The sequence below is a fragment of the Megasphaera lornae genome (assembly GCF_000214495.1).
Lineage (GTDB): Bacteria > Bacillota > Negativicutes > Veillonellales > Megasphaeraceae > Megasphaera > Megasphaera lornae.
Genome location: NZ_AFIJ01000029.1, coordinates 1 through 57,671, shown reverse-complemented (window position 1 = coordinate 57,671; position 57,671 = coordinate 1). Strand labels below are relative to the sequence as shown.

The following is a 57,671-nucleotide window of genomic DNA, read 5'->3' as shown; positions in this document are numbered from 1 at the left end:
GATTTCTCCTGAAATTCCTTTGTTACAGGAAGCGGTGCGCCGGCGGATTCCCGTTTGGAGTGAAGTGGAAGTCGCCTGCCGGGTGACGGATGCCGCCATTTTGGCCGTGACCGGTACGAACGGCAAAACGACGACGACTACGTTGCTGGGAGAAATGGTCAAAGCTTCGGGACGGCAAACGGCGGTGGGCGGCAATATCGGCGTCGGTCTGGCACAAGCGGTGACGGACTTACCGCCGCAAGCCGTGGCGGTAGCGGAATTGTCCAGTTTTCAGTTGGAATTGACGTCGTCTTTGCATGCCGCCGGCGCAGTAATTTTGAATATTACGCCGGATCATTTGGATCGCCATCATACGATGGAAGCCTACAGTGCGGCTAAAGAACGAATTTTTTCCAACCAGGAAGCGACGGATACGGCCGTTTTGAATTATGATGATGACCGGGTGCGGAATATGCAGGCCCGCAGGAAAGGGAAGGTCGTATTTTTTTCTACGCAGGGGGAAGTGCCGGAAGGCGCTTTTTATAAGGACCATCAATTAATGTTACGACACGACGGGACGGATACGCTTATTTGCCGGGATTCGGATTTGCAACTGTTCGGCGCACATAATATTCAAAATTGTTTGGCCGCCGTACTGTTGGCGACGGCCGTCGCCATACCCCTGCCGGTTATACGCTCCGTATTGAAACGGTTTCGCGGGGTGGAACATCGGTTGGAAAAGGTGCGCGTGTTGCAGGGCGTTCCCTATTATAACGATTCCAAAGGAACGAATGTGGACGCTTCCATCAAAGCGTTGGAAGCGTTTTCGGGACACCTCATATTGATTGCCGGCGGTCATGATAAAATGACGCCGCTGGATGCGTTTATGAAGTTGGCGGCCCGAAAAGTGGATACGCTGATTCTGGTGGGAGAAAGTGCCGATCGCTTTGCGGCGGCGGCGAAAAAAGCCGGCGTGCGCGATATTCGCAACGTAGGGTATAATATGGAAAAAGCGGTGATGACGGCACGCAAACTGGCCCGTCCGCCGCAACAGGTAGTGTTATCGCCGGCCTGCTCCAGCTTTGATATGTATGATAATTATGAACAACGGGGACGTGTATTTAAAGGCATTGTAAATGCCATATAATGAGTAGGACGGGGAATGAGGAGGAACCGATATGCGACGAGTCATTATTTCCGGAGGCGGTACGGGCGGTCATATTTATCCGGCTCTTACGATTGCACGGGCCATTGCGGCAATGGAAGAGACGGAGTTTTTATATGTAGGTTCACGACGCGGTTTGGAAAATACGTTGATTCCGAAAGAAAATATACCGTTTGTCACGCTGGATGTGCGGGGGTTGGAACGAAAGATTTCTTTGCGGAATTTGCTGACCTTGGGAAAAACGGTCGCCGGGTTGGTGGCGGCCAAAAAAATTATTCGTAAATTTAATCCTCACGTGGTTATCGGCACGGGCGGTTTTGTTTGCGGTCCCGTCTTGCTGGCGGCTTGCTTAAGCGGGATTCCGACACTGATTCAGGAACAGAATGTGATTCCCGGGGTAACCAATACGATTTTAAGTCATTTTGTCAGCCGTATTGCCTTGGGCTATGAAGCGGCGGCGACCCGGTTTCATACGAAATCGAAGTTGGTGTATACGGGCAATCCTGTACGCCGGGAGGTCTTGACGGTGACGAAAGAAGAAGGACGGCGCATTTTGGGATTGGATGCGCGGCGATTTACGCTGGTGGCGGCCGGAGGCAGTCGCGGGGCCCGTTCCATCAATACGGCGATGATTATGGTGCATGAATATTTTAAAAATATGGATGATATTCAAATTATACATGTTACCGGGGAAGACGAATATGCACGGGTCGCGGCGGCTTTGCCGGGGATCGACGCGGACGGTCGCTACGGCCGGGGGAGTAGGATTGTTCCCTACTTATATACGATGCCGGCGGCTTTGGCGGCGGCCGATTTGGCCGTCTATCGTGCCGGTGCGGTCGGCTTGGCGGAATTGACCGTACGGGGGGTTCCGGCAATTTTGATTCCTTATCCGTACGCGGCGGAAGATCATCAGCGTTATAATGCGCAAAATTTGGTGATGCACGGGGCGGCGAAAATGATTCTGGATAAAATGCTGAACGGCAAAGAGTTGTTGGAAGAAATCGTTCGTTTAAAAGAAGACAAAGCTGCATTAGCCGCCATGGCGGCGGCCGGTAGGGCGTTGGGAAAACCGCAGGCCGCTCATGATATTGCTCAATTGGCATTAACTCTTGCGTATGGCGGAAAACAGTATGGGGAGTGTAATTGACGGTGGTAGACTTAAATACAGTAAAGAAAATTCATTTTATAGGGATTGGCGGCGCCGGGATGAGAGCTATTGCCAATATTTTTATTGAAAAAGGCTATATCGTCTCCGGCTCGGATAGTAAACAAACGGAGATTACCGAGCGTTTTGCACGGCAGGGAGCCCGGATTTGTATCGGCCAGCGCCCGGAAAATTTGGCCGATGCGGAAGCGGTCATTGTTTCTACGGCCATTCATCCGGACAATGCGGAATGGCAAGCGGCAAGAGAACGGCATTTGCCTATTTTACATCGCTCCGATGCGTTGGTGCATATTATGAGTTGGGGCAAGGCGATTGCCGTTGCCGGTGCACACGGCAAAACCACTACGTCTTCCATGTTGGGGCAGGTATTTATAGAAGGGCGGTTGCATCCTACGATCGTGATTGGCGGCGAAGTGGATTATTTGCACAGCAATTCGACGTTGGGAACGGGGCCGTACGTTATTGCGGAAGCGGATGAAAGTGACGGGACGTTTTTGAAAGAACATCCCGCCATTGCCGTCGTGACCAATATCGATGCGGATCATATGGATCATTACGGGTCGATGGCACATGTGATTGCGGCGTTCAAGCAATTTATACAACGCCTGGATCCGCAGGACGGAATGGCCGTCTTGTGCTTTGACAATGAGCATATTCGTCGTTTGGCTTCTCAAGTCGGACGCACGTATATTTCTTACGGGTTTGCGGAAGATGCCGAATATACGGCGAAAAATTTGCATTATAAAGAAGGAAAGCATTATTTTGATGTATATCGGCGGCAGGTATTGCTGGGGACGGTATGTTTACAAGTACCGGGGCGGCATAATGTGCTGAATGCCTTGGCGACGATTGCCGTTTCTCTGCATTGCGGTCTTCCTTTTGCGGAGATTGCCGCGGCGTTATGTCGTTTTCACGGGGCTAAACGCAGATTTCAGACAAAAGGGTATGTAGGTACGATTCGGGTCGTAGATGATTATGCCCATCATCCGACGGAAATTAAAGCGACGTTGGCCGCCGCCGGAGATATGGGCACGCACCGCGTGGTTTGCCTGTTTCAGCCGCATCGCTATTCGCGTACGCAATTGTTGCTGGAGCAGTTCGGCACGGCGTTTTCCAACGCCGATATACTGGTAGTGACGGATATTTACGGGGCGGATGAAGATCCCGTGCCCGGCGTGACGGGGCGGCTGATTGTCGACAAGATTAAAGAAAAGACGGGGAAATTGGCGGTGTATATTCCTCGTAAAGAAGATATACTGCCGTTTTTACAAAAAGAAGCCCGCCCGCACGATTTAATTTTAACGATGGGCGCCGGCGATATTTATCGTATCGGCGAAGCGTATATAACGATGGCGAAGGGAGAACGGATGTAATGAGCAAGAATGCGGAACAGATGCGCATTGCCGTGATGGTGGGCGGCCCTTCCACGGAAGCGGCGATTTCCCGGAAAACAGGAGCCGCCGTGGCCGCGGCTCTGCAAGAGAAGGGGTATAAGCCGGAAATTATGGAATTGGTACCGACGATGCTGGCCCGGACGTTGCAGGAAAAAAAGATAGACGTAGTGTTCAATGCCCTGCACGGACGGTACGGGGAAGACGGCGTTTTGCAGGGATTTTGCGAAATGGCGGGGATTCCCTATACCGGACCGGGGGTTATGGCCAGTGCGGTCGGCATGAATAAGGTTATGAGCAAGTGCGCGTTTGCCGGTGCCGGGATTCCCACTGCGCCGTTTGCGTATTATTTTGCCGCACAGTCGCCGGCGGCAATTGTTGCCGCTATAGAACGGGAATTTTCCTTGCCGGTCGTGATTAAGTCGGCCGGACAAGGTTCCAGTATCGGTACGGTTATTGTGCGGGAAGCGGACGCCTTGCCGGAAGCGGTGAAGGAAGCGTTTTCTTACAGCAATTCGATTATTGCGGAACAGTTCATTGACGGGGACGAATTTACGGTGGCGGTTATGGACGATATGGCGTTTCCGGTCATTCAAATTGTTTCCGATACCGGAAAATATGATTATTATTCGAAATATACGCCGGGAGTTGCGAAACATCTTTGTCCGGCGCCGCTTACGGAAACGGCGACTCGGCAGATGCAGGACTTGGCTTTGCAAGTATTTCATCTCTGCCATGCCAGCGGCGTAGCGAGGGTGGATATGATGACGGATGCGGCGGGACGCCCGTTTGTATTGGAAATAAATACCGTTCCGGGAATGACGGAAACCAGTTTGGTTCCCGATGCGGCCCGGGCAATGGGCATGTCTTTTGCCGATTTATGCGAAAAAATTTTACAAGAAGCCTGTACCGGTAAATTTTAAGCAGCGGGGCAGTAAGCGGGAAAGTATATGACACGGAAATTAAGAGACGGACAAGAGCGTTATCAAAACAACCATATGTACGGTACGTCGGGACAACGGCCGGAGGTATTTATTCCTCCGACAGTGCCGACAGTACCGGAAAACACGGCGACACCCGGACCGCGACGTCCCGGTGTGCGGCGTCGCCCGCCGCGCAGAGGGAGCGGCGGGCGACGGCGACGATTCGGTTCGCGGCGTGTGTGGGCGATCGTATTGCTGATTTTTATTATTTGGGGAATTTTGCGAATTGCCCCGGTTCCGTTCGGCAAGGTGACCATACAAGGCAATTCACAGTTGACGACGGCGGATGTTTATCGGGCGGCCGGCGTAGGGGCGCCGATTAATGTGATTCAATTGTCACCGTCGCAAATGGAAAAACGATTGCATGAAGATTTGCGGATCGGCACAGTGTCCGTAAGCCGACGGTTTCCGGCAACGATTGTCGTGCAACTTTCGGAACGACGTCCGATTGCCGTGGTAATGACCATGTTCGGATTCGCTTATGTGGATCCGACGGGAATGATCATGGCTTCGGGAGCACAAATAAAGGGGGCGTCCGTACCGATTATTACGGGCAAAAAAGTGGATACCGTGTTGCTGGGAGATACGTTGACGGATGCGGCGGTACAGGGAGCCTTGCAATATTTGCACGCGTTGCCGGCGTCCGTTCAGGGGCGGATTACGGAAGTCAATGTAGCGAATCCGCAAGATATTATCGCCTATACGGGGGACGGCACGGCCATTCATTTGGGTAAAGGCGATGCGCCGCAAGAGCGGGCGAAAATTACGGGAGAATTGTTGCGGCAGGCGGGCGAACAACGAATTGCCGTGCAATACGTGGATACGGATCCGTCGGCGCCGATTATTAAAAATTAAAAACAGCGGTATTCGCAGGGCGTATTTTTATATTTCATATAGATAAATTTTTCTAGATAGTGTAAAATAATAGAGAATAGTATCTGCACAAAATAGATGCGGTCTTTAAGGAGGAATTTTCAAATGGCGGAGTTTGCAAATATAAAAGTAATCGGAGTTGGCGGCGGCGGCAATAATGCCGTGAATCGCATGATTGAAAGCGGTTTGCAAGGTGTGCAGTTCATCTCGGTAAATACGGAAGACCAAGTACTGGAAGTGTCGGGGGCGGACGTAAAAATTCAGATCGGTGAAAAATTGACCCGCGGTTTGGGTGCCGGCGCCAATCCGCAAGTAGGGGAACAGGCTGCGTTGGAAAGCAAGGAAGAAATTATTAAAGCCCTGCAAGGTGCGGATATGGTGTTTGTTACGGCCGGTATGGGCGGCGGTACGGGTACGGGCGCCGCTCCGGTAGTGGCGGAATGTGCCAAGGAATTGGGCGCCTTGACGGTGGCGGTGGTTACCAAGCCGTTTGCTTTTGAAGGCAAGCGCCGGAAAGAACAGGCGGAAAAAGGCGCGGCGTATTTAAAAGAAAAAGTGGATACGATTATTACGATTCCCAATGATAAGTTGTTGCAAATTATTGATAAAAAAACCCCTCTCAAGGATGCGTTTTTAGTGGCCGATGATGTATTGCGGCAGGGGGTACAGGGAATTTCGGATTTAATTACTACTACCGGTTTAATTAATTTGGATTTTGCGGATGTGAAAACGATTATGTCCGATCAGGGAGAAGCGATCATGGGAATCGGCATCGCTTCCGGAGAAAATCGGGCGGTCGAAGCGGTAGACAGCGCGATTCACAGCGCGTTGCTGGAAACGAGTATTGACGGTGCCCAAAGCATTCTGATTAATGTTACGGGCGGACCGGACATCAGTTTGTATGAAGTCAACGAAGCGGCGGAAAAAGTAGCGGAAGCCGTGGATCCTGACGCCAACATTATCTTCGGGTCCGTAATCGATCCGGACATGGAAGATTCCATACGAATTACCGTAGTGGCAACCGGTTTCGGTAAGGAACCTTCCTCCATTCCTTCTTTCGGTCAAAAAGGCGGCAAGACAGGGACGGCGCAAGGATCCACGAATGTGGAAATTCCGACGTGGATGAGATAGGTACAGGAAAAAAGCGGATCCCGGCGGGTCCGCTTTTTTTGAAGGCCGTACGAGAGGGAGATATACATATGATATGTCCATTTTGTAAAAGTAATGAGAATAAGGTGACGGATTCGCGCACTACGGATGACGGCAGAGCTATTCGGCGCCGTCGGGAATGTCAGCACTGTCGGCGTCGTTTTACTACGTATGAAATGCTGGAAGAAGCGCCGATTGTAGTGATTAAAAGAACCGGAGACCGAGAATTGTTCGATCGCAATAAAATTATTACGGGGCTTTTGCGAGCCTGCAATAAGCGTAAAGTTACGCGGCGACAATTGGAAGAGGTGGTCACTACGGTGGAACGGAGAATTCGCAATTTATTACTGACGGAAGTGACGAGTGAAAAAATCGGGGAAATTGTCTTGAATGAATTGCGGTCCCTGGATGAAGTGGCGTATATCCGCTTTGCCTCCGTTTATCGACAATTTGCCGATTTGGACAGTTTTATGGCGGAATTGAAACATTTAATGGAAAATAAATCGTTTACGGATAAGAAATGAATTAAGCGGAGTAAAAAATGACAGGAAGCTATATTGACAATTTTTTAAATCATCAATTACGTCGATTGCGCATCGCTGTTATGGGGGATGTTATGTTGGATCGGTATGTGTTCGGCACGGTGGAACGCATTTCTCCGGAAGCGCCGGTACCGGTCAACAAGGTGACGCGAACGCGGGCGGTACCGGGAGGCGCCGCGAATGTGGCGGCGAATTTGGCCGGGTTGGAATGTCGGGTATATTTGGCAGGGCTGATCGGTGATGATGAAAACGGTCGCGTTTTTCGGACGCTGGTGCAAAAGGCGCATATTGACGATCGCGGATTATGGCAACGACCGCATCACGCCATGACGACGAAGATGCGTATCTTGGGAGATCGGCAGCAAATGATTCGTTTGGATTTTGAACGGACCGTGACGATTACGGCGGCGGAAGAAGCGTTTTTTCTGCAGTGGTTACAACAACGCATTGCCGACGGATTGGACGGTTTAATACTTTCGGATTACGCCAAAGGCGTATTGTCGCCGCGGCTGACACAATCGTTAATCAAGATGGCTAAGGCGGCGCATATTGTGGTGTTGGCGGATCCGAAGGGCACGAACTGGGAAAAATATAACGGTGCCGATTTTGTTACGCCGAATGTCAAAGAAACGGGAATTTGTTTGGGCACGGCGGTGGCCAATACGCAGGAAGCGGTATACAGAGCGGCCAAGGCTATTCATGAACGATATGAGTTTGCGCATCTTTTGATTACCCGGTCGGAAAAGGGGCTTACTGTAGTCCGGCGGGACGGTAAGTGTTGGTACAGTCCGGCTACGGCACAAGAAGTATTTGATGTATCCGGCGCCGGAGACACGGCGGCAGCTTCGTTTATGGCGGCAATCGGGGCGAAATTATCTATTCGTGCAGGGTTGCAATTGGCCAATACGGCGGCAGGCATTGTGGTTTCAAAAGTCGGCACGCATCCCGTCGGACGGGAAGATTTGCTGCAACTGTGGCGACAACGGCAGGGCCGGCGTTGGCATACCTATCATACGCGTTCCTGGCAAGCGGTAGCGAAAAAAATCAGGCAGTGGCAGGCGGTCGGTGAAACTGTAGTGTTTACGAACGGCTGTTTCGATTTGTTGCATCGCGGACATATTCGGTATTTGCAGCAGGCCGCCGGGCAGGGCGATCATTTGGTTGTCGGCTTGAATGCGGACAGTTCCGTACGGCGATTGAAAGGGGACCGACGCCCGTTGGTGTCCGAAGAAGATCGGGCTATACTACTGCATGCCTTGTCTTGTGTGGAAGAAGTGGTTATATTTTCGGAAGATACGCCGGAACAATTATTGGCGGTGTTACGACCGGATATTTTAGTAAAAGGGGGCGACTATACGCCGGAAGAAGTAGCCGGCAGGTCGTATGTGAAGGAAGTCAAAATTATGCCCTTTTGTGAAGGGTATTCCACTAGTGCGCTGGTTGCGAAGATTTGTACCGTGTATGGGGTGAAAACCGGGGAATAGCGGCGAGAAACGGTTTTTCGAAATAACTTTTCGTAAGACTGTTTCTTTTTTTACGGAGAAAGGAAGAAGTGTGTGCAATATAGCGTAAAAGCGGCGTTTTTAGATCGCGACGGCGTGTTAAATAAAGATACGGGATATGTCGGCAGTATTGCGGACTTTCAATGGCAGGAAGGCGCGAAAGAGGCGTTGCGTATATTGACGGAATGGGAGTATACTATTATTATCGTCACGAATCAGAGCGGTGTGGCGCGAGGGTATTATACGGAAGAGGCTGTCCGGCGGTTGCATCACTGGTTGAGTGTGGAAGCTGTTCGGTGCGGCAGCCGGATTACTGCCGTATATTATTGTCCGTATTTGCCCGGCGCACCGATAAAAGCGTATGATTATGACAGTGATTGGCGAAAACCCAATCCCGGTATGGTGTTACAAGCGTGTAAAGACTATGCTGTTGAACGGAGCCGGTCGTTTCTGATCGGGGATTCGCCTCGTGATATAGAATGCGGTAAACGGGCCCGGGTGGACAGTTATTTGTTTACCGGCGGTTCTTTGGCGGATTTCGTACGAAATATATTGAAAGAAAGGAAACAAAGTGGAAGATTATAAAAATATATTGGTCATTCGCATGAGTTCCCTGGGTGATATTATTCATACGTTACCGACCTTATACGCATTGCGAAAAAATTGGCCGCAGGCGCGGATCGTATGGGCCGTTCATCCGCAATTCAAGCCGGTGTTGCCGGGAAAACCGTATATTGACGACATGGTATGTGTGGAGGAACGGCGATTGTTGTATCCGCCGTATTGGTATACTTTGCGGAAGCGGTTGCATTCGTATCATTTTGACCTTTCTCTGGACTTGCAGGGGTGGGCGAAAAGTGCGGTCGTCGCGTTGTGCAGCGGGGCAACTCGCCGTGTCGGGTATGGCGAGTTGGCGGAAGGCAGCCGGCTGGTCAGTAAAATGTTGATCGGCCCTCATTGTCACGGCAATCTTGTAGAACGGTACTTGGATACGGTACGTGCCTTGGGCGGCACGACGGATACGGTAGCGTTTCCCCTGCCCGATCTCGGGGCGGCGACGCAGGCGACGGCGGCGGTCATGCAACAAGACGGCATAGGAGAAACGTATGTCGTGGCGGTGCCCGGCGCCCGATGGGCCTTAAAAGAATGGCCCTTACCGCAGTGGCGGGAGTTGTTGCGGCGGATTACGGCACAAGGGATGCCCGTCGTGTTATTGGGCAGTAAAGCGGACGGACCGAAAGGCGAGTATTTGCGCCGGGAGGTTCCTTCTCCTTATTTGCGGGATTATATCGGCAAGACGACGATTTTGGAAATGATGGCGATCATTCGCGGCGCGTCGCTGTTTATCAGCGCCGATACGGGACCGTTGCATGCGGCCAATGCGTTGCAACGGCCGTTAATCGCGTTATTCGGGACAACCGGTGCTGCACGAAGCGCTCCGTATCACGGCGGAGACAAGCAACATATTCAAGTGCTCATCTCGCCTACGGCCAGGGCGGATGCCCGCCATCCGAAGATTAAAGATCCCGATTGTATGCGGCAGATTACAGTGGATCGGGTGTGGGAAGCGTATGAACAAAGTCGGCGGAAATTTCGTTTTTAAAGATTGTCGGGAAACTTTTATTTTGCAGCTATATTCGGTATAATATGAATAAATAGACGGATACGTTATATGGGAGGTGCAAGGTATGAAAAAAAAGTGTATTATGAGTACGATCATGGCCTGCCTGGTGCTCGGCGCGCCGGCGATGGCGGCGCCGTTACAACAGCCGCAACCCGGCGATCTGAAGGTGAATATCAACTATGGATTGCAACAAAAGGAAGGCAATCATGCCGCCAATCATCATTTTGCCGGCGGCGATGTTACGTATGTGCTTTCGCCGAAATGGGGCATACAGTATCAAAATAATTATGTACGCGGCAATACGGGTAATCGCGTGAGTGAACATGTATTGACCGGCGATTATTATATCAATGAGCAGTTGACCGCGTTTGCCGGCGGTACGTATGTACAGGCGGAGAAAGCGGGGGTCAGCAAAAATTCGTACGGCTATCAATGGGGCGTGAAGGGACAAATGCAGTTGCCGTTTCATTTGCAGGGATATGCCCGTATCGGAGTGGGCAATAAAATTAATTCGTATACTGTAGGTGTAGGGTATGAAGTATTGCCGGGAATTGATGCGCATCTTCAATATCGACGCAGTCGTATTCGGACCGCCGGATATGATGACAGTGTACACGGTGTACAAGTCGGTATGGGGTATAAATTCTAAATACGAACATTGCAAGGCGAGTTGCCGCATTGTAAGGCAACTCGCCTTTTTTTACGGTAGGAAGGGCACGGAAGCACCGGACCGGTCAGCAGGTACCGGTTTATGGTATAATAATAGATAAAGCTTGAGAAAGGAAGAATGTCGATGGAACGGGTGTATTTGGATTATGCGGCGGCAACGCCGTTAGACAGCCGCGTGCTGGCGGCGATGATGCCTTATCTTACGACCCGGTACGGAAATCCGTCGAGCCTGCATTATTGGGGCCAACAAGCGCGGGCGGCCGTGCAGCGCAGTCGGGAAAAAATAGCGACATCGTTGGCGGTGCCGAGTACGCGGATGGTCTTTACCGGCGGCGGTACGGAAGCGGATAATTTAGCAATTCTGGGATATTTGCGGGCCAATTTTCCGCACGGCGGGCATCTCGTTACGACCGCCGTGGAACATCATGCCGTATTGCGTACGTTTGATTTTTTGGCAACGCAGGGATATGAGGTAACGCAGGTGCCGGTACAGGCGGACGGGAGAGTTGCCGCCGACGCCGTGGCGGCGGCTTTGCGGCAGGATACGGTACTGGTTTCGGTGATGGCTGTCAATAATGAAACCGGCGCATGTCAGCCGGTGGAGGCCATTGCCGCCCTGACCCGGGAACGTCACATCGCCTTTCACGTGGATGCCGTACAGTCGTATGGATATAGGGCTTGGCACCCGGCAGATACGGGAATTGATTTATTGACCATATGCAGTCATAAAATTTATGGACCGAAGGGGGTCGGCGCACTATATATAGGTCCGGGCATACAGGTGGCTCCGGACACTTACGGCGGTCCGCAGGAACATCGCCTGCGGGCCGGTACGGAAAATGTGGCGGCCATTGTCGGCTTCGGTAAGGCCGCGGAATTGTTGGAACAGGAACGGCCCGCACGGATTTGCCGGGTAACGGCTTTACGCACGCTGCTATATGAGTCGCTGCTATCATCCCCGGACTTGCGGGATATACGATATAACGGCAGTCGCCATCATACGGCGCCGCATATTATAAATATCAGTTTGGCGGGAGCCGACAGTGCGGTCCTGCTTATTGCGCTTGACCGCTTGGGCATTGCCGTGTCGGCCGGTTCCGCCTGTGAGGCGGGGGCGGTCCGCCCATCGCATGTATTACAGGCGATGGGCGTGCCGGATAAATGGTTGCGGGGAAGTTTGCGGATTTCCTTGGGAAAAGAAACTACGGCCGATGATATTCGGCGTTTTGTTGCGGCGTTACAGAAGGTGGCGACCGGCATATATAAAGGAGAAAGACTATGAAACAATGTGTGGCCGTAGCCATGAGCGGCGGCGTGGACAGTTCCGTTACCGCCGGATTATTGCAACGCCGGGGATTGGATGTTATCGGTATTACGTTGCGGCTTTGGGAGGCGCCGCCGACGTGTGAAGTCACGGAAAATATTCATGCGTGCTGTTCCCTGTCCGCCGTGGAGGATGCCAAGGCGGTGGCGGATGTATTGGGAATTCCGCATTATACGCTGGATTTTCGGGACGTATTTTCGCAAGACGTTATTACCTATTTTATACAGGCGTATAAGGACGGCAAAACGCCGAATCCGTGTATTGCCTGTAATAAATGGATAAAATTCGGATTGTTATGGCAACGGGCGCAACAATTCGGCGCCGATTTTTTAGCTACCGGCCACTATGCACGGATCGTGTATGATGCCCGACGAAAGGTGTATTCCTTGTTGCGCGGGGCGGACCGGCGGAAAGATCAATCGTATGTATTGTATCAGTTACAGCAGGACCTGTTGCCGCATATTCTGTTTCCCATGGCCGAGTTGACGAAGACGGAAACCAGACGCTTGGCGAAAGAATGGCATTTGCCGGTATTTAACAAGCCCGAAAGTCAGGATATTTGTTTTATTCCCGACAATGATTATAAAAAATTTTTGCGCAGCCGGGCACCGCAACATTTTATTCCCGGAAATTTTGTGGATAAAGAGGGGCGGGTTCTCGGGACGCATGCCGGCATTCCCTGCTATACGGTCGGACAACGGCGCGGCCTGCATTTAGGAGGACCGGGCGGCCCTTACTATGTTACGGCCCTGGACGTACCGCACAATCGGGTCATTGTCGGCGGCGCGGCGGATTTATTCCGAACCGCGGTTGAAGTACAGGAGGTTACATGGGTGGAAGAAACGCCTGAAACGGATTTTTCCGCCTTGGGGAAAATTCGCTATGCCGCCAAAGAAGCACCGTGTCGGGTACATGTGTCGGACGGCGCCCGGATGCGGGTGGAATTTGTAACCCCGCAACGCGCGGTTACCGCCGGGCAGGCACTGGTGTTATATGATGCGGCTACGGGCGAGCGCGTATTGGGCGGCGGTATTATTGTTTAAGTAAAGGAGAAGGACAGTGGCGACGAAATATATTCGTAATTTTTCCATTATTGCCCATATCGATCACGGCAAATCGACATTAGCCGACCGCTTGTTGGAACGAACGGGAACTGTCTCGCAACGGGAAATGGAAGAGCAAGTATTGGATACGATGGATTTGGAGCGAGAACGGGGGATTACGATTAAAGCGCAATCGGCCCGCTTGGTATATGATGCAAAAGACGGGCATCAGTATACGCTGAATTTGATCGATACGCCCGGGCATGTCGATTTTAATTATGAAGTATCCCGCAGTTTGGCGGCCTGTGAAGGCGCCTTACTGATTGTCGATGCGACGCAGGGCGTGGAAGCGCAGACCTTGGCCAATGTGTATTTGGCCCTGGAACATGACTTGGAAATTATTCCCATCATCAATAAAATTGATTTGCCGAGTGCGGATCCGGAGCGGGTGCGACGGGAGATTGAAGACGTAATCGGTTTGGATGCGGAAAATGCTATTTTAGTCAGCGCCAAAACGGGTCAGGGAATTGATGATGTGCTGGAAGCGATTGTCCGCTATATACCGGCGCCGGAAGAGGCGCCGCAGAAACCGTTGCGCGCCTTGATTTTCGATTCGCATTTTGATGCCTATAAAGGCGCGATTGCCAACATTCGGATTATGGAAGGGACCCTCCGGGCGGGACAAAAAATACGCATGATGGCCACGGGAAAAGAATTTGAAGTGATTGAAACCGGGGTCTTTTTACCGCAAATGCATAAGGTAGCCGCCTTGGAATGCGGCAGTGTAGGATATTTGGCGGCGGGCATGAAAAATGTGCGGGACTGCCGGGTGGGAGATACGGTGACGACGGCGACGCACTCGGCGCAAACGCCGCTGCCGGGGTATCGCAAAGCGGTACCGATGGTATATTGCGGATTGTATCCCTTGGAAACTAATGAATATGATGCCTTACGGGATGCGTTGGAAAAATTGCATCTCAATGATGCGGCGCTGCTGTTTGAACCGGAAACGTCAACTGCGTTGGGTTTCGGATTTCGGTGCGGCTTTTTGGGATTGTTACATATGGACGTGATTCGCGAACGGTTGGAACGGGAATACGGACTGTCTTTAATCACTACGGCGCCGTCCGTCAACTATCATGTATACTGCACGGACGGCACTATGGTGACCGTCGATAATCCGTCCCTCATGCCCGACATGAGCAAGATTGAACGCATTGAAGAACCGCTGGTAAAAACCTCGATTATTGTGCCGAAAGATATGGTGGGCACGGTAATGGAAATTTCTCAAAATCGACGCGGGCAGTATGTGACGATGGATTATTTGGATGAAACGCGGGTTTCTTTGGTATATAATTTACCGTTGTGTGAAATTTTATATGATTATTTTGACACGTTGAAATCGGCTACGCGGGGATACGCATCGGTAGATTACGCGTTAAACGGGTATCAAGTGTCACCGATGGTAAAAATGGATATTTTGATTAACGGCGAAACCGTCGATGCCCTGAGCGTGATTGTGCATCGTGAGTTTGCGGCGCGGCGCGGTCGGGCGTTGGTAGAAAAATTACGCGGCTTAATTCCGCGGCAATTATTTCAAATCCCCATTCAGGCCGCTGTGGGCAATAAAATTATTGCCCGGGAAAATGTAGCGGCATTGCGCAAAGATGTTTTGGCGAAATGTTACGGCGGGGATATTTCGCGAAAACGAAAATTGTTGGAAAAACAAAAAGCAGGAAAAAAACGGATGAAACAATTCGGTACGGTGGAAATTCCGCAAGAGGCCTTTATGGCGGTGCTCAAGGTGGAGGAATCGTGATCGGCATTTATATCCATATTCCGTTTTGTACCGGCAAATGCCGCTATTGCGATTTTCCTTCCTATAGCGGCGTTTCTTCGTATTATGAAGCGTATGTCGAGGCGGTTTGTCGGGAACTATCGGCGTATACGGGCGATACCCGGGCGGATACGGTATATTTCGGCGGCGGCACGCCGTCCGTCTTGCCGACGGCGTTGCTGGAAAAGTTGCTGCACACGGTACAACAGGTGTTTTCTTTGGCGCCGGCGACCGAAATTACGGCGGAAGCCAATCCGGAAAGTTTGCGGCGGGAGCAGTGTGAAAAGTGGGCGGCCTTGGGCATCAACCGCGTATCGTTGGGCGTACAAACTTTTCATGACGCGCTGTTGCAGTCTTTAGGGCGGTTACATACGGCGGCGCAGGCGTATGAAGCGCTGCAAGCGGTGGCGGCGGCGGGGATTACGAATATTTCTCTGGATTTGATGTACGGGTTGCCGGGGCAAACGTTACAAGCGTTTAAGGAAGATATTCAGACTCTTTCCCGCCTACCCGTGACGCATGTGTCCATATACCGGCTGACGGTGGAAGAACATACGCCGCTGTGGCACAGTGTACAGGCCGGCAAAGAACGTGTCGCCAATGCGGCGGAGGTGGAGGCGATGCAGCAGTATCTGTATGGGACGATGCGGCAAATGGGATTTGAACATTATGAAATTTCCGCCTATGCCAAGCCGGGGTATCGTGCACGTCATAATTGCAAGTATTGGCGGTATGAGCCGTATATCGGGTTCGGTGCGGCGGCCCATTCGTTTGACGGACAAACCCGCCGGTGCAATGTACGCAGTTTGCCGCAGTATATCCGTTCCTGTACGACCTCCGGGCGCATACAAGAGGAGACCCGCATAGCGGCGGCGCGGGCCATGGAAGATTATTGTTTTTTGGCCTTGCGGATGCGGGACGGCATTGATTATGATGATTTTTTTCAGCGTTTTCAGGTGTCGTTCGGCAGTCAATTCGGGCGGACGGAGAGGCGATTATACGAGCAGGGATTGCTGCAGCGGACTGAAAAAGGCTGTGCGTTGACCCCGTTGGGATTGGCCTACGGAAATTATGTATTCAGTCGTTTTTTGCGTTGAACAGGGAACGGGAAGGTATTGACAAGCGGGCGCCGTTCTACGTATAATTAGCAACATGACATGTGTCTGTGGTTGTAAGTCGATGCCAGTCGCAGGCGAAGCGATCCACGTAAGGGACGGAAAACCGTTCTGATCATAGTGCGGCCTAGAAGTAAGTCCTGCCGCAAAAGCGAGAGGATGAGTAGTGGGGGATTCGAATATCTAAGAGCGAAAATTCCGGCAGGCGGGTGTGGGGGTAAAAACCAGGTCAGGCATGTCGAAAAAAGCCGTTTTATAGCGGCTTTTTTTATGCGTAACAGGGATAGTGAATGGTTGACGTTTTATTTTGCCTATAGTAAAATAAATAAGTGTCTATATAGGAAACGGGAGGCACGTTATGAAAGTGAATCTTGATATAATAAATGGAAAAATTAAAAAAATCCATTTGCTTCTTTTTTACACTTTCAAGCCGTGCAAGCGACCGGAGACAGTGTAACACTGGTGTTTCATAATCGGGGGACGACTTGGAATAATCCCAATCAAACCATGTACGGGGGCATTTTATATGCCATGGCGGATTCGGCTATGTCCTTAGCCTGTGAAGCCGCGGGTAAGCCGGTGGTCACCTTGGATTTGGCGATGAATTACTTGGCGCCGGCTTGGGCCGATACTTGCATTCGGGCAGTGGCCACCTTGATTCATCAGGGGCGTACGACGATGGTGGGTCTTTGTGATTTTTATGATGATCGGGATCGGTATTTAGCGCATGGACGGGGAACTTTTTTTGTCACGGACAAAAACGAGGTGTAACAGGAGAGGGGTAATGGGCAGGATTAGTGAACAAGAACGGATTTTTTTGCGATTGCGGGAAGAATTGCAATATAAATCACCGTATTATCAACAATTGCCGTTTGAAGTGGTACGGCTGACACGCGGGCAAGCTGTACTGCGATTTACGATTGCACCGCATTTTGTCAATGCCGCCGGTAAGGCTTCGGGCGGGGTGTTGGCCGCCTTTTGCGACAGTTTGATGGGAATCACCGGACGAACGTTGGGAGATCAGGTAACGACGTTGGAAATCAATATGAATTATATATGCCCCGTACCGGCGGGCAGTGTATTGGTGGGGATAGGAACGGTTATTCATGAAGGCGCCAAAACGATAGTTGTGGAGTGCGAATTTTTGAATGAACATAAAGAAATCGTAGTAAAAGGACGCTCCTCTTTTTATATATTACAAAAATTCTAGTAGCGCATGGACGTTCGGGAAGGTTGGTTAGGATGATGAATTTTTCGTATACTGAAGAACAACAAGAGCTCATTCGCGTAGTACGCGAGTTGGTTGCCAAAGAAATTGCTCCCTATGCGGCGGAAATGGACGAAACGGAAAAATTCCATGACGGGTTGATGGAAAAACTGGCGGCACAGGGCTTGTTCAGCGTGGTCATTCCTGAAGAATACGGCGGTGCCGGCTTGGATGCTTTGACGATTGCCGCGTTATATGAAGAAATCGGCAAAGGCTGTGCCGGCGTGGCGACTACGGTAGCCGCCAACGCCTTGGCTTCGTATCCGGTTATTATTGCCGGGACGGAAGCACAAAAGAAAAAATACTTTGATGTATTGGCGGAAGGAAATTTGGCCGCTTTTGCGTTGACCGAACCCGGCACGGGCTCGGACGCCGGCTCGGTTTCGACACGTGCCGTGAAGACGGAAGACGGCAAGGGATATGTGTTGAACGGTACGAAATGTTTTATTACGAACGGCGCTTTGGCGGAAATGTTCGTCGTCTTTGCCAATACCCGGAAAACGGGGGGGATTCGCGGCTTAACGGCATTCATTGTACGAAAAGGAACACCCGGCTTTACCGTGGGCAAAGCGGAAAATAAAATGGGCATCCGTTCTTCCAATACTACGGAATTGATTTTTCAGGATTGCTTCGTGCCGGCGGAAGATCGTTTGGGACGTGAAGGGCAGGGATTTCGCATTGCCATGAATACGCTCGATGCGGCCCGTCCCTTAGTCGGCGCCGTATCTGTCGGTATTGCGGAAGCGGCTTTTTGCGCTTGCAGCGAATATGCGAAAGTTCGGGTACAATTCGGCAAGCCGATTGCGTCGTTTGAAATGGTGCAGAGTATGATTGCCGATATGGCGATTGAAATTGAAGCGGCCCGCATGATGGTGCAGAAAGCGTGCTGGATGAAAGATCAGGGCTTGGATTTCAGCCGACAGGCGGCGATGTCCAAATGTTACGCCTCCGATGTGGCCATGCGGGTGACGACCAATGCCGTACAGGTTATGGGCGGCTACGGGTATATAAAAGAATATCCTGTCGAAAAATATATGCGTGATGCCAAAATTATGCAAATTTACGAAGGTACGAATCAAATTCAGCGATTGGTTATTGCGAACAAGTCTTTATACTGATACAATATATATAATAAAATATATGGCAATGATAAAGAGGGTACGGGCAAAACCGAAGTTACAGGAAACGCATTCTGCGATTGAGAGATGCGGCAACGGCGTCCGGGCGTTCACTTTGGAGCTTCTTGCTGAACGGAGTAGGCAAGACGGGAGTTCCCGTTAGCGAATGGATAAGTAATAAATTAGGGTGGTACCGCAGAACAGATTTCTGCCCCTGCAGGGGTTGAGAATCTGTTCTTTTTATTTTTTCTTAGGAGGAACGGCTATGATACAGGAGACGATAGGGGCGATGCAACAAGCCGTACAGGAACGGCTGCTTCATTGTCGCACGGCACAGGACGTGCAGGCGGTTCGCGTGCAATATTTAGGAAAAAAAGGCGAACTTACAGCTTTGTTGAAAGGAATGAAGAATGTACCGCCGGCAGAACGTCCGGCGTTCGGACAATTGGTCAATGCGGCACGCAGTGCCTTGGAAGCGAAGTTGCAGGAACGACAAGCGGAAGTGGAGGAACAAGAAATGGCCACCCGCTTGCAGTCGGAAACCTTGGATATTACCCTGCCGAGTCGGCAACCGGTGCGGGGACATATGCATCCGTTGCATTTGACACGGCGGCATATGGAAGAAGCTTTTTTGCGGATGGGATTTTCCCTGGTGGAAGGCCCGGAAATTGAAACGGATTATTTTAATTTTCAGTGCCTGAATTTTCCGCCCGATCATCCGGCGCGGGATATGCAGGATTCCATGTATCTTACGGATTCTTTGCTGTTGCGCACGCATACTTCGCCCATGCAGGCGCGTGTTCTGCAATCTCATAAACCGAATGAACCGGTGAAAGTGATTGTGCCGGGGAAAGTGTATCGGTGGGATTACGACGCCACGCATTCCCCCGTCTTTCATCAAATGGAAGGCCTCATTGTCGATCGACATATTCGTTTTTCCGATTTAAAAGGCATGTTGGAAGATTTTTTACGGGAAATTTTCGGCGCTTCTACGAAGGTACGGTTCCGAGCCAGTTATTTTCCGTTCACGGAACCGAGTGCGGAAGTGGACATTTCCTGCGTCATGTGCGGCGGGGAAGGCTGCCGCGTATGCTCCCACACCGGGTGGCTGGAAATTTTGGGCTGCGGTATGGTACATCCGAATGTATTGCGGTTAAATGGGTATGATCCGGAACAAGTGACCGGCTTCGCGTTCGGCATGGGAGTGGAACGGATTGCCATGCTGAAGTACGGCATTGATGATTTACGGCTGTTTTATGAGAATGATATGCGTTTCTTGACGCAATTTTAAGGGGGAAACCGGACGATGAAAAGTTCTTTACAATGGATGAAAGAGTATGTACGTACCGATTATATTACCGATCCCCAAGCCTTCGCCGATAGGCTCACGATTGCCGGGATTCCTGTAGAAGCAGTGGAAACTTGGGGAAACGAAGTAAAAAAAGTGATCAGCGGTAAAATTTTGCAAATTGAAAAACATCCGGATGCGGATAAATTGACGGTTTGCCAAGTAGATATGGGGGAAGAAACCTTACAGATTGTAACGGGGGCCAAAAATATTGCCGTCGGCAATATTGTCCCTGTAGCGGTGCATGGCGCGCATTTGCCGGGAGGCGTTAAAATTAAAAAATCCAAATTGCGCGGCGTGCCTTCTTTCGGGATGTTCTGCTCCGCTAAAGAATTCGGCTTTGATGATTCCGTATTGCAACCGGAAGAACGGGAAGGCATTTGGATATTGCCGGATACGACACCTATCGGCACCGATCTTGTTTCGTACTTGGGATTGGAAGATGTGGTCTATACTTATGAATTAACGCCGAATCGAGCCGACTGCTTTTCCATGGTGGGGTTGAGTCGGGAATTTGCCGTATTGGGGAAGGCCTGCGCCCGGTATCCGGAAATCAGTGTGCACGAAGGAGAGGCGGAGGCGGCCCGCATGATTCGCGCCGCTATTGAAGAACCTGCGTTGTGCAGCCGGTATGCCGTGCGGGTGTTGACCGATGTACAGGTCGGCCCGTCACCGTTGTGGATGCAAATGCGGTTGCGCAAGTCCGGCGTACGACCGGTGAACAATATAGTGGATGTTACCAATTATGTCATGTTGGAATTGGGACTGCCCTTACATGCGTATGACTATGATAAGATTCACGGTCACTCCTTATATGTACGTCGGGCACGGGCAGGGGAAACCCTGAAAACGTTGGATGAAGTGACCCGGAAGTTGACCCCTTCCATGTTGGTGATTGCCGATGCGGATGCCCCCGTTTGCCTGGCGGGCATTATGGGCGGGGCGGACGCCGAAGTGACGGCACGGACAAAGACCGTAGTACTGGAATGTGCGTCTTTTAAAGGTTCCGACATTCGGCATACCGGTCGCGCTTTGGGGCTGCGCTCGGAAGCTTCCGCCCGTTTTGAACGGGGCGTCGATGCGGCTTGCTGCCGGCAGGCGTTGGATCGGTGTGCGCAATGGCTGCAACAGATGAGCGCCTGCGAGACGGCGAAAGGGATTGTCGATGTGTATCCGCAGCCGGAACCGGTACGGAAGATTTCGTTTACGGCGGCGCAAATTAACGACTTTTTGGGCACGTCCATGCCGCCGGAAGAGATGACGGATTTGTTGCGGACGCTGCAGTTTGATCCGGTCCGACAGGGGGAAACGATCGTTGTTACGGTTCCTTCGTATCGGGGAGATTGTGCGGAAATGGCGGATATTGCGGAAGAAGTGGCGAGAATTTACGGGTATGAACGCATTCCGTCCACTCGTCCGTGGAGCCGTGTTTCGGAAGGAACGGAAAGTCGGGAACATGCCGTACGGGAAAAAATCTCTCAAATTTTAAGTGACTGCGGGTTACAAGAAACGGTTACGTTCAGCTTTATGAATGAAAAATCGCTTCACCGCTTACAGTTCCCCGCAGGGGACGACGTATATCGGGCGGTACCGATTTTAAATCCGATTACCGAAGAATATCCGCTCCTGCGAACCACGTTATTGCCGTCTTTGCTGGATGTGTTGGTACGTAATCAGGCGGTTAAAAATGATCGGGCGGCCCTCTATGAAATCGCCGCCGTGTATCAGCCGAAAGCGTTGCCGTTGACGGAGCAGCCGTCGGAAAATATACGGATTGCCGGTCTTTTATACGGGAAACGCCTGGCTCCCGCATGGAATCGGTCGGAAGCAACCTATGATTTTTATGATGTGAAAGGCGTAGTAGAAGCGGTTTTGCAGGGGTTGGGAATTGCGGCGACCTTGCAACCTTCCCGTTTTGCGCCTTTGCATCCGGGAAGAGCGGCGGCCTATGTAAAAGACGGTCAAGTACTTTGCCGTTTCGGCGAACTGCATCCCCGGGCGGCCGAACAGTATGATGTGGCCGGTCCCGTATACCTGTTTGATTTTGATTTTGCGGCAATCTTGCCGTTCGTACAAGACCTTCCGGCGTATAGCAAGCCCGCCCGTTTTCCGGCGATGAGCCGCGACTTGGCTTTTTTGGCGCCCGAAAGTGTGACGAATCGTCAAATTACAGACGTGATTCAACAATACGGCGGGTCCTATTTGGAACGGGTATCCCTGTTCGACTTGTACCAAGGCGCGCCGGTACCGCAAGGCTATAAAAGTTTGGCCTACTCGCTGGTCTTCCGCTCTCCGGAAGGAACCTTGGCGGATGCCGATATACAAGAAGCGCTGGATGCGATCATTGCTACGTTGAAAGTACAACTGAATTGTCAATTGCGCGAATCGTAATCCGTGTACGGGCGACGCGTATACCTATAGGTAATAAGGAACAACGGACTGTGGCGGCAGTCTGTTGTTTTTTTTTGGCAGCGTCCGTCGGCCGGTTGCAGATCGCTGCGCACGGCGAAAATTCGCCAAAGAACAAAAAGACAAATCAAGGCCTTAAATCCCCTAAAAAGGTGCTATTTTATTTATTGTAAAAAGAATAAATATATGGTATTATGGAAAACGTAGTATGATATTTTAGAGAACACGAAGGGCTTGGCCCCATAAGGAGGACATATTTATAATGAATGTAACAGTTAATGAAGTAGACCGGCATAAAGTCACCCTGCATATTGAAATTCCCGTAAAAGATGCCTCGAAGATGGCTGTCACGGCTTGCAAAAATTTGGCGGGAAAGGTGAATATTCCCGGCTTCCGTAAAGGAAAAGCACCGCGGATGGTGTTGGAAAGCTTCTTGGGCAAAGATGCTGTTAAACAGGAAATCGAAGAAGCCATTATGAATAAAGCCTATCCCGAAGCATTAAAGGAACAGAAGATCGATCCCGTAACGGATCCGGAGATACAAGTGGTAACCGCTGACAAGGGGAAAGATTTTGTGTTTGAAGCAACCCTGACGAAAAAACCGGAAGTGACCTTGGGTGAATACAAGGGCATTCAAGTGGGAAAAGATATTGTAAATATTACGGATGAAGACATTGACAAGGAAGTTAAAAATTTACAGAAACAACATGCGAAATTGTTGGTGGCACCGGAAGGAACGGCTATTGAAAACGAAGATTTTGCCATTATCGATTTCCAAGGCTCCATAGACGGCAAGCCGTTTGCCGGCGGCGAAGGGAAGGCCTATCCGCTGGAAATCGGTTCGCACAGTTTTATTCCGGGGTTTGAAGAACAACTGATCGGCTTAAAAGCGGGAGAAGAAAAGGATGTAAAAGTAACTTTCCCGGAAGACTATCATGAAGCCGGATTGGCAGGTAAGGAAGCCGTGTTTGCCGTGAAAATTAACGATGTCAAACGGCGGGAATTGCCGGAAATCAATGATGAATTCGCGAAAGAAGTCGGCAAATTTGAAAATGTGGAAGAATTGCGCAATGATGTAAAGAAACGCATTTTTACCAAAGTGTCCTTACAAGCGGTGGAAACCTTCAATAATGAAGTATTGAAAACCGTTATGGCCAATGCGACCGTCGATATTCCGCAAGTCATGGTGGATGACAAAGTAAATCAAATGGTGGACGAAATGGCTATGAAACTGCAAGCGCAGGGCATGAATTTGGATGCTTATTTGAAGTATACCAAAATGGATGTTGCCAAACTGAAAGAACAATATGCCGCACCGGCCAAAGAAAATGTCAAAATGGATTTGGTGTTGGAAGCCGTTGCCAAAGCGGAAGACATTCAGGTTACGGAACAAGACGTAAATGCGGAAATTTATACGATGGCGCAAAATTTCGGGGCCGATCCCAAAGAAGTGTATAAAATTATTTTGAAAGAACATCGCGTTCCGCTTCTTATTCAATCGGTAGGTCGCAAGAAAGCGGCAAGCTTTATTTTGAGTAAAGCGATTGATACGAATGAAAAAAAAGAAGAAGTGAAACCGGAAGCGTAATTACCGGAGGTGAGCGGTATGAGTATGTATGTTCCTGTCGTTGTAGAACAAACATCACAGGGGGAACGGAGCTATGATCTGTATTCACGCTTGATGAAAGATCGGATTATCTTTTTAAGCGGTCAAGTGGAAGATACGATGGCAAACAGCCTCATTGCACAGCTCTTGTTCTTAGAAGCGGAAGATCCCGATAAGGATATTTATTTGTATATTAACAGTCCCGGAGGGGTAGTGACTGCGGGCATGGCAATTTATGACACCATGCAATATATTAAACCGGATGTTTCCACTATTTGCGTCGGGTCCGCGGCCAGCATGGCGTCCGTCTTGTTGGCGGCCGGCACGAAGGGCAAGCGGTTTGCGTTGCCCCATTCACAAGTCATGATTCATCAACCGCTGGGGGGCGTGCAGGGGCAGGCTACGGATATTGAAATCCATACCCGGGAGATTTTGCGTGTACGTCGCGAGTTAAACGGGATTTTAGCAGCCCATACGGGACAACCGTTGGACGTTATTGAAAAAGATACGGAACGGGATAATTTCCTGACTGCCGAAGATGCCAAGCATTACGGTTTAATTGATGAAATTCTCGTTCGCCCGCAGCAGGAAAACAGGAAGTAAGGAGGGGGAACATGGCGGATCGGAAGGATGAACCGAAGTGCAGCTTTTGCGGCCGTACACAGGATGAAGTTAAAAAGTTGATTGCCGGACCGGGAGTATTTATTTGCGATGAATGTATTTCTGTGGCGGCACATATTATTGAAGACGAAGAAATGGAAAGCGGCGAGCAGTTTTCTTTGGAAACCTTGCCTACACCGCACGAAATTAAAGCCACGTTGGATGAATATGTTATCGGCCAGGAAGCGGCCAAAAAGACGTTGGCGGTTGCCGTGTATAACCACTATAAACGGTTACAGTCCAATACGGATGCGGATGATGTGGAGCTGCAAAAATCCAATGTGGTTATGGTAGGTCCTACCGGCAGCGGTAAAACGCTGTTGGCACAAACGTTGGCACGATTGCTGAACGTTCCCTTTGCCATTGCCGATGCTACCAGCTTGACGGAAGCCGGTTACGTCGGAGAAGATGTGGAAAATTGTCTGCTGAAATTAATTCAGGCAGCTGATTATGATATTGAAAAAGCACAGCGCGGCATTATTTACATTGATGAAATCGACAAGATATCACGTAAGTCGGAAAATCCTTCGATTACGCGCGATGTGTCCGGCGAAGGTGTGCAACAGGCGTTGCTGAAAATTTTGGAAGGAACCGTGGCCGGCGTGCCGCCGCAAGGCGGGCGTAAGCATCCGCATCAGGATATGCTGCAGATTGATACGACGAATATTTTGTTTATTTGCGGGGGTGCTTTTGACGGTATCGACAAAACGATTCAAAAACGAATTTCCGATAAAAAAATGGGATTCGGTGCGGATGTACAGTCTAAAAGTAAAAAAGCGTTAAAAACGCTGTTAAAGGATATTATTCCCGTCGATTTGCAGAAATTCGGTTTAATTCCGGAATTAATCGGACGTCTGCCCGTACTGGTAACGTTGGATCCGTTAGATGAAGAAGCTATGGTACATATTTTGACGGAACCGAAAAATGCGTTGGTTAAACAGTATCAGAAAATGTTAAAAATGGACGATGTGGAGTTGAAATTTACATCCGATGCCTTGCAGGAAATTGCTAAGGAGGCGTTGCGTCGCAATACGGGCGCACGCGGCTTACGGTCGATTATTGAACGGATTATGTTGGACGTCATGTTTGATGTACCGAGTCGTAAGGATGTCGAAAAATGTATCGTAAATAAGTCTTGTGTGACGGAAGGTAAAAAGCCCCGGTTGGAATTAAAACAAGGCGTATGATATATTGGTGAAAATAAAACTCATTTCTTGTGGGAAATGAGTTTTATTTTTCCCGTAAAGAAGGTGAAAAAGAATGGACGAAAAAGATATTTTAAAGCTTCCCTTTATTCCGTTGCGGGGAATTGTCGTATTTCCCGATTTATTGAGTCATGCTGATTTGGGCCGAAAAAAATCATTGGCGGCTCTGGATGCGGCCATGGAAGGAAATCGGTATATCATTGTGTCTTCCCAGTTGGATCCGGACTTGGAGGAAGCAGGCGTAGACGATGTATATGAAATCGGCACGCTGGTGAAGGTGGATCAGTTGTTGCGTTTGCCCGGAGGCTTGGTGCGGGTAATGCTGGACGGTGCGGCCCGCGTACGGATTCAGGGATTTTCGGAAAAAGAAAAATATGTGGAAGTAGCGGCTGTGAAGGTATATGACAGTCATACGGATGAAAAAACGGAAGAAGCCTTGCGTCGGGCCAATGTGGAAAAATTTGTTCAGTGGGCGAATAATTTGCGCAATTCCGATGAATTGGAAACACGGGCGCGGGAAATACAAGTGCCGGGAACGTTGGCGGATTTTATTGCTATGCGCCTGCCCATTTCGCATGTAGCCAGACAACAAATTTTGGAAACGGCAAATGTGACGGAACGGTTGGAAGAAGTACGTCACTTAATTGATTCGGAAATTGAAATTGCCAAGTTGGAAATGAGCTTGAACCGCGAAGTGCGGGAAAAGATGGATAAACAACAGAAGGAATATTATTTACGTGAAAAAATAAAGGTTATTCATCGGGAATTGGGCGACAAAATAGATCGCGATACAGAAGTGGAAGAATTGCGGGCTAAAGTTAAAAAAATGAAGTTGCCCAAAAAAATAGAAGAACCGGTGCTTAAAGAAATATCCCGGTTGGAAGGCATGCCGAGTATGATGGCGGAAACCGCGATTGTACGTACGTATTTGGACTGGGTGTTGGCCTTGCCGTGGAAAAAAGAAACCCGGGATCGGCTGGATTTGGCGGAAGCGCGCAAGGTGTTGGATACGGATCACTACGGATTGGATAAAGTAAAAGAACGGATTATTGAATATTTGGCGGTAAAACAATTGACCAACAGTTTGAAAGGTCCCATTTTATGCCTGGTCGGACCGCCGGGAACCGGAAAAACCAGTATTGCCCGTTCCATCGCCAAAGCTATGAACCGAAAATATATTCGTGTATCCCTGGGCGGGGTTCGCGATGAAGCCGATATTCGCGGGCATAGACGGACGTATATCGGCGCCTTGCCGGGGCGGATTATTGCCGGTATTAAGCAGGCGGGCGTAAAAAATCCTGTCTTTTTACTGGATGAAGTGGATAAATTGGCATCCGATTTACGCGGCGATCCTGCGGCCGCGCTGTTGGAAGTGTTGGACCCGGAACAGAATAATACGTTTGTCGATCATTTTTTAGACCTTCCCTTTGATTTATCGAAAGTGTTCTGGATCACTACGGCCAATGTGATTACAGATATTCCGTATGCCTTACGGGATCGCATGGAAATTATTGAATTTTCCAGCTACACGGAAGAAGAAAAAGTGGCTATTGCGCAAAAATATTTGGTACCCAAGCAAATTGCGGAAAACGGCCTAAAAAGTACACAGGCGAAATTTTCACCGGCCGTGCTGCATCATATTATCAGCGGCTACACACGGGAAGCCGGCGTACGGAGTTTGGAAAAAACGATTGGCGCCGTGTGCCGCAAAGTCGGAAAATCTATTTTATTGCAGGAAAAACCGCAACTTACTGTATCGGTAAAAAATTTGGAAACCATGTTGGGTCCGGTACGATTTTTACCGGAAGAAGCGCATAAACAGGACTGTATCGGCCGGGTTACGGGTATGGCCTGGACACAAGTGGGCGGTGTGATCTTAGAAACGGAAGCGGTGGCGGTAAAAGGAAAAGGCCGTTTATTGCTGACCGGAAAATTGGGCGATGTTATGAAAGAATCGGCGCAAGCCGGGGTTACCTATATTCGCAGTCGGGCCGAAACCCTGGGGATTGACGAAGAGTTTTACACGACGCGGGATTTGCATATTCACTTGCCGGAAGGCGCGATTCCGAAAGACGGACCGTCGGCCGGGATTACGATGGCTACGGCGTTGGCTTCGGCGCTTTCGGGAAAACCGGTGCGGCATGATGTGGCCATGACCGGAGAGATTACGTTGCGCGGCGATGTCCTGCCTGTCGGCGGTATTAAAGAAAAAGTTATTGCCGCACATAATGCGGGCATTAAAAAAATTCTCTTGCCTCACGATAATAAGCGGGATATGAAGGACGTGCCGGAAACGGTCAAGAAGGACGTGACGTTTGTCTTTGTCCGTTCTATGGATGAAGTATTGGCGGAAGCGTTGGTGAAAGTATAAAATGGCGGCACTTGATGTTATTCAGGCTAAGTATGTCGCTACGGCTGTAAAAAAATCGCAATATCCTACGGACGGCTTGGCGGAAGTGGCCTTTTTGGGCCGTTCCAATGTAGGGAAATCCAGTTTGATTAATTCGCTGTGCAATCATCGGGGATTGGCGCGGGTGAGCGGTTCCCCGGGAAAGACGCAAACCATCAATTATTACGGCGTTACGTTGCGGCAGGAAGACGGGGAGGACGTACGACGGTATCCGTTGTATTTTGTGGATTTGCCGGGATACGGGTTTGCCAAGACGGGAAAGAAGCAACGCGACATGTGGAGTGCGTTTATTCACGAATACATTCGGGAATCGACGCAATTGCGGTTGCTTTGCTTACTGATCGACTCGCGCCATCCCGGCCTGGATTTGGATCTACAGGCCTATGAATGGCTGCTGTCCGCCGGCGTGTCGGTGCAGATTGTGGCCACAAAAAGCGATAAGTTGCGAGCGCGGGAACGACAACAAAATTTGCGGACCTTGGCGGAACTTTTTCCGGACGGCGGGCGACCGCTGCTGTATTCTTCTTTAAAACGGCAAGGACAAACGCTGTTATTACAACAAATTATTCATACGATAGCCTGATCGGTACACCTCGGCTCTTTGGAGAGCCGAGGTGTTTTGCGTACACGGCATATAAAGCATGCAAGGATACGGAATCGGAACAAGAAAGCCGTAATTGAGAATTAATAGGGGCTCAGGAAAAATTACGGCACCTATTTATGTATAAAATTTGCATATATGCGAGGGCGTCAACTTAATACTGCCGTATGCGGCACGAATATAAAATTCTTCAAGTATCGGAATGCTGTATAGCCTGCATGCCTTTAATTTATAATGATACTCATTATTATACAAAAGACGTTAAAATAATATATAAAAAATTAACTAAAAATATACTGAAAAATAGAGAATAAATATTTAAAAATACAAGCATATTCTAAATGGCTATTATAATAATGCCTAAAAACCATTATTCAAGTTTCGTGTTGATTTATAAAAAATGTAGTATTATAATTAATTGCAGGAAAGAGAAATTTCAACTAAAAGGAGGTTTTACAATGAAAGACACTGATTTCAAAGAACTATCTCCCCGGGTGCAGGCCCTCAAAGAAGAAATTTTATCGGCAAAGCCGTGCATTGAAGCGGAACGGGCGGTTATTGTTACGGAATCTTTTAAAGAAACGGAAGACAAGCCCATGATTCTCCGCAAAGCATTGGCACTTAAGAAAATTTTGGAAGAAATTCCGATTGCTATTCGGGATCGGGAATTAATCATCGGCACGATGACTAAAAATCCTCGTTCGGCACAAGTATTTCCGGAATTTTCCAATCAATGGTTAGTGAATGAATTTGATGAAATCGGCAAACGGAAATCCGATTCGTATATGATTTCCGAAGAAACGAAGAAAACCTTATTGTCGTGCTTTTCATATTGGCGGGGCAAAACGGTCAATGAATTGGCTACGGGGTATTTGGAACCGGAAACGCGGGACGCTATGAACGCCAATACGTTTACTGTCGGCAATTATTGGTTTAACGGATTGGGACACTATGTTGTGGACTATGAAAAAGTGTTGACAAAAGGCATTCGCGGCTTGCGGGAAGAAGTGGAACAGCAGATGGCGACGGCTTCCAAAGCGGATCCTTCCTATATGGAACACATGAAATTTTGGGAAGCGCTTTTAATTACCTTTGACGGCGCCGTTACGTACGCTCGCCGGTATAGTGCGTTGGCAAAAGAATTGGCGGAAAAAGAGAAAAATCCCGAACGGCGGGCGGAATTGGAAAATTTGGCGGAGATTTGCGCTAAAGTTCCCGAATATCCGGCGGAAACTTTTTACGAAGCTATGCAATCGTTTTGGATTATTCAATTGGTCATTTCCTTGGAATCCAACGGACATGCCATTTCGCCGGGACGCTTTGACCAATATATGTATCCTTTCTATAAAAAAGATGCGGCAGAAGGGAAGATTTCACACGAATTTGCCCAAGAGCTGATTAATTGTTTGTGGGTTAAATTTAATGATTTGAGTAAGATTCGGGATTATGTTACGACCTTGGCTTTTTCCGGATACGGCATGTTCCAAAATTTAATTGTCGGCGGTCAAACGAGAGATGGCAGAGATGCCGCCAATGACGTGACGTTCATGTGCATTGATGCTACCGGGGAAGTAAAACTGCCGCAACCTTCTTTTTCCGCTCGTGTGTGGACCGGCGCCACGCAAAAATATTTGCGTCATACGGCACGCTTAACGCGGTTGGGGCTGGGATTTCCGGCCTTTTATAATGACGAAGTAATTATTGCCAGCTTGGTTTCGCGGGGGATCGCTTTGGAAGATGCGCGGGATTATGCTATTGTCGGTTGTGTAGAACCGCAAGCGGTGGCGAAAACGGACGGCTGGTTCGATGCGGCGTTCTTTAACTTGGCGAGAGTTTTGGAAATTACACTGCATAACGGTAAAGCGGACGGGAAACAAATCGGCCCCGTAACGGGGGATTTGGAAGACTTTAAAAATATTGAGGAAATTATTGCGGCGTATAAAAAACAAATCGCCTATTTTGTCAATCAAATGGTATTGGCGGATAATTGCGTGGATTTGGCACATCGGAAGAGAGCACCCTTGCCGTTTGTATCTTCTTTGATGGATGATTGCATTGCCGTGGGCAAATCGATTCAGGAAGGCGGCGCGCATTATCGTTCGTCCGGCCCGTTGGGAGTCGGCGTGGCCAACGTGGGGGATGCGTTTATGGCCATTAAAGAACTGGTATTTGACAAGAAGATGCTCAGTTTGCGCGACTTGAAGAAGGCCTTGGAAACGGATTTCGGCAAGCAATGTGACGATGAATTCAGTAAGAAAAAATATGAAAAAATTCGTCTTATGTTGATCAATAGAGCCCCGAAATACGGCAACGATATTGATGAAGTGGATTATTATACGCGGGAAGGCGCACAAATTTATTGCAAAGAAGTAGAAAAATACACGAATTTGCGCGGCGGCAAGTTCTTACCGGCGTTGTATCCCGTATCCAATAATGTGCATTTGGGCGATCAAGTGGGGGCCACTCCGGACGGCCGCTATAGCCATAGCCCCATTGCCGACGGTGTTTCGCCGTCCCGCGGCATGGATGTGAAAGGTCCGACTGCGGCGGCCAGCTCGGTTGCCAAATTGGATCATATGATTGCTACAAGCGGTACGCTGTACAATCAAAAATTTTCGCCGCAAGCATTAAAAGGAGATAGCGGCTTGGATCATTTAATCTCCTTAATTACGGCTTTTTTCGCGAAAAAAGGCATGCATATTCAATTTAATGTAGTAGATAAGGATACGTTGCTGAAAGCCCAGCAACATCCGGAAGAATATCGGGATTTAATTGTTCGTGTGGCGGGCTATTCGGCACAATTCATTATCCTCGATAAAGATGTGCAGAACGATATTATTGCCCGGACCGAACAGGAATTTTAAGTGTTTTGAATAGTAAGTGAGGCATATGGGGGAAACGGATACAAAAAAAATAGGCAAAGTTTTTAATATTCAACGATTCTCTTTAAACGACGGACCGGGATTGCGGGTGATTGTCTTTTTGAAAGGCTGCCCCCTGTCATGCAAGTGGTGCTCCAACCCGGAAAGTCAATCCTATCAAACGGAAATTCTATACAACAGTAAAAACTGTATAGATTGCCATGATTGTCAAACCAGTTGTTCGCATCAGGCGATTGACGTGCGGCGTCCGTACAAGTTGTTGCGGGAGCATTGTACGGCATGTACGGATTGTGTACAAACCTGCTTTGCCAATGCGTTGACGGTGATAGGGGAAGATATGACCGTGGCACAAGTGATGGAAAAGTTGGAAAAAGAAGACACTATGTTTCGGTATTCCGGCGGCGGCGTAACGCTTTCCGGGGGAGAGCCGTTAACGCAGGCGGACTTTGCGATGGAAATATTTAAAGCCTGCAAGGCGAACGGCTGGAATACGGCGATTGAAACGACGGGCTATGCCAGTGAAGAAAGTATACGCAAGTGCATCCCGTATATTGACTTGGTGTTAATGGATTTCAAACAAATTGACAGTGCTGTACATAAGAAATTTACGGGAGTGGAGAATGAACGAATTAAAAAAAATGCCCGCCTTATTTCTTCGCTGGCGAAGGAAATGATTGCCCGTGTTCCCGTTATCCCTACGTTTAATGCGGATCGTGAGTCTATTTATGAAATCGGGAAATTTGTAAAAACGTTGCCGAATATTAAAGAAATTCATCTGCTGCCGTACCATCGTTTCGGGCTGGGAAAATATAAGCTCATGGGGTGGGAATACGGATTAAGCGATGAAATTAAAACTCCCGACGAGGCGTATATGAAGGAATTAAAAGAAATGGTTACCTCGTTAGGTCTTACCTGCAATATCGGCGCTATTTAAGCGGTCGGACATACAAGCGGACCGGAGGTCGGAAAGAAGGGTAAAGCCGTCTGCGCGGCGAAGGGTTTTCGTATGGCGCGGGCGGCTTTATTTGTGTTGTCACGGAGATCGCGTTGACCGGGGACGCTTCTCATAGTACAATGGATTTTGGAAATGATTATTAAAATACGGGAGGTTTGTTCATGAAGTCATTAAATGAGGAGGCATATAAAAAATTTGCCGACACCTATGAAGCACAACCGGAACATACGTGTATAGAAAGCGCTATTTCTAATGTCGGTCTGGTGGAAGCCAGTAAAAATAAGCGCGTCATACAGGCGCATTCGTTTATTTTTTCGCAAGAAATCGACCATAAAAATATTACGGACCAAAAACAATCCGGACGGTGTTGGTTATTTGCGGCCTTAAATATGGCGCGTCCTGCCATTATGCGGGAGTTGCACTTGGAAGCGTTTGAATTATCGCAATCGTACTTGTATTTTTTTGACAATATGGAAAAAACGAATGTGTTTTTAGATAAGATTATACAGACAAAACACTTGGATATTAATAGTCGGGAAGTGGTGCGCGCCCTTACGTTCAAGACGGAAGACGGCGGTTATTTTGAGTATTTTAAGGCGCTCATAGAAAAATACGGGATTGTTCCGAAAACGGTGATGGGAGAAAGCTTTCATACAGAAAATTCGCAGGACATGTTTGCGCGGGTGGAAGAAATTATTAAGAAATATGCGATGGATATTCGTCGCAGTGAGGATGACGGGCAAATAGAGACGTTGAAAGAAGAATGTTTATGCAAGGTGTACGGCATTTTTGTAAAATGTATCGGCAAGCCTGTAGAACAGTTTGATTTTGAATATAAAGATAAAGATAACAAGTACCATATAGAAAGAAATATGACGCCGCGTACGTTTTATAAAAAATATGTGGCCCATACGTATGAAAATAAAATACGATTGATTCATGATCCGCGGGCACGGCATCCGTACGGTCGGGTCTTTGTAAATCCGGATATTAAAAACATTGTGGAAATGGACGGGTTAAAAGGCTTGAATGTTCCTACGGAGGTGATGAAAACGGCGATGATACGTTCCTTACAAGACGGACAAAGCGCTTGGTTTGCCTGTGATGTAGGAAAAATGAGCGACCGAAAAACGGGTATTATGGATACCCGGCTGTTTACGTATGAAGAAACGGTGGCGCCGGTCGGGACCTTTACTAAAGCCGACCGCTTGGATTCCCGCCAATCGGTGGCTACGCATGCCATGAATATTACGGGCGTAAATGTGAAAGACGGCAAACCGGTATACTGGAAGGTGGAAAATTCATGGGGCGATAAAAACGGTCATAAAGGTATTTTTTCCATGACCGACGCGTGGTTTGACGCCTATGTCTATGAATTGATTATTGATAAAAAGTATGTGGATTCCCGCTATTTACAAGGATTCGAGCAGGAACCCGTTCCGTATAGTCCGTATGATGCTTTTTGTACTATTTTAAACTATATAAAGTAAGTCGCGGCGGTCTTCGGCTATTGTCAGGTACGCGGCGGTGCGGGGAAACTATGCGGTTTCTCCGGTCCGCCTGCCGCAGCCGCCGGGTTCCGTGTTGCGGCGTCCTTGCAGGGGCAGAGCAAAATACGTATTCCCCGGTATTTTGCTTTTTTTTTCGCCCTGTATGTGCTAGAATAAATAAATGATTATACCAGGCGGTTACGCGGTAAGAAGGGGTTGTATATGGCAGGATATTTTTCTCCTTTGACAAAAAATATAGGGATTGATTTGGGCACCTGCAGTACCCGGGTGTTTGTGGAAGGACGCGGCATCGTTTTGGCGGAGCCGTCCGTTTTAGCGATGGATGAGCGTACGGGCGAACCGCTGGCCTTCGGACAGGCGGCGGAAAAGTTGTTGGCTACTGCCGAAGAACATGTAAAATTACACAGACCGTTACATAACGGCGTCATTGCGGATTACAATGTTACGTATAAGATGTTGGGGTATTTGTTAAGTAAATGCGTGCGCAGCGTGCAGCGATTGCGGATTATGGTGGGAGTGCCGGCAGGCGCTTCCAATGTAGAAAAACGGGCGGTTATGGAAGCCATGTATCAGGCCGGCGCCAAAGAAGCGTTCGTTATGGAAACCGGGGCGGCCGCCGCTGTCGGCGCGCAGCTTTCTGTGGCGGAGCCGGCGGGAAATATGGTTATGGATCTGGGAGGCGGCACGACCAATATTGCTATTTTGTCGTTGCGCGGTATTGTTCTTTCGCAATCCCTGCATATAGGAAGCTTATCTTTTAATCAGGCCATTCGGGAGTATTTACAAGAGCGGTATGCCATCGGCGCGGATGAAATGACGATTGAAGAAATGAAAATTTCTTGCGGTGCCGCCGTGTTGCCGTTGGAAGATAAAAATTTTTATTTTATGGGCCGCAGTTTAGCGAACGGGTTGCAGCAGGAAGCAAGTATTCGCGCCAGCGAGTTGTATGCCGTAATGGGACGGACGTTACAGAAAATATTACTTGCCGCACGTCGTATTTTACAGGAAACGCCGCCGGAATTGGCGGCGGATATTATGGACCGGGGGATTTATTTAACCGGCGGCGGGGCCCGATTGACAGGGGCGGCAACGTTGATTTCGCAAGAATTGGGAGTGCCCGTACGGGTGGCCGATAATCCGGAAAGCGCTGTAGTATGCGGGGTAGGGAAAGTGATTGCGGAACGGAACCGGTGGGAAGCGTTAACAGAAGGGGCCGACCGTATTTATAAAAGGAGATTTTGATTGTGTTTTCATTTGGTAAACGCAGCCTACTGGGCGTGCTGATTTTATTTATCCTTCTTGCCGTTATGGGATGGGCCTGGCGGCAACGGGAATCGTTGCCTGTTATTACGCGGACGTTGCAGGCGGCGGTTACACCGGCGGAAAGTGTGAGCAGCGGGATTTTGCAATCGTTTTCCAATGTTTTCCATATTGTCGATGTGAGTATGAAAAACCGGATTGAATGGGAAGCATTGGAAAAAGAAAACGCGGCGTTAAAAAACCGGAGCGTCAATTATGACGAATTGGCGGCGGAAAATGAACGATTACGTGCACTGTTGGATTTTCGGAATACGCATCCCCAATACAAATTGGTGGCGGCGGCGGTTATTTCACGGGATTACGGCACGTGGACCGAAACCATGATTATTCATGTGGGCACGCGGAACGGGATTGCGAAAAACATGCCTGTCATTACGCCGCAAGGGGTGGTCGGTTTCGTGGCGGATGTCTTTCCGGACACGGCGCGGGTGCAATTGCTGACCGATCCGCGTACGAGTATCGGCGCCATTGTGCAGCGTCCGGCTTCGCGCGTGGCGTCGGTCGTTCGCGGCAACGGCAATGTGCCGACGGAACCGCAGTTTGTCAATGTCGCTAAAGATGCGGATATTTTGGAAGGGGATACGTTGGTAACTTCCGGATTCGGTTCGATTTACCCCAAAGGATTACCTGTAGGCACGATTGTTTCCATTCACCAGGATGCGACCGATTTTGTAAAATATGCCGTTATTCGTCCGGCTGTAGATTTTTCCAAATTGGAAGAAGTTTTTGTCGTAGCGGCGGCGGTACCGACGGAACCGTACAGTACGCCGGATGTACAACCGAAGTTGGTGCCGCAAACCAATCGCGATAAGGTGGAAGGCGTTAAAGGAGCGGCTGCGTTATGAGTATTAAACGGTGTTTGCTGTTTGCCGTCGTACTTTTCTTCTTGCAGAGTACGTTGATTCCCTTTTTGTTTGACGGGATTACGCAACCGAATGTGTTTTTTTTGGCGGTTATTTTAATTGCCCTGCAATATGGACGGAAAGCCGGCATTGTTACGGCGGTTGTGGCCGGTTTTGTACAGGATGTCGTTCTCAGTAATTTTTTCGGCCTTCATTTGATTCCGTATGTCATACTGGCTGCGATAAGCAGTTATATCGGTCGTGCCGGCGATAAAGAACAACGAATTTTGACGGTAGTTACCGTATTGGGCGCTACGGAAGTAAGTTTACTGCTGTATTGTTTGATGGCCTTTGTATCCGGACAATATGTACAGCCGGCGGCGTACATGGCGGAATTCGCTATGCCGATGACGGTATATCATCTGGTACTGGTGCTGCCGGCGGAATATGTGGTGGGAAAATTGCGGCGGCAAGAGTCGTATTACGGGTATCGCCGCTATTATCGTCCGTAAATGGAGGCCTGTAAGCTATGCTGCAAGCATTGATGAAGAAAAAAAGAAATGAAGGGCGGTTTCGTCATTTATTTTGGATATTTATTGCGGTTTTTTTGCTATTGATTTCCCGCTTGGTATATTTACAATTGATTGAAGGCGACTATTATCATTCGTTGGCGGAAGGTAACCGATTACGCGCCATTCCCATTGCGGCCATGCGCGGCGTAATGTATGATCGCAACGGTCAAATTTTGGTCGGCTCCCGTCCCGGTTTTATCGTTACGTACGTACCGACCAAAAAGGGCATGCCCGCTGCGGAAGTAAACGAATTGGCGGACTTGTTGCAGACGACGCCGGATGCGTTGCGGGAAAAATTGGGGAAAGTAAAGAGTTCCTATTTACCCACTGTGCTGGCAACCGATTTAACGCAGGATATTGTCACGCGGATAGAAGAACGGCGTAATGAATTGCCGGGAATTTCAATTGATGTACAACCGATACGCTATTATCCTTATAACGATATGGCGGCACAAATTTTCGGATATGTCGGGCAAATTGATGAAGCGGATATGAAGCGCTTAGCCGGACGGGACGGGGTCAGCACGGTTACCCAAATCGGGCGTGCCGGCATGGAAGCGTATTATGATGATTTGTTGCGGGGAAAAGACGGCGGCCGGCAAGTGGAAGTGGATGCCGCCGGCAGTCCTGTCAAAGAAATGGAACGGAAAAATCCTGTTTCCGGACATAATATGCACTTGACCCTGGATTTGAATTTACAGTTGGCGGCGGAAAAAGCGATGGATGCGCAATTGGCCAACGGTATCGGGGCGCACGGGATTGCGGTAGTGGCGATGGATCCGAATACCGGTGCGATTTTAGCGATGGCCAGTCGCCCTTCGTATAATCCCAATTGGTTTACGCGCGGTATTACGGCGGCGGAATGGCGGCAAATTAATACGAATCCGTATCATCCTATGGAAAACCGCGCCATTACCGGACAATATCCGCCGGGCTCGACCTTTAAATTGATCACCGGTTCAGCGGCCCTGGAATTAAAAAAAGTACGTCCCGATGAAATGATTTATGACAGCGGTCGCCACTGGCTTATTGATAAGCGAAATGCCGGCGGCGAAGCGCTGGGCTGGATTGATTTTAAGACGGCGCTGGCCAAGTCGGATAATGTCTATTTTTATGAAATGGGACGCCGCATCGGCATTGATCAGATGGCCGCTTATGCGCGTATGTTCGGATTGGGACAAAAAACGGGCATTGCTTTATACGGCGAATCGGACGGTGTCGTAGCCAGTGCGGAATATAAGAAAAAAGTATTTCATCAGGATTGGTATTTGGGAGATACGTTCAATTCGGCTATCGGGCAGGGCTTTCAGTTGGTGACGCCGTTACAGGCGGCTATGGTGGTCAGTGAAGTGGCCAATGGCGGCATCCGTTATCGCCCGTTTTTGGTCAGTCGCATTGACAACTTGGACGGTACGCCGTATCAAATTTTCGCACCGGAACAAATCGGTTCGTTGGCGATTTCCAAGTCGACGTTGGATTTAATTCGCGAGGGGATGCGGAATGTTGCGGAAGAAAACGGGACGGCGGGATATTTATTTGCCAATTTCCCCATTCCCGTGGCCGGGAAGACCGGAACGGCGGAAAACTATGGCGGTCGTGATCACGGATGGTTTGTCGCGTATGCTCCGTATGCACATCCCCGCATTGTGATTGCCGTTTTGACGGAACAAGGCGGCTTCGGCTCCGCTTCATCGGGTCCGATTGTCAAGACCATGTTGGAAGAATATTTTCATGTAGGCGCCTACGCCCCGGGGGCACAACAAAACGCGCGTACAGACCGAAATAACTAAAGGAGGAAGGGGCTATGGCCACGATCATTGCGTTGGCATCCGGCAAGGGCGGCGTCGGTAAAACCTTACTTACCGCCGCGTTGTCGCTGGCTTTGCACCGGCAGGGAAAAAAGGTGTTGGCAGCGGATGCGGATATGGGATTGCGGAATTTGGATCTGATGTTCGGTATGCAGGATGAAGTCTTATGGGACGGCGGGGACAGCATTAAACAAAGATGTCGGTTTCGGGAAGCCGTGTTGGAAGTGTTGCCGGGGTTGGATTTTTTACCTGCCAGTCAGCGGCATACTTGGGAAAAATTAGATGCTCCCGCTTTTCAATACGGCATCGAAAAATTAGCGCGTGCCTATGACTATGTCGTCGTGGATTGTCCGCCCGGACGCGGCTATGCGTATAAGGCGGCCACGGCTATTGCGGACAGGCTGTTGTTGGTCGTTGCTCCTACCCGGACGTCCGTGCGGGATGTATCCCGCATGATACAATATTGCCGAAAACATAAACAAACACATTATGCCGTGCTGTTGAATAATTTCTTAGGGCATACCGATCCGGCATACCTTTCGGCGGCTGCGGTTTTGCAAGCGTTGGATTCGCCGCCGTTGGCCGGTATTTTACCGCATCGGGAGGAGATACACGCGGCGGCACAACAGGGCACTTTGGTACAAGTCAAAGAAAATCCTTTTTTTACCTCGCTGCAATATACAGTCACGTATATTCAAACGCAAAAGAGCGTGGATCCGCAGACGGTATGGGACAGTTGGCGGACCGCCGGCACGGAGCGGTCGTCGCTTCCGACGGCGGCCGGCGACGAAGCGACGGCGCCCGGCGAAGTGTCTATTCCGGAGAAGGCCCTGCGCAGTTTACAAGAAGCGGCCGCCGTGGCCGCGCAATGGCAATCTCCGACGGCGGCGGTCGAGATGGACGAGGCCGCCGGAAAACCGGCAGAAGCGGCGGGGAAAATTTCATGGCAACAACGACGTGACCGGTCCTATGCGTGGCGTCGCTATAGACGATAGGAGTTTCAGCATGTTTAAGCGAGAATGGAAAAATATAGATCGCGTATTGCTCGGTACGTGTATTTTAATTACAATTATCAGTTTGTGTATTATCGGCAGTGCCACTCATATTAATAAAGGTGTTATGAATTACGGCTTTGCGGCGAAGCAGGCGGGCGCCTTTGTGATTGATTTGGCAGTGCTGCTTACGTTTTGTCGCTATGATTACCGAAAATTAAAAAAATACAGTAAGCCGCTGTATATTATTAATTTACTTATGTTGGCGGCGGTTCTCTTCTTGGGAAAATCGGCCTTGGGGGCGCAACGGTGGATTCAGTTGGGACCGATTACCTTACAACCTTCTGAATTTTCCAAATTAATTATGATCATTTGTATGGCCGCCATGATTTCGGAACGTGTCCATGAGTTACGAACTATGCGACAAATACTTCCTATTGCGTTGTTTGTGGGGATTCCTTTTTTACTGGTTTTAAAACAGCCTGATTTGGGGACGAGTCTGGTGTTTTTAGGCATTGCGTTCGGCATGCTTTTTGTAGCGGAAATCAAATTGTCGCTGTTACGGAATATGTTTGCCGCCGCCGTCGTTGCCGCTCCCATAGGGTGGCATTTTCTTAAAGCGTATCAAAAAGAGCGAATTGCCGTATTTTTAAATCCCAATGCCGATCCGTTGGGCGCGGGCTATCATATTATTCAGTCGAAAATCGCCATCGGTTCGGGGTTGCTGTTCGGAAAAGGTCTTTTTAACGGGACGCAAAGTCAGTTGAATTTTTTACCGGAAAATCATACCGATTTTATTTTTTCCGTTATTGGGGAAGAATTGGGATTTTTAGGATGTGCGGGTATTCTTTTTTTGTATTTTCTTTTAATTTATCGGGGTCTGATGATTGCCAAAGATTGTAAAGATCCGTTCGGCATGCTCCTGGCGACGGGGATTGTTTCCATGTGGGTGTTTCAATTGTTGGTAAATATCGGCATGACCTGCGGCATTATGCCGGTTACAGGGATTCCGCTGCCGTTTATGAGTTACGGCGTCAGTGCGTTGACTACGAACATGATGGCGTTGGGCATTTTGCTGAGTGTTTATTTGCGACAACAAACGATGATTTTTTAATATGTACGGTTGGTGCGGGACAATGCGGACGGGCCGGGAAAGGAGGGCGGCAATGAAGACTGTTATTGCCGATGTGATGCCGGAAGAAACGCGTCTGGCTGTTTTAGAAGACGGAAAATTGCGGGATTATGCGGTAGAACGAGATGATGAAAGTCATATTGTCAATCATATTTATGCCGGGACGATTCAAAATATATTGCCGGCCTTGCAAGCCGCTTTCGTCAACATAGGAAGAAAAAAGAATGCCTTTATTTATATGGGCGATTTATTTCCGCGGGCGGCTACGAAAGAAGAAATTCAGCAAACCCGCATTTCCGTCGGGCAACATATTTTAGTGCAAGTTGTTAAAGAAGAGCAGGGCGGTAAGGGCGCCAAAGTAACGGCTAATATCAGCTTGCCCGGAAGGTATGCCGTGTTGATGCCGACCGTGGATTATGTAGGCGTTTCTAAAAAAATTAGGCAAGAAGAAGAACGGGATCGGTTGCGTCGGATTGTCGGCCATGTCAAACCGCCCGGTATGGGCGTGATTATCCGGACTGTGGCAGAAGGCGTGACGGAAGAGGCATTACAGGCCGACATTACGTATTTATTGCATACTTGGGACAGTATTCGGCAACGGTATAAATTAGCGAAAAAAAATCAGCTTCTCTATCGGGAGGCGGATTTGGTCATGCGGACGGTGCGGGACCATGTGACGGCGGATATAGAGAAAATTATTGTCAATCATCCTGATACATACGAACGGATTCGGCAAGTGTTTCCGGACCCGACATGGCAGGAAAAATTGATTTACTATACAGGGAAGGAACCGGTTTTTGAAGCCTATCATATAGAAGACGAGGTACGTCATTTGTGGTCCCGTCAGGTCGCCCTGCCGTCGGGCGGCAATTTGATTTTCGATTATACGGAAGCGTTGACGGTTATTGATGTGAACAGCAGCAAATATACCGGCAACAGTACGTTGCAGGAAACCATTTTTCATGTGAATAAAGAAGCGGCGAAAGAAATTGCGCGGCAATTACGATTACGGGATATAGGCGGGATTATTTTGGTCGATTTTATTGATATGGCGCGGGCGGAAGACAGAGAAGCCATTTTAGCTATTTTATCGCGAGAAACGGCGAGTGATACGAGAAAAACGCGGGTTATGGGCATGACGGCGCTGAATCTGGTGGAAATTACGCGCAAAAAATCTCGCCAAAGTCTGTTTCAGGTGCAATATACGCCTTGTACGGTTTGCGGCGGCACGGGATATTTGTATGCCGCTGAATCGGTAGCCTTACAAATTATGCGAAGATTGCGGCAATTAGTACGGGAACGACGGCTGCGCGGCGATGTTCTGATCGTTGCGCATGCCTCGGTGTTGGCGGTTATGCGGGAAAAGAAACAGGTCGCACGCTGGGAACGGGAATTGGCGCGGAGTTTGCATTTTGAAGAATCGGTGCATGCCAATCGGGAAGTATTTTCTATTCTTTCATATGAATAAAGCGCAATATGTCGGAAAATGTCGCCATTTTCTTGACGGTATACACGAACTACAAAAAACGGAGAACCGGGAGAACGCAGGCGTTCTCCTTTTTTTATGGAGAAGCCCCTGATTTACAATATTAAAAAAATATGCTACTATTAATAGAAACCTTTCCGTTTATCGGGAGGAACGGGTAGGAAGTAAAGGAGGAAACAGGATGAAAATTAAAAAGAGAATTGTCGGCGTTGTCGGTGTCGGCCATGTAGGGGCACATGTCGCATTTAATTTGGGCATGATGGGGATTGCCGATGAAGTCCGTATTTGTGATGTCAAGGAACAAAAGGTCATCAGTGAAGTACAGGATTTGAATGATGCGGTTTCGTACATGCCGAATCATGTCATATATGTGGCGTCGGACTATGCGGGCTTAAAAGATTGCGACGTGATCGTCAATGCGAGCGGCGATATTTCCCTTTTGACCAAGGGCAATACACGGGACTTGGAATTAGCCAACAGTGTGAAGCAGGTCGCCGATTTTGTGCCGAAAATTATGGCCGGCGGCTTTCAGGGGATTTTTGTGAATATTACCAATCCTTGCGACGTTATCAGCAATTTAATCGCCGAAACGTCGGGCTTGCCGCGGCAGCGGGTGGTCGGCACCGGGACGTTGTTGGATTCTTCCCGGTTGATTCATTCTATTTCCGCACAAACCGGTTTGGATGCCCGCGGGTTTACGGCCTTTATGTTGGGAGAACACGGTAATGCGCAATTTGTGGCCTGGTCCTGTGTTTCTTTTTACGGTAAACCGTTGGCTGATTTTTCCGGCGATGCGACCTTCCGATTTGATAAAGAAGATTTGCAGCGACGGGCGATTGACGGCGGCTGGGTAACGTTTCGCGGAAAACAATGTACCGAATACGGAATCGCTTCCGCCGGGGCCACCTTGGTGCGGACGATTTTACATGATGAAAAGCGGATTATTCCCGTATCGGCACCGCTGCGCGGGGAATACGGTCAGCAGGATATTTATTGCGGTGTTCCGGCGGTTATCGGTGCCGACGGAGTGGAACGGGTGATCGAATATAAGTTGCCGCCGGAAGAAGCGGCGGAATTTGCCCGGTGCTGTGATACGATTCGCGCCAATATTGCCAAGGGAAACGAAATTTTACATAAAAAATAAGCCGTTTGGCAGGCGACTATCAAAAAAAAGAGGCGACACATTCTTCGGAATGTGTCGCCTCTTTTCGGCGTTATGTACGACAACTACTGCTCGGAGGGGCAGTCCCAGGTCAGCCCTACGGGGCAATGATCACTGCCCATAATATCCGTATAAATAAACGCATTTTGCAGGCGATTCGTCAAATCTTGTGAGGTAATAAAATAATCAATGCGCCAACCGGCATTGTTTTTTCGCGCGTTGAACCGATAACTCCACCAGGAATAGACATCGGCCGTTTGCGGATAGAAATGACGCCATGTATCTGTAAACCCGGCGGCCAGTAAGGCGGTCATTTTTTCGCGTTCCGCATCGGAAAAGCCCGCGTTTTTTCGATTGCTTTTAGGATTTTTTAAATCAATTTCTTCGTGCGCCACGTTCAAGTCGCCGCAGAAAATAACGCTCTTTTTTCTTTTAAGGACACCAGATAGTTGCGGCAATCATCTTCCCAGGTGAGACGATAGGGAAGACGCGCCAGCTCGTTTTGGCTGTTCGGCGTATAGCAAGTAATCAGATAATACGTCGGGTACTCCAAGGTGATGAGACGCCCTTCGTGATCGTGCCGGTCGATTCCCAGTCCGTAGGTGACGGCCAGCGGGAGATGTTTGGTGAAAATGGCCGTGCCGCTGTAGCCTTTGCGATCGGCATAATTCCAATATTGATAATAGCCGGGGAGATTCATTTCGATTTGTCCTGCTTGGAGTTTCGTTTCCTGCAGACAAAAGAAATCGGCATCCAAGGCGGTAAATACATCCATAAAGCCTTTTTTCATGACGGCGCGCAAGCCGTTTACGTTCCACGAAATACAATTCATGTGCTTAATCCTTTCTTTTTTAACGGTACTATACTGCGTGCATACCCTGCGATGAGAGGGGACACTCCTATTGTATAAAAAGGGAAAAGGCTTGTCAAAATGAACGGGCGCACATATAAAAGAAGAAGTTTGCAGGGGCATATGGTATTTTTTATAAAATCTATGCTATAATGAGGGAAATGCGGTTACTTTATAAGCGGGGTGAATATCCATGGAAGCAGTGATTACGGTCGTGGGCGTGGATCGTACCGGCATTATCGCTACGGTGAGTCAAGTGATGGCGGAGCATAAAATTAATATTTTGACGATAAATCAAGTGATTTTAGACGGCTTGTTCAACATGGTCATGATTGCGGATTTGCAGGAGTCCTGTATTTCATTCGCCGAATTGCAGGATATATTGCGTCACAAAGGAGAAGGCTTGGGCGTACAAATTATGGTGCAGAACAGAGCGATATTTGACAGTATGCATCGAGTCGGATAAGGAGCGGAAGCGATGCTGAATATTCAGGAAGTACTGGAAACCAATCGCATGATTCGGAAAAATAATTTGGATGTGCGGACCATTACGATGGGCATCAGTTTGTTGGATTGTGCGGCAGTAGACGGCAAGACGCTATGTCGTAAAATATATGATAAAATTACTTCGTACGGCGAACATTTAGTGGAAACGGGAGAAGCCATTGCCGATGAATACGGCGTACCTATTATTCATAAGCGGGTAGCGGTTACGCCCGTCTCGCTGATAGCCGGCGCGTGTGCACTGGAGAATTATGTCGACATAGCCCGCACGTTGGATCGGGCGGCCCGCACGATCGGGATTAATTTTATCGGCGGTTTTTCGGCCCTCGTGGAGCGGGGCATGACTCGCGGCGAAGAGCGGTTGCTGTCGTCATTGGCGGAAAGTTTGGCCACGACCGAATTGGTTTGCGCATCGGTAGGGGTCGGCTCGACGAAGGCCGGGATTAATATGGATGCCGTCGCGCGGATGGGACATATCATTAAAGACCTCAGTTTGCTGACGAAAGATCGGGATGCGTTGGGGTGCGCCAAATTGGTGGTGTTCTCCAATGCGGTGGAAGACAATCCTTTCATGGCCGGTGCTTTTCACGGTGTGACGCAGGGCGATTGCTGTATCAGTGTGGGCGTCAGCGGTCCGGGTGTGGTTAAACAGGCGCTGGCGGCAGTGAAAGGCGCGCCTTTCGATGTAGTGGCGGAAACGATTAAAAAAACGGCATTCAAAATTACGCGTGTAGGACAGCTGGTGGCGATGGAAGCATCGCGACGGTTGCAACAACCGTTCGGGATTATTGATTTGTCGTTGGCCCCTACGCCGGCGATCGGCGACAGTGTGGCGGATATTTTGGAAGAAATGGGCTTGGAAAGTTGCGGTGCCTGCGGTACTACGGCGGCGCTGGCGTTGCTCAACGATGCGGTGAAAAAAGGCGGACTCATGGCTTCTTCGCGCGTCGGCGGTCTTTCAGGCGCGTTTATTCCCGTCAGTGAGGATAAGGGTATGCTGGAAGCCGTGGGACGCGGCAGTTTGACGTTGGAAAAATTGGAAGCTATGACTTGCGTTTGTTCCGTCGGGCTGGATATGATTGCGCTGCCCGGAGACACGGCGGCGGAAACCATTGCCGGCATTATTGCCGATGAAGCGGCGATCGGTATGATTAACAATAAAACCACGGCCGTACGGGTGATTCCCGTTCCCGGCAAAAAAGTGGGGGACCGCGTGGAATTCGGCGGCCTTTTGGGACACTGTCCGATTATCCGGGTCAATCCGTTTACCTCCGCCGCGTTTATTGCCCGCGGCGGTCGTATTCCGGCACCATTGCGCAGCTTAACGAATTAGGCGGGCTGAACTATTTATGGAAAGTAGGCGTGTGTAGTGCTTATCAGATATATCGTTCCCTTTATTATCGCCTTGGTGGCGGCGTATCTTCTGACCCCGGCCGTGAAAACATTGGCGTTGCGTGTCGGTGCCGTTGATCGACCGAATGCGCGAAAAGTACATACGCATATTGTACCGCGATTGGGCGGGTTGGCGATTTATATCGGGTTTATGGCGGCAGTATTGATCTGTCTGCCTTTACGGCATGAATTGATCGGACTGTTGTTGGGATGTACGGCGATTGTCGCCTTAGGTATTTGGGATGATATTTGCAATATTCCGGCAAAAGTAAAATTAATCGGGCAAATCATAGCGGCCTGTATACCCATTGCTTTCGGCATTCAAATCGATTGGTTGACAAATCCGTTCGGTACGTTGTGGGTGCTTCCGGAAATTATTGCCGTGCCCGTAACCGTTTTTTGGATTACCGGGTTTACCAATACGGTCAACTTAATTGACGGCTTGGACGGCTTGGCGGCAGGGGTGTCGTTTATTGCTTCGATTTCTATGTTTCTCATGGCCTGCAGCATGGGCCAGGAAGTGCCGGCGCTGTTGATTGCGGCGATGGCCGGCGCGGCGTTGGGATTTTTACAATATAATTTTAATCCGGCCAAAATATTTATGGGCGATACGGGCAGCATGTTATTGGGGTATACGTTGTCGGTAGCCGCCGTATTCGGGTTGGTCAAAACGGCGGCCACGGTGGCGCTGGTTGTCCCCGTCATTGCGTTGGGATTGCCGATTTTAGATACGGTATTTGCCATTGTACGGCGCAGAATGAGCGGTGTTCCCGTATTTCAACCGGATAAAGGACATTTGCATCATCGGTTACTGGCCTTGGGTTTATCTCAGAAGCAGGCCGTATTAATCATGTACTGTGTGAGTGTCGCCTTGGGCATTGTCGCTCTGTTTGTGGCCAGTGTGGGCTATAAGACGGGAATTTTTACGGTTATTATGGTGTTGGCCGTAAGTATTTACTCGGCAAAACGGATCGGCATTTTACGTAAAACGACAACGACAAATACTACTCATACCAAGTAAGGGAGAGTAGTATTTGTTTTTTTGAGGAGGCTTTTTTATGATAAAGGTTATGACGATTTTCGGAACGCGACCGGAAGCGATTAAAATGGCCCCTGTCATAGGGGAATTGCGCCGTCATACAAACGACATCAGGACGGTAGTGGCGGTTACGGCACAGCATCGACAAATGTTGGATCAGGTGCTGTCGTTATTTCACATTGTGCCGGACTATGACCTGGATATTATGTCGCAAGGACAAACGCTGTATGATATTACGACGAAGGCTTTGTTGGGCTTGCAACCCGTATTGGCTGAAGAAAAGCCCGATCTCGTTTTGGTACACGGCGATACGACAACGACTTTTGCCGGCGCCCTGGCCGCTTATTATCAGCGGATTCCTGTAGGACATGTAGAAGCCGGCTTGCGTACGGGCAATATCTACTCCCCTTTTCCGGAAGAAATGAACCGTAAATTGACCGGCGGCGTGGCGTCTTTACATTTTGCTCCGACAGAAACGGCGAAAGCGAATTTACTTCGGGAACAGGTACAGGAAAATCATATTTTCGTTACAGGCAACACGGTCATTGACGCTTTAATGAAGACGGTTTCTCCGAATTATCGGTTTGCCGATCCGGTGTTACAAAAAATTGATTTTCGTACTAAAAAAGTCATTTTACTTACTACACATCGGCGGGAAAACCTGGGCGAGCCTATGCGACACATTTATAAAGCATTGCGGGCTGTTACGGAAGAAATCGGGGATGCGGAAATCGTGTTTCCCGTTCATCGCAATCCCCTGGTACGACGTGCGGTGGAAGAAGAATTGGCCGGCGCGGCGCGGGTTCATCTGATTGATCCGTTGGACTATGAACCGTTTGCCAATGTGATGAGTCGCAGCTATTTGATTGTTACGGACTCGGGCGGTATTCAGGAAGAGGCGCCTTCTTTAGGAAAACCGGTGCTGGTTTTGCGGGACACGACAGAACGTCCGGAAGCGGTGCAGGCCGGGACGGTACGTCTTATCGGTACGGATAAAGAACGGGTATATACCGAAACGAAGCGATTGTTGACGGATTCGGCAGCGTATGATACCATGCGTCGCGCCGTTAACCCCTATGGGGACGGTCACGCGGCGGCCCGGATTGCTGCCGCCGTGTTATTTGCGACAGGAAAAACGGCAAGTCGCCCGGATGAGTTTCACTTGTCCTTATAAGAAAATTGAATGATATTTTCAAAAACGACGGATTTTGTCGGGAAGACCGTGTTCGGTGTGGTATGAAAAAAGTTTGAAAACCAAGCCGTTTATAGGGCTTTTAAGAATAATGGTCAAAAAGTCATAAGAGAAAGAAGTAATTTGGATACACGCAAAAATATACGTATAAAATGGCGGAAGCTCTTTATATTAAGAAAAAATAAACGGATTTAGCAGAAAAAATGTATTTTTAAATTTTTTCTGAAAACCCAGAAAAAATATTGATAACTGAAACCGTTGATTTTACAATTTTTCTATGCTAAGATAGCACTAATGGCCGTGGAAATAAGGTAATTCACACAAGTTTTACCTATCCTTGCCATTGCTTTTGTGTGGCGTCACTAAGACTCAGAGGTCCTGATGAAACAAAACAAAAAACGAACTGCTGTATCTACTGATGACCGATCAAATCGCAGCGACTGGCTGCACGTTTTGGTCTTAGTAAGTTCTTTCGGGTTTACCCTGCTCGGATCTATTGGTGTCGGTATAGCTGTCGGCTATGTTGCGGATCGCTATTTACATATAGCACCGTGGGGACTAATCGGATTCGGACTCTTCGGTGCCTTTTCCGGATTTTATTCGTTGTATAAACAAGTGTTGGCCTATTTGGGCGAACCTTTGAAGCAGACGAAAGAAAAGACATGAGGGCGAAAAATGGAAGAATTGCTCAGATACATTAAACGCACGTTATTACAGCTTATCGGTTTGACCGTTGTCGGCGCGGCCGTGTTTTATGCGGTCGGCCTGCCTCACGTTGTATTGGGCTGGTGCATCGGAAGCGGCATCAACATTGTGTATTTCGCCATGTTGGGAAGTCGTTCCGCACGGGCCGTGAAATTACCGCCTGAATGTGTGGTACAATTCATTCGCGGCGGCTTTGCCTTGCGATTTATTGTCGTCTGTCTTGCGATGATTATCATTGTTCAGTTTCCCGTAATAAATTTTTGGGGAGCTGTAGGCGGCTGTTTTTCGTATCGGCTGGTCGTGTTTGCGGATGCCGCATGGACCCATATTCACGTACGGAAAAGAAAGGAGGTATAGCGTATGGAAATGCATGCAGGACATCATTTAGTTGTACAATTACTGGGCATGAATGTGAACTGGGATACACTGCTGATGACCTGGTTGGTAGCCGCTCTTGTCATTATCGTTACGGTCGGTGCGACACGAGGACGGGCATTGGTTCCTTCGGGAATGCAAAATGTCATGGAAATGATAATAGAGGCCTTGTTAAACCAATTTAAGCAAACGCTAGGACCTAAATATGGACAAGTCGTTTCTGTTTTATTGACGATGTTCTTTTTTATCCTTTTTGCAAATGAGCTGGGCATGATACCCAGTCATCATTTCGTATTAGCGTCACCGACGACCGATTTGAATACGACTGTGGCGTTGGCGATCATTTCGTCCTTTATGGTTCATTTTATGGCCGTAAAGAACCGTGGCCCCAAAAAGCATTTAAAACATTATTTGGAGCCCTTTATTCCTTTTATAGCGATGAACATACTGGAAGAATTTACAAAGCCTTTGACCTTGGCATTCCGTCTTTTCGGCAATATTTTGGCCGGAGAAATTATGCTGGAAGTCCTGTATTATTTAGCGCCTGTGGGGGTACCCATTGTGTGGATTGCGTTCAGCTTAATTATCGGATTGATTCAGGCTTTTGTGTTCACCATTTTAACAACGGCGTATTTGGCTCCGTCTTTCCGTGATTAAGAAGGAGTACACAAAAATATACGTTATGTAATTTTAGGAGGTTATGTATCATGGAAAAAGCGATTGTTTTGGCATTGTCGGCAATGGGTGCCGCTATTGGAATGGGCTTGGCCGCCTTAGGTGCCGCTATCGGCGACGGGAATGCCGCCGCTAAGATGTTGGAAGGTACGGCTCGTCAACCGGAAATGGCCGGTAAATTATTCGTCAACATGCTTATTTCTGTCGGCTTGATCGAAGCCCTGCCGATTATTGCTGTCGTTATTGGTATCATTTTGGTATTTGCCAATCCGTTCGCTTCGATGTTCTAAGAGCGAACAACAAAATGAAATGCCATTGCGGCCGGGGAGGGAATACTGTTGGTTGATATTAATGGAACATTAATACTCCAATTCGTCAACTTTATCGTCTTAGTATTAATTTTAGCCAAGTTTGCGTATAAACCGTTACTGAAAGTAATGGAAGAACGGCGGCAACGCATTGCCGCCGATTTGGATGAAGCGGCTAAAGCCAAGACGGAAGCGGCACAATTAAAAGCCGATTATGAAGCACAGTTGCGCGATGCGCGTGCCCGGGCTCAAGAAATTGTAGATAAGGCTGTGAAAGCGGCGGACCGAGAAGCGCAGGCACAATTGGATGCGGTTCGGGAACAGATTGCGCGAGAAAAAGAAATTGCCCAAGCGGAAATTACGAATGAACGGGAAGCGGCACTCAAACAGATGCGCCAGGAAGTAGTCACACTGTCTATGGCTGTGGCAGAAAAACTGCTTCATAAAAATATGAATGACGCGCAGAATGAAAAACTGGTGGCCGACTATCTCGATCAATTGCCGCATCATGCGAAGGGGAATTAAGGATGATACCGGAAGTTGTGTACGGTAAATACAGCCAAGCCTTGTTCGGTATTGCCGAAGAACAGCATAAGGTTGAAGAATTCGGAAAAGATTTGCGCCTGATTCGAGATACGATGCAGGAAAATGAAGCGTTACGAAAATTCATTTGTCATCCGCTCATTGGCGCACAAACGAAAAAAGATACGTTAAAACAAATTTTTGCCGCCCGCGTGACGGCGATGGTTATGCAATTTCTGTATGTTATGATTGACAGACGGCGGGAAGCCGTTATTATCAGTGCTATTGAAGGATTTATTACGCTGGTGCGGCAAGCACAACATATTGAAGTGGCTAAAATTCGTGTGGTAAAACCGTTGACGGCGGAAGAAGAACAGAAGCTGATCGCCGGACTGGAAAAGATAACGGGTAAGAAAATCGAACCCATGTATTATACAGATCCGTCCATTATCGGCGGAATTACGGTCCAAATCGGTGATCGGTTAATCGACGGCAGTGTGAAACGACAGTTGCAGGATTTGCAATACAAGTTGCTTCATACTGACGAAGTAAATGAGGTGACGGGCGAATAATGAACATGAAGCCAGAAGAAATTACGGCTATAATCAAGAAACAAATCGAAGATTATAATGTGGAAATGAATGTCGACGATGTCGGCACCGTCTTGGAAGTCGGGGACGGTATTGCCCATGTTTACGGTTTGGATAAGGTCATGTCCGGGGAATTGTTGGAACTGCCTCATGGTGTTAAGGGGCTGGCACTGAACCTGGAAGAAGATAATGTCGGGGCGGTATTGCTCGGCGATGATTCGGAAATTAAAGAAGGCGATACGGTAAAGCGGACCGGTAAGGTTATGAGTGTGCCCGTAGGCGAAGCCATGATGGGACGTGTCGTCAATCCTTTGGGAGCGCCCATTGACGGCAAGGGCCCCATTCAGACAAAGGAAACCCGGTTAGTGGAAGTAACGGCCTCGGGGATTGCCGATCGGCAACCGGTAAAGGTGCCGTTACAGACCGGCTTAAAATCTATTGACTCCATGGTACCAATCGGTCGCGGACAGCGTGAACTGATTATCGGCGACCGCGGTACCGGGAAAACGGCGATTGCGATTGATACGATTTTGAATCAAAAAGACAGCGGTGTCATCTGTGTCTATGTGGCGATCGGGCAAAAAGCTTCCACCGTTGCCCGGGTGGTACGTACGTTGGAAGAAAACGGCGCCATGGCCTACACGATTGTCGTTGCCGCAACGGCTTCGGACGGTGCGCCGTTGCAATATTTGGCACCGTATTCGGGTGTTTCCATTGCGGAATACTTTATGTATCAAGGGAAAGATGTGCTTTGCGTATATGATGATTTGTCCAAACATGCACAGGCATATCGGGCTATGAGTTTGTTATTGCGTCGTCCGCCGGGACGTGAAGCGTATCCGGGCGATGTATTTTACTTACATTCCCGGTTATTGGAACGGGCGGCAAAAATGTCCGATGACTTGGGCGGCGGTTCCATTACGGCGTTGCCGATTATTGAAACCCTGGCCGGCGACTTGTCGGCGTATGTACCGACCAACGTTATTTCCATTACGGACGGGCAGATTTTCTTGGAAACGGAAGCGTTTAACGCCGGGATTCGTCCGGCTATTAACGTCGGCTTATCCGTATCTCGGGTAGGCGGTTCGGCGCAGATTAAGGCGATGAAGAAAGTTGCCGGTACGTTGCGTCTGGATTTGGCACAATATCGTGAATTGGCGGCCTTTGCTCAATTCGGTTCCGATTTGGATAAGAGTACGAAGGCGCAGATCGACAAAGGCGAACGTACGATGCAGTTGCTGATTCAACCGCAATACAAACCGATGACGGTAGAAGATCAGGTAATGCAGATCTACTTGGCGGTCAATAATTATTTAATGCCTGTGCAAGTAAAGGAAGTTACGCAATTTGCGGACGGATTCATTTCCTTTATGCATGATAACTATCCGGAAGTGGGAGAAAGCATTAAAACCACGAAAGAACTCGGCAAAGATATGGAAGAAAAACTCCGTCGTGCGATTGATGAATATACCGAACAGTACGGCGCTTCTCATGAACTCGTTAAAGAGGAGGAATAAGATATGCCGAGTGCACGCGAAATAAACAGACGTATTAAATCCGTCACGAATACCCAGCAAATAACCAAAGCGATGAAGATGGTATCCTCCGTACGACTGCGCCGTGCACAGGATCGGGCGTTGGCAACAGCCCCCTATACAGAAAAAATAGAAGGTATGCTGCAGCGTGTGTGCGCCGCTTCGTCGGGCAGCAACAACCCGCTGTTGGCGGCCAAGAGTGATAGCCAAAAGGTTTGCTACATTGTGGTCGGCGCCGACAAAGGGTTGGCGGGCGCTTTTAATGCCAATATTAATAAGGCGATGGCCGCGGCTGTGAAAGACCTGCCGCGCACTTCGTTCGTGTTGTTTACGGTCGGAAGAAAACCGGCGGAATATTTGCAGCACTTACATTTGACGGCCGATCGGAAATGGAGCGGTTTTTCCGATAAACCGCAGTTTACGGACGCCCAGGCTATCGCACAGGAAGCTGCGCACGCATTTGTTACGGGCGAAGTGTCTGCCGTCAAAATTATTTATACTAATTTTAAATCGGCATTAGCACAGGAAGTTACGCAGGTCGATTTGTTACCTATTGCCAAACCGGCGGAAGAGCATACGCGTTCGCAGGAAGCGTATTTATTCGCACCGGAACCGGAAGCGGTGTTACATGCCCTGTTACCGCAGTATTTGGACATGGTCGTGTATAACAGCTTGCTGCAGTCGGCAGCCGGTGAATTGGGTGCCCGCATGACGGCAATGACGTCGGCGACGGATAATGCCGGTGAGCTGATTGAAAAACTGACCGTACACTACAATAAAGTTCGTCAGGCCGGTATTACGAATGAATTGACGGAAATTGTCAGTGGCGCCAATGCCCTGCAATAGGAATAACAGGAAGATAAAACCAGAGAGGAGAGCCTCTTTATGAGCAATAACATAGGGAAAGTAGTACAAGTTATCGGCCCGGTTATTGACGTGCGGTTTGCTTCGGAAGCAGATTTGCCCGCCATTTACAATGCCATTCACATTACCGGGGGAAACGGCGCTCAGGCGGTTGACTTGATAACGGAAGTTATGCAGCACTTGGGCGACGATGTAGTTCGTTGTGTAGCCATGAGTTCGACGGACGGCATTGTCCGCGGCATGGATGCGGAAGATACAGGCAGCCCGATTAAGGTTCCTGTCGGTAAAGGCGTATTAGGTCGTATATTTAACGTATTGGGGCAAGCCGTGGATAAGGTGGATGCCAAGGTGGAAGCCGAAGCGTATTGGCCCATTCATCGTCCGGCTCCGAAATTTGATGAACAGGCGACAGGTACGGAAATTTTGGAAACGGGGATTAAAGTTGTCGACTTGATTGCCCCGTATTCCAAAGGCGGTAAGATCGGCCTGTTCGGCGGTGCCGGTGTAGGTAAAACCGTATTGATTATGGAATTGATTCATAACGTCGCTACAGAACACGGCGGTTATTCCGTTTTCACCGGTGTCGGTGAACGGACACGGGAAGGCAACGACTTGTGGAATGAAATGAAAGAATCCGGCGTTATCAGTAAGACCGCATTAGTATACGGGCAGATGAACGAACCGCCCGGAGCACGTATGCGTGTAGGGCTTACGGGATTGACCATGGCGGAATATTTCCGTGATAAAGAACATCAGGATGTATTACTTTTTATAGATAATATATTCCGGTTTATTCAGGCCGGCTCGGAAGTTTCCGCCTTATTGGGACGGATTCCTTCGGCCGTAGGGTATCAGCCGACCTTGGGGACGGACGTAGGCGCTTTGCAGGAACGGATCACTTCTACCAAGAGCGGTTCTATTACCTCCGTACAGGCCGTATATGTACCGGCCGACGATTTAACCGACCCCGCGCCGGCGGCCACCTTTGCCCATTTGGATGCGACGACCGTATTGTCTCGACAAATTGCCGAACTCGGCATTTACCCGGCCGTTGATCCTTTGGATTCGACGTCTCGTATCTTGGATCCTCATGTAATAGGCGAAGAACATTATCAGACGGCTCGTGCCGTACAGGCCATTTTGCAGAAATACAATGATTTGCAAGATATCATTGCCATCCTCGGGATTGATGAATTATCGGAAGAAGATAAACTTACTGTAGCGCGGGCACGGAAGATTCAGCGTTTCTTGAGTCAGCCGTTTGCGGTTGCCGAACAGTTTACCGGACAGCCGGGGCGGTATGTACCGTTAAAAGATACGATTGCCGGCTTTAAAGAAATTCTTTCCGGCGCATGCGATGACATGCCCGAACAAGCCTTCTATATGGTCGGCAATATTCAGGAAGCACATGAAAAGGCCAAGACTCTGAAAGGAGAATAGGCAATGGCGGATACGAAAAAGAAACTTCATTTAGAAGTGATAACTCCGGATGCCGCCGTTTTAAACGAAGATGTCGATTTTATCATCGCCCGGGCATTGGACGGCGACTTGGGCATTTTGCCGGGGCATGCCGCAATTATTGCTTCCTTGGATATTAATCCGTTAGTGTATGAAATAAACGGAAAAAAGAATACCTTAGCTGTAGCGGCGGGATTTCTGGAAGTCAACGGGGAAACGGCGACGGTGATTACCTCGGCGGCGGAAAAAGCCGGTGATATTGATGTAGTGCGATCGGAACACGCAAGAGAACGTGCGGAAAAACGGTTGCACGGCAAACGGGACAACATTGATGTGGAACGGGCCGAACTGGCATTAAAGCGCGCTTTATGCCGATTACAAGTAGCCCATAACTATGGCGGCAAGTAAGGAATTGTCGGTCCGAAAAGAGAACTGTCAGTATGGCGGTTCTCTTTTTTTTTCGGCAAAATTGCAAAAACCACCAAAAAGGTATATAATTAAGGCGGTTTTTACAAAAAGGGGGACACGCATATGAAATCTATTCGGGACTATGATGTATTGATTACTATTTTGCGAAATGATAAAACCATTGAACAACAGATCAAAGAAACGGCGACGTCACCGAATTTAAAAATGTTGGTGGATACGTATGTCATACATGGCGAACAACCGCACGTGCGATTTTTGGAAATACACACCAATGCGGACGGGAAGGCGGATTTTGACACGCTGCGACATGTGCGGATCCAAAAAGAAGACGTGGACGAAATGAATCGGCTGTTGCGGGAAGCCGGCAAATTTAAGGAACAAGTGCGTTCGACGTTGCATCAAATTTAAGCGGTGCAGATAAAAAATCAGGATAGTTATATATACTATATTCCGTATATATAAAACTATATTATGACCGTATATTTTGCTGAAATACACACGTATATAGACGGTTTTTGCGTCTTGCAGTTTGGAAGAAAAAAGACTATACTAATAATGAACATTAAATTCATTGTTAGGAGGAGAGACGATGAAATCGATAAATGATTATGATGTGTTTATATCCATTCAGCATAAAGATCAGCCGATTAACGAACAGATTAAGATTACGGCTACGGCGCCGCATCGCAAAATTCTTGTCGATACGTTTCGGGTTAACGGGCAGGAAGATCGTTTTTTGGAACTCTGTTCCGGTGCCGACGGTAAACCTGATTTTTCTACGTTACGCCATGTGCGCTTAGATGAAGAAAGTATTAAAGAAGCGAATAAAGCGTTAATTGTCAGTGGCACGATTTATAAAAAATAACAGCCTCCCATGGTTTGGAGGCGATAGTGGCAACGAGATATTAAAAAAAGCGCTCCCTTCTATAGAAGGGAGCGCTTTTTGGCGATTAATGTAAATGCGGCAGAATGTGGCCCATTTTTTCCTTTTTTGTTTCTAAATAAAATTTATCGTATTTTTGGGCTTCCATTTCAATGGGGACACGCTGTGTAATTTCTACACCGAATCCGTCCAAGCCGTATATTTTTTCCGGATTGTTGGTTAATAAGCGCAGCTCTTTTACGCCCAAATCTTGTAAAATTTGCGCGCCGATCCAATATTCCCGCAAGTCGGGAGCAAAGCCGAGTTTTTCGTTGGCTTCTACCGTATCATAGCCTTCTTCCTGCAAGGCATAGGCTTTTAACTTGTTGATCAGACCGATCCCGCGACCTTCCTGTCGCATGTACAGCAGTACGCCGCGCCCTTCCTGGTTAATTTTTTGGAGGGCGGCGGCTAATTGTTGTCCGCAGTCACAGCGACAAGAGCCGAAGACATCACCGGTCAGGCATTCGGAATGAACACGGCACAGGATATCTTTGCCGTTGCTGATATCGCCTTTGACGAGGGCGACATGATGCTCCCCGGTTAAATCGTTGACATACCCGTAAATTTTAAAGTCGCCGAATTTGGTCGGCATGTTCGCTACGGCTTCTCTGGTTACGTGCTTATCATGACGACGGCAATAGTTTTGCAAATCATGGAT

Annotated in this window: 53 protein-coding genes and 1 pseudogene (1 of these 54 running past the window's edge); 52 read left to right on the top strand and 2 right to left on the bottom strand. The window is 48.9% G+C overall.

The annotated features are described in order from the left end of the window. From murD to HMPREF1039_RS04015, 36 genes are all read left to right on the top strand, one after another. Positions 1-1,126: the 3' portion of a UDP-N-acetylmuramoyl-L-alanine--D-glutamate ligase gene (gene murD, locus HMPREF1039_RS04190; protein WP_083811856.1), read on the top strand. It extends 239 nt beyond the left edge of the window; only the last 1,126 of its 1,365 coding nucleotides appear in the window; the start codon falls outside the window, past its left edge; its stop codon occupies positions 1,124-1,126. A 31-nt stretch (positions 1,127-1,157) separates the two neighbouring features. Continuing rightward, positions 1,158-2,294, top strand: coding sequence for an undecaprenyldiphospho-muramoylpentapeptide beta-N-acetylglucosaminyltransferase (gene murG / locus HMPREF1039_RS04185; RefSeq protein WP_007391113.1), 1,137 nt, complete (start codon positions 1,158-1,160; stop codon positions 2,292-2,294). Continuing rightward, entirely contained in the window at positions 2,291-3,685 is a 1,395-nt protein-coding gene (gene murC, locus HMPREF1039_RS04180; RefSeq protein WP_007391157.1) for a UDP-N-acetylmuramate--L-alanine ligase, read from the top strand. The genes murG and murC overlap by 4 nt, the downstream gene beginning before the upstream one ends. Then, a complete protein-coding gene (locus tag HMPREF1039_RS04175) occupies positions 3,685-4,626 on the top strand; it encodes a D-alanine--D-alanine ligase family protein (protein WP_007391203.1) in 942 nt (313 codons plus the stop codon). The genes murC and HMPREF1039_RS04175 overlap by 1 nt, the downstream gene beginning before the upstream one ends. Positions 4,627-4,653: 27 nt before the next feature. Then, entirely contained in the window at positions 4,654-5,541 is an 888-nt protein-coding gene (locus tag HMPREF1039_RS04170; protein ID WP_007391160.1) for a cell division protein FtsQ/DivIB, read from the top strand. Between the two features lie 123 nt (positions 5,542-5,664). Continuing rightward, entirely contained in the window at positions 5,665-6,690 is a 1,026-nt protein-coding gene (ftsZ, locus tag HMPREF1039_RS04165) for a cell division protein FtsZ (protein WP_007391109.1), read from the top strand. 68 nt (positions 6,691-6,758) lie between these two features. Continuing rightward, positions 6,759-7,232, top strand: coding sequence for a transcriptional regulator NrdR (gene nrdR, locus HMPREF1039_RS04160; protein WP_007391118.1), 474 nt, complete (start codon positions 6,759-6,761; stop codon positions 7,230-7,232). 17 nt (positions 7,233-7,249) lie between these two features. Beyond that, on the top strand, positions 7,250-8,734 hold the full coding sequence (gene rfaE2 / locus HMPREF1039_RS04155) for a D-glycero-beta-D-manno-heptose 1-phosphate adenylyltransferase (RefSeq protein ID WP_007391178.1): 1,485 nt from the start codon (positions 7,250-7,252) through the stop codon (positions 8,732-8,734). 72 nt (positions 8,735-8,806) lie between these two features. Beyond that, positions 8,807-9,337, top strand: coding sequence for a D-glycero-alpha-D-manno-heptose-1,7-bisphosphate 7-phosphatase (locus HMPREF1039_RS04150; protein ID WP_007391174.1), 531 nt, complete (start codon positions 8,807-8,809; stop codon positions 9,335-9,337). Beyond that, the gene (locus HMPREF1039_RS04145) at positions 9,324-10,355 is read left to right on the top strand and encodes a glycosyltransferase family 9 protein (protein WP_007391144.1); all 1,032 of its coding nucleotides are present in this window, start codon (positions 9,324-9,326) and stop codon (positions 10,353-10,355) included. The genes HMPREF1039_RS04150 and HMPREF1039_RS04145 overlap by 14 nt, the downstream gene beginning before the upstream one ends. A gap of 85 nt (positions 10,356-10,440) precedes the next feature. Beyond that, complete coding sequence (locus HMPREF1039_RS04140; protein ID WP_007391147.1) at positions 10,441-11,025, top strand: outer membrane beta-barrel protein; 585 nt, start codon at positions 10,441-10,443, stop codon at positions 11,023-11,025. 144 nt (positions 11,026-11,169) lie between these two features. Next, positions 11,170-12,327 carry a cysteine desulfurase family protein gene (locus tag HMPREF1039_RS04135; RefSeq protein ID WP_007391201.1) on the top strand — a complete coding sequence of 386 codons (1,158 nt, stop codon included), beginning with the start codon at positions 11,170-11,172 and terminating at the stop codon, positions 12,325-12,327. Continuing rightward, positions 12,324-13,412 carry a tRNA 2-thiouridine(34) synthase MnmA gene (gene mnmA / locus HMPREF1039_RS04130; protein WP_007391202.1) on the top strand — a complete coding sequence of 363 codons (1,089 nt, stop codon included), beginning with the start codon at positions 12,324-12,326 and terminating at the stop codon, positions 13,410-13,412. The genes HMPREF1039_RS04135 and mnmA overlap by 4 nt, the downstream gene beginning before the upstream one ends. A 16-nt stretch (positions 13,413-13,428) precedes the next feature. Further along, positions 13,429-15,231, top strand: a complete 1,803-nt coding sequence (gene lepA, locus HMPREF1039_RS04125) for a translation elongation factor 4 (RefSeq protein WP_007391207.1) — start codon at positions 13,429-13,431, stop codon at positions 15,229-15,231. Then, positions 15,228-16,346 carry a radical SAM family heme chaperone HemW gene (hemW, locus tag HMPREF1039_RS04120; RefSeq protein ID WP_007391185.1) on the top strand — a complete coding sequence of 373 codons (1,119 nt, stop codon included), beginning with the start codon at positions 15,228-15,230 and terminating at the stop codon, positions 16,344-16,346. Before lepA ends, hemW begins: the two co-directional genes overlap by 4 nt. Before the next feature lie 450 nt (positions 16,347-16,796). Further along, positions 16,797-17,135, top strand: coding sequence for a PaaI family thioesterase (locus HMPREF1039_RS04115; protein ID WP_235720031.1), 339 nt, complete (start codon positions 16,797-16,799; stop codon positions 17,133-17,135). Between the two features lie 13 nt (positions 17,136-17,148). Continuing rightward, positions 17,149-17,574, top strand: coding sequence for a PaaI family thioesterase (locus HMPREF1039_RS04110; RefSeq protein WP_007391192.1), 426 nt, complete (start codon positions 17,149-17,151; stop codon positions 17,572-17,574). A 35-nt stretch (positions 17,575-17,609) separates the two neighbouring features. Next, positions 17,610-18,749, top strand: coding sequence for an acyl-CoA dehydrogenase family protein (locus HMPREF1039_RS04105; RefSeq protein ID WP_039891794.1), 1,140 nt, complete (start codon positions 17,610-17,612; stop codon positions 18,747-18,749). Positions 18,750-19,038: 289 nt separating this feature from the next. Continuing rightward, entirely contained in the window at positions 19,039-20,040 is a 1,002-nt protein-coding gene (pheS, locus tag HMPREF1039_RS04100) for a phenylalanine--tRNA ligase subunit alpha (RefSeq protein WP_176603343.1), read from the top strand. 15 nt (positions 20,041-20,055) lie between these two features. Next, entirely contained in the window at positions 20,056-22,488 is a 2,433-nt protein-coding gene (gene pheT, locus HMPREF1039_RS04095) for a phenylalanine--tRNA ligase subunit beta (RefSeq protein ID WP_007391140.1), read from the top strand. A 280-nt stretch (positions 22,489-22,768) separates the two neighbouring features. Then, positions 22,769-24,094 carry a trigger factor gene (gene tig, locus HMPREF1039_RS04090; RefSeq protein ID WP_007391117.1) on the top strand — a complete coding sequence of 442 codons (1,326 nt, stop codon included), beginning with the start codon at positions 22,769-22,771 and terminating at the stop codon, positions 24,092-24,094. Between the two features lie 18 nt (positions 24,095-24,112). Then, on the top strand, positions 24,113-24,715 hold the full coding sequence (clpP, locus tag HMPREF1039_RS04085) for an ATP-dependent Clp endopeptidase proteolytic subunit ClpP (protein ID WP_007391110.1): 603 nt from the start codon (positions 24,113-24,115) through the stop codon (positions 24,713-24,715). Positions 24,716-24,726: 11 nt separating this feature from the next. Further along, positions 24,727-25,959, top strand: a complete 1,233-nt coding sequence (gene clpX, locus HMPREF1039_RS04080; RefSeq protein WP_007391132.1) for an ATP-dependent Clp protease ATP-binding subunit ClpX — start codon at positions 24,727-24,729, stop codon at positions 25,957-25,959. A gap of 73 nt (positions 25,960-26,032) precedes the next feature. After that, positions 26,033-28,348 (top strand): endopeptidase La, encoded by a 2,316-nt coding sequence (gene lon, locus HMPREF1039_RS04075; RefSeq protein WP_007391134.1) that lies wholly within the window; start codon positions 26,033-26,035, stop codon positions 28,346-28,348. Position 28,349: 1 nt separating this feature from the next. Continuing rightward, complete coding sequence (yihA, locus tag HMPREF1039_RS04070; RefSeq protein ID WP_007391199.1) at positions 28,350-28,970, top strand: ribosome biogenesis GTP-binding protein YihA/YsxC; 621 nt, start codon at positions 28,350-28,352, stop codon at positions 28,968-28,970. Positions 28,971-29,446: 476 nt separating this feature from the next. Continuing rightward, a complete protein-coding gene (locus HMPREF1039_RS04065; protein ID WP_007391193.1) occupies positions 29,447-31,852 on the top strand; it encodes a glycyl radical protein in 2,406 nt (801 codons plus the stop codon). A 25-nt stretch (positions 31,853-31,877) separates the two neighbouring features. Continuing rightward, positions 31,878-32,804 (top strand): glycyl-radical enzyme activating protein, encoded by a 927-nt coding sequence (locus HMPREF1039_RS04060; protein WP_007391189.1) that lies wholly within the window; start codon positions 31,878-31,880, stop codon positions 32,802-32,804. Between the two features lie 182 nt (positions 32,805-32,986). Further along, positions 32,987-34,315 (top strand): C1 family peptidase, encoded by a 1,329-nt coding sequence (locus tag HMPREF1039_RS04055; RefSeq protein ID WP_007391131.1) that lies wholly within the window; start codon positions 32,987-32,989, stop codon positions 34,313-34,315. A 222-nt stretch (positions 34,316-34,537) separates the two neighbouring features. After that, positions 34,538-35,578, top strand: coding sequence for a rod shape-determining protein (gene mreB, locus HMPREF1039_RS04050; RefSeq protein ID WP_007391170.1), 1,041 nt, complete (start codon positions 34,538-34,540; stop codon positions 35,576-35,578). A gap of 2 nt (positions 35,579-35,580) precedes the next feature. Further along, a complete protein-coding gene (gene mreC / locus HMPREF1039_RS04045; RefSeq protein WP_007391112.1) occupies positions 35,581-36,501 on the top strand; it encodes a rod shape-determining protein MreC in 921 nt (306 codons plus the stop codon). Then, positions 36,498-37,010 (top strand): rod shape-determining protein MreD, encoded by a 513-nt coding sequence (gene mreD, locus HMPREF1039_RS04040; protein WP_007391127.1) that lies wholly within the window; start codon positions 36,498-36,500, stop codon positions 37,008-37,010. The genes mreC and mreD overlap by 4 nt, the downstream gene beginning before the upstream one ends. A gap of 17 nt (positions 37,011-37,027) precedes the next feature. After that, positions 37,028-38,860 carry a penicillin-binding protein 2 gene (gene mrdA, locus HMPREF1039_RS04035; protein ID WP_007391179.1) on the top strand — a complete coding sequence of 611 codons (1,833 nt, stop codon included), beginning with the start codon at positions 37,028-37,030 and terminating at the stop codon, positions 38,858-38,860. A gap of 14 nt (positions 38,861-38,874) precedes the next feature. After that, positions 38,875-39,873 (top strand): AAA family ATPase, encoded by a 999-nt coding sequence (locus HMPREF1039_RS04030; RefSeq protein WP_007391206.1) that lies wholly within the window; start codon positions 38,875-38,877, stop codon positions 39,871-39,873. Positions 39,874-39,883: 10 nt separating this feature from the next. Further along, a complete protein-coding gene (rodA, locus tag HMPREF1039_RS04025) occupies positions 39,884-40,984 on the top strand; it encodes a rod shape-determining protein RodA (protein ID WP_007391158.1) in 1,101 nt (366 codons plus the stop codon). Positions 40,985-41,036: 52 nt separating this feature from the next. Continuing rightward, on the top strand, positions 41,037-42,470 hold the full coding sequence (locus HMPREF1039_RS04020; RefSeq protein ID WP_007391154.1) for an Rne/Rng family ribonuclease: 1,434 nt from the start codon (positions 41,037-41,039) through the stop codon (positions 42,468-42,470). Positions 42,471-42,669: 199 nt separating this feature from the next. Continuing rightward, positions 42,670-43,632: a lactate/malate family dehydrogenase gene (locus HMPREF1039_RS04015; protein WP_007391152.1), complete on the top strand. Its 963-nt coding sequence runs from the start codon at positions 42,670-42,672 to the stop codon at positions 43,630-43,632. A gap of 83 nt (positions 43,633-43,715) precedes the next feature. On the opposite strand, the pseudogene HMPREF1039_RS04010 reads toward HMPREF1039_RS04015, so the two are convergent. Next, positions 43,716-44,482 (bottom strand): annotated as a pseudogene (locus HMPREF1039_RS04010) (exodeoxyribonuclease III). Positions 44,483-44,693: 211 nt separating this feature from the next. On the opposite strand from HMPREF1039_RS04010, the gene HMPREF1039_RS04005 reads away from it, so the two are divergent. From HMPREF1039_RS04005 to HMPREF1039_RS03930, 16 genes are all read left to right on the top strand, one after another. Continuing rightward, a complete protein-coding gene (locus tag HMPREF1039_RS04005; RefSeq protein WP_007391159.1) occupies positions 44,694-44,966 on the top strand; it encodes an ACT domain-containing protein in 273 nt (90 codons plus the stop codon). 12 nt (positions 44,967-44,978) lie between these two features. Then, complete coding sequence (locus tag HMPREF1039_RS04000; RefSeq protein ID WP_007391164.1) at positions 44,979-46,337, top strand: PFL family protein; 1,359 nt, start codon at positions 44,979-44,981, stop codon at positions 46,335-46,337. A gap of 36 nt (positions 46,338-46,373) precedes the next feature. Beyond that, on the top strand, positions 46,374-47,417 hold the full coding sequence (locus HMPREF1039_RS03995; protein ID WP_007391209.1) for a glycosyltransferase family 4 protein: 1,044 nt from the start codon (positions 46,374-46,376) through the stop codon (positions 47,415-47,417). Positions 47,418-47,454: 37 nt separating this feature from the next. Next, complete coding sequence (gene wecB / locus HMPREF1039_RS03990; protein WP_007391197.1) at positions 47,455-48,609, top strand: non-hydrolyzing UDP-N-acetylglucosamine 2-epimerase; 1,155 nt, start codon at positions 47,455-47,457, stop codon at positions 48,607-48,609. A 399-nt stretch (positions 48,610-49,008) separates the two neighbouring features. After that, positions 49,009-49,293: an AtpZ/AtpI family protein gene (locus tag HMPREF1039_RS03985; RefSeq protein WP_009381461.1), complete on the top strand. Its 285-nt coding sequence runs from the start codon at positions 49,009-49,011 to the stop codon at positions 49,291-49,293. 9 nt (positions 49,294-49,302) lie between these two features. Continuing rightward, positions 49,303-49,689 (top strand): ATP synthase subunit I, encoded by a 387-nt coding sequence (locus HMPREF1039_RS03980; RefSeq protein WP_007391123.1) that lies wholly within the window; start codon positions 49,303-49,305, stop codon positions 49,687-49,689. Between the two features lie 3 nt (positions 49,690-49,692). After that, entirely contained in the window at positions 49,693-50,364 is a 672-nt protein-coding gene (atpB, locus tag HMPREF1039_RS03975) for a F0F1 ATP synthase subunit A (RefSeq protein ID WP_007391143.1), read from the top strand. A gap of 50 nt (positions 50,365-50,414) precedes the next feature. After that, positions 50,415-50,672 carry a F0F1 ATP synthase subunit C gene (gene atpE, locus HMPREF1039_RS03970; RefSeq protein WP_007391181.1) on the top strand — a complete coding sequence of 86 codons (258 nt, stop codon included), beginning with the start codon at positions 50,415-50,417 and terminating at the stop codon, positions 50,670-50,672. Positions 50,673-50,720: 48 nt separating this feature from the next. Further along, positions 50,721-51,215, top strand: a complete 495-nt coding sequence (gene atpF / locus HMPREF1039_RS03965; RefSeq protein WP_007391176.1) for a F0F1 ATP synthase subunit B — start codon at positions 50,721-50,723, stop codon at positions 51,213-51,215. A gap of 2 nt (positions 51,216-51,217) precedes the next feature. After that, positions 51,218-51,784 carry a F0F1 ATP synthase subunit delta gene (locus tag HMPREF1039_RS03960; RefSeq protein WP_007391153.1) on the top strand — a complete coding sequence of 189 codons (567 nt, stop codon included), beginning with the start codon at positions 51,218-51,220 and terminating at the stop codon, positions 51,782-51,784. Beyond that, positions 51,784-53,319, top strand: coding sequence for a F0F1 ATP synthase subunit alpha (gene atpA, locus HMPREF1039_RS03955; protein WP_007391133.1), 1,536 nt, complete (start codon positions 51,784-51,786; stop codon positions 53,317-53,319). Before HMPREF1039_RS03960 ends, atpA begins: the two co-directional genes overlap by 1 nt. 3 nt (positions 53,320-53,322) lie before the next feature. Further along, positions 53,323-54,183 carry an ATP synthase F1 subunit gamma gene (gene atpG / locus HMPREF1039_RS03950; protein ID WP_007391146.1) on the top strand — a complete coding sequence of 287 codons (861 nt, stop codon included), beginning with the start codon at positions 53,323-53,325 and terminating at the stop codon, positions 54,181-54,183. A 39-nt stretch (positions 54,184-54,222) separates the two neighbouring features. Continuing rightward, positions 54,223-55,641, top strand: coding sequence for a F0F1 ATP synthase subunit beta (gene atpD / locus HMPREF1039_RS03945; RefSeq protein ID WP_007391138.1), 1,419 nt, complete (start codon positions 54,223-54,225; stop codon positions 55,639-55,641). 3 nt (positions 55,642-55,644) lie between these two features. After that, a complete protein-coding gene (locus tag HMPREF1039_RS03940; protein WP_007391184.1) occupies positions 55,645-56,067 on the top strand; it encodes a F0F1 ATP synthase subunit epsilon in 423 nt (140 codons plus the stop codon). A gap of 123 nt (positions 56,068-56,190) precedes the next feature. Beyond that, complete coding sequence (locus tag HMPREF1039_RS03935; protein ID WP_007391187.1) at positions 56,191-56,496, top strand: hypothetical protein; 306 nt, start codon at positions 56,191-56,193, stop codon at positions 56,494-56,496. Between the two features lie 181 nt (positions 56,497-56,677). Next, positions 56,678-56,953 (top strand): hypothetical protein, encoded by a 276-nt coding sequence (locus HMPREF1039_RS03930; RefSeq protein WP_007391162.1) that lies wholly within the window; start codon positions 56,678-56,680, stop codon positions 56,951-56,953. 85 nt (positions 56,954-57,038) lie between these two features. Here HMPREF1039_RS03930 and ribA read toward each other — a convergent pair. Continuing rightward, positions 57,039-57,671: GTP cyclohydrolase II (gene ribA, locus HMPREF1039_RS03925; protein ID WP_007391111.1), on the bottom strand; the 633-nt coding region annotated here is incomplete at its 5' end.

Excerpts from the sequence above, each read along its gene's own strand:
- atpD (WP_007391138.1), top strand. The coding sequence starts at position 54,223 with ATGAGCAATAACATAGGGAAAGTAGTACAAGTTATCGGCCCGGTTATT.
- HMPREF1039_RS03935 (WP_007391187.1), top strand. The coding sequence starts at position 56,191 with ATGAAATCTATTCGGGACTATGATGTATTGATTACTATTTTGCGAAAT.
- atpE (WP_007391181.1), top strand. The coding sequence starts at position 50,415 with ATGGAAAAAGCGATTGTTTTGGCATTGTCGGCAATGGGTGCCGCTATT.
- ftsZ (WP_007391109.1), top strand. The coding sequence starts at position 5,665 with ATGGCGGAGTTTGCAAATATAAAAGTAATCGGAGTTGGCGGCGGCGGC.
- HMPREF1039_RS04015 (WP_007391152.1), top strand. The coding sequence starts at position 42,670 with ATGAAAATTAAAAAGAGAATTGTCGGCGTTGTCGGTGTCGGCCATGTA.
- HMPREF1039_RS03960 (WP_007391153.1), top strand. The coding sequence starts at position 51,218 with ATGATACCGGAAGTTGTGTACGGTAAATACAGCCAAGCCTTGTTCGGT.
- HMPREF1039_RS03930 (WP_007391162.1), top strand. The coding sequence starts at position 56,678 with ATGAAATCGATAAATGATTATGATGTGTTTATATCCATTCAGCATAAA.
- HMPREF1039_RS04060 (WP_007391189.1), top strand. The coding sequence starts at position 31,878 with ATGGGGGAAACGGATACAAAAAAAATAGGCAAAGTTTTTAATATTCAA.
- murG (WP_007391113.1), top strand. The coding sequence starts at position 1,158 with ATGCGACGAGTCATTATTTCCGGAGGCGGTACGGGCGGTCATATTTAT.
- pheT (WP_007391140.1), top strand. The coding sequence starts at position 20,056 with ATGAAAAGTTCTTTACAATGGATGAAAGAGTATGTACGTACCGATTAT.
- HMPREF1039_RS04065 (WP_007391193.1), top strand. The coding sequence starts at position 29,447 with ATGAAAGACACTGATTTCAAAGAACTATCTCCCCGGGTGCAGGCCCTC.
- HMPREF1039_RS04140 (WP_007391147.1), top strand. The coding sequence starts at position 10,441 with ATGAAAAAAAAGTGTATTATGAGTACGATCATGGCCTGCCTGGTGCTC.
- HMPREF1039_RS04020 (WP_007391154.1), top strand. The coding sequence starts at position 41,037 with ATGAAGACTGTTATTGCCGATGTGATGCCGGAAGAAACGCGTCTGGCT.
- HMPREF1039_RS04030 (WP_007391206.1), top strand. The coding sequence starts at position 38,875 with ATGGCCACGATCATTGCGTTGGCATCCGGCAAGGGCGGCGTCGGTAAA.
- clpP (WP_007391110.1), top strand. The coding sequence starts at position 24,113 with ATGAGTATGTATGTTCCTGTCGTTGTAGAACAAACATCACAGGGGGAA.
- wecB (WP_007391197.1), top strand. The coding sequence starts at position 47,455 with ATGATAAAGGTTATGACGATTTTCGGAACGCGACCGGAAGCGATTAAA.
- yihA (WP_007391199.1), top strand. The coding sequence starts at position 28,350 with ATGGCGGCACTTGATGTTATTCAGGCTAAGTATGTCGCTACGGCTGTA.
- rfaE2 (WP_007391178.1), top strand. The coding sequence starts at position 7,250 with ATGACAGGAAGCTATATTGACAATTTTTTAAATCATCAATTACGTCGA.
- HMPREF1039_RS03980 (WP_007391123.1), top strand. The coding sequence starts at position 49,303 with ATGGAAGAATTGCTCAGATACATTAAACGCACGTTATTACAGCTTATC.
- lon (WP_007391134.1), top strand. The coding sequence starts at position 26,033 with ATGGACGAAAAAGATATTTTAAAGCTTCCCTTTATTCCGTTGCGGGGA.
- HMPREF1039_RS04105 (WP_039891794.1), top strand. The coding sequence starts at position 17,610 with ATGAATTTTTCGTATACTGAAGAACAACAAGAGCTCATTCGCGTAGTA.
- tig (WP_007391117.1), top strand. The coding sequence starts at position 22,769 with ATGAATGTAACAGTTAATGAAGTAGACCGGCATAAAGTCACCCTGCAT.
- HMPREF1039_RS03985 (WP_009381461.1), top strand. The coding sequence starts at position 49,009 with ATGAAACAAAACAAAAAACGAACTGCTGTATCTACTGATGACCGATCA.
- HMPREF1039_RS04055 (WP_007391131.1), top strand. The coding sequence starts at position 32,987 with ATGAAGTCATTAAATGAGGAGGCATATAAAAAATTTGCCGACACCTAT.
- HMPREF1039_RS04175 (WP_007391203.1), top strand. The coding sequence starts at position 3,685 with ATGAGCAAGAATGCGGAACAGATGCGCATTGCCGTGATGGTGGGCGGC.
- atpA (WP_007391133.1), top strand. The coding sequence starts at position 51,784 with ATGAACATGAAGCCAGAAGAAATTACGGCTATAATCAAGAAACAAATC.
- mreD (WP_007391127.1), top strand. The coding sequence starts at position 36,498 with ATGAGTATTAAACGGTGTTTGCTGTTTGCCGTCGTACTTTTCTTCTTG.
- atpB (WP_007391143.1), top strand. The coding sequence starts at position 49,693 with ATGGAAATGCATGCAGGACATCATTTAGTTGTACAATTACTGGGCATG.
- atpG (WP_007391146.1), top strand. The coding sequence starts at position 53,323 with ATGCCGAGTGCACGCGAAATAAACAGACGTATTAAATCCGTCACGAAT.
- HMPREF1039_RS04135 (WP_007391201.1), top strand. The coding sequence starts at position 11,170 with ATGGAACGGGTGTATTTGGATTATGCGGCGGCAACGCCGTTAGACAGC.
- mreB (WP_007391170.1), top strand. The coding sequence starts at position 34,538 with ATGGCAGGATATTTTTCTCCTTTGACAAAAAATATAGGGATTGATTTG.
- mrdA (WP_007391179.1), top strand. The coding sequence starts at position 37,028 with ATGCTGCAAGCATTGATGAAGAAAAAAAGAAATGAAGGGCGGTTTCGT.
- HMPREF1039_RS03940 (WP_007391184.1), top strand. The coding sequence starts at position 55,645 with ATGGCGGATACGAAAAAGAAACTTCATTTAGAAGTGATAACTCCGGAT.
- rodA (WP_007391158.1), top strand. The coding sequence starts at position 39,884 with ATGTTTAAGCGAGAATGGAAAAATATAGATCGCGTATTGCTCGGTACG.
- mnmA (WP_007391202.1), top strand. The coding sequence starts at position 12,324 with ATGAAACAATGTGTGGCCGTAGCCATGAGCGGCGGCGTGGACAGTTCC.
- HMPREF1039_RS04110 (WP_007391192.1), top strand. The coding sequence starts at position 17,149 with ATGGGCAGGATTAGTGAACAAGAACGGATTTTTTTGCGATTGCGGGAA.
- HMPREF1039_RS04000 (WP_007391164.1), top strand. The coding sequence starts at position 44,979 with ATGCTGAATATTCAGGAAGTACTGGAAACCAATCGCATGATTCGGAAA.
- nrdR (WP_007391118.1), top strand. The coding sequence starts at position 6,759 with ATGATATGTCCATTTTGTAAAAGTAATGAGAATAAGGTGACGGATTCG.
- pheS (WP_176603343.1), top strand. The coding sequence starts at position 19,039 with ATGCAACAAGCCGTACAGGAACGGCTGCTTCATTGTCGCACGGCACAG.
- HMPREF1039_RS04170 (WP_007391160.1), top strand. The coding sequence starts at position 4,654 with ATGACACGGAAATTAAGAGACGGACAAGAGCGTTATCAAAACAACCAT.
- clpX (WP_007391132.1), top strand. The coding sequence starts at position 24,727 with ATGGCGGATCGGAAGGATGAACCGAAGTGCAGCTTTTGCGGCCGTACA.
- HMPREF1039_RS04005 (WP_007391159.1), top strand. The coding sequence starts at position 44,694 with ATGGAAGCAGTGATTACGGTCGTGGGCGTGGATCGTACCGGCATTATC.